Here is a 54822-nt window from a genome sequence, read left to right as displayed (position 1 = left end):
ATGCCGACCACGCCGATGCCCCACGGAGAGCGTCCTGCGCCCGCCAGGCGGCCCAGCAGTGCGTCCACGTGCCGCCCGAACAGGTCCGCGGACTCGTCCATGGCGTGCGCCGCGTTGGCCGGCGACGTGTCGTCCGCCCAGAACTCCCGCGTCATCGCCCTCCGTCCCCCGATGGGGAGCCCACCCTACGGGCCGCCGGCGACGGATGATCAACAACCCGGTGAACGCCCGTCCACCGGCGCATGCCCGAGGATTCCCGTCAGGTCGGCGCCGGGTCAGCGCCGGGGGCCGTGGGTCCTGGACGGCTGGTGGCCCGGCGGAGTGCCGTGCGGGTGGGACGGCGGGGTGCTCGCCGCCGGGTCCGTGCTCCGGGACGGCGTCGGCTCGGGGCCGGGCCGGGAGCCGTGCGAGGGCGCCGGGGTCGGGGTGGCGTCGGGGCGAGGGGTGGCCGAGTGCGGGCGGCGCGTCCCCCGCCCGCCCTCCGGATGGACGGCCGCCGGCGTCGAACCGGTGGCGCCGGAACGGCCCGCGGTGGGCGCGGCGCCGGCCACGGTGGGCCCCGTGGCGGTCTTGGCGGGCCTGGTGGCGACAGGGCCGGAGGCGACGGCGGCGCGTTCCGACCGCACCGCGGCGGGACCGGAGGAGTCGGCGGCGACGGGCCCCGGCTTCCCGGAGGTCCGGCCCGCGTCGTGCGGCCAGTGCACCGGGTCGAGGCCCGGCGAGTTGAACGCGTCACCCATGAGCGCCCCCGCGGTGGCCAGCATGAGTGTGCCCAGCAGCACTCCGGCGGCCATCAGCGCCCGCCCGCGCCGCGCGCTCCCCTCGGGCGAGGACGAGGCGGCCCGCGCCGCTGATCGATGGGTTCCGCTCACGTACCCCGATGGTAGTGACGTGCGGGCATGGGTCGTCCCATGGCGAACGTCCGGCGGGAAAATTCAGTGTCAATCGTGATCAACAGGCGCACAGCAGCCCGCGCAGCGCCGTCTCCAGGCACGACCCGGACCGGGCGGGGACCGGCCACGGGAAGCGCACCAGCGACTCGTCCACGCGCACGGTGGCGCCGTACCGGTCGAGCTCCCACAACCACACCTCGCCGGGCTCCTCGCCGAGCTGCCTGGCCACGCCCGCGGTGAGCTGCGGCCGGTGGGAGTCGTTGACGTGCGCGATCACCCGTTCGGCCGTCTCGGTCAGCGGGTCGGGGGCCGCGCCGAGGTAGTCGTCGGCGTCCAGCAGGCCGGACTCCTGGCCGGTCAGGTAGACGACCTGGGCCACGTCCAGGCGCAGCAGGCGCGGGGCGTCGGGGCGGCCGTACCGCTCCAGGGCCTCGAACAGGCCCTCGTCGGCGCTGTGCGCGGCCACCGCCACCGCCGCGGAGCGGGCCTGCGACTCCGGCACGGCCTCCGCCCATCCGTGCACCTCGATCATCCCCCGCGGATGTGTCACCGCGCCGAGCTGCCGCATGGCCGTCAGGTTCACCGCGACCACGGCGTCCTCGCGCAACCCGTGCAGGGGTTCGCCGGGCCGGACCAGCAGCACCGGACGGCCGCTCTCGTCCACGCCGCCCCGGGCGGGGGAGTGGGCGCCGTCCACCGTGAGCTTGGCCAGCGTCGAGGTCGAGGCGAGAGTACGGATCCGCTCGGCGAGGGGCAACATTGAGATCACATCCACTGATAGGTTAGCCTTACCTAAGTAAGGATTACCTAACCGCATTGAGGTGAACGTGCGCTACACCGGCCCGAAGGTGCGACTGTCGCGTCGCGCGGGCGTCCCGCTGACCAGGAAAGCCGTCCGCTACTTCGAGCAGCGCCCCTACCCGCCGGGCGAGCACGGCCGCAAGACCAGCCGCCGCACCACCGGCGACTACGGGCTGCGGCTGATGGAGAAGCAGAAGCTGCGCTGGTACTACGACGTGTCCGAGCGGCAGCTGCGCCGCTACTGGGACCTGGCGGTGCGCAAGCCGGGCGCCTCGGGCGCCGAGCTGGTCACCATCCTGGAGACCCGCCTGGCCTCCCTGGTGCTGCGGGCCGGCCTGGCCCCGTCGATCTACGCCGCCCGCCAGTACGTCAACCACGGCCACATCGCCGTGGACGGCCGCAAGGTGGACATCGCCAGCTACCTGGTCAAACCCGGCCAGGTCATCACCGTGCGGGAGCGCTCACGCCGGATGCAGCCCTTCGTGGCCGCCGCCGAGGGCGTGTACGCCGACGAGCGCACCGCGGCCTACCTGTCGGTCGACCACGCCGATCTGCGCGTCACCCTGCTGCAGCGGCCCGAGCGCGAGCAGATCGCGGTCCCCGTCGAGGAGCAGCTCGTGGTGGAGTTCTATTCTCGTTAGCCGTGACTGAAGCGGGAGAGCACCGCGCGAGCTGGCTGGAGCTGTTCTTCGACCTGGTCGTCGTCGGGCCGGCCGCCCGGCCCGGCTCCGACCGGTCCGACCAGGAGGGCTCCGGCCTGGTGGGCTCAGCCGGCGACGTCCTGCCGGCGTAGCTCGGCGACCTCGCGGCGCAGGGCGCTCAGCTCCTCCAGGATGCGCTGGGTGTGCAGGTTGTTGTCCTGCTCCAGCGCGGCGCGCTCCTCGGCCGACTCCTCGTCCATGGCGCTGACCACGACCGCCATGAACAGGTTCAGCACGACGAAGGTGCAGACCAGGATGAAGATGGTGAAGAAGATCCAGGCCGTGGGGTGGGCGCCCATCACCTCGCGGGCGATGTTGCCCCAGTCGTCCCCGGTCATCGTCTGGTAGAGGGTGAACAGCGAGGTCGGCAGGCTGCCGAAGCGCTCGGGGGAGTCGCCGCCGTACAGCTTGGTGGCCATGACGGCGGCGACGTACAGGACCAGGGAGAGCAGCAGCACGATCGAGCTCATCCCGGGCAGGGCCCGCAGCAGCGCCGAGACCACCCGGCGCAGGCTCGGCACCACCGACAGCAGCCGCAGGGCCCGCAGGATGCGCAGCGAGCGCAGCACCGACAGCCCGCCGGTCGCGGGGACCAGGGCGATGCCCACGATCAGGGTGTCGAACAGGTTCCACGGGTCGCGCACGAACGCCGAACGCTCGACGTAGACCTTGGCCAGCAGCTCGGCCACGAAGATGTAGAGGGCGACGTGGTCGATCGCGACCAGCAGATGGCCGAACTCCCCGACGACGGCGGGAACGGTCTCCAGGCCGAGGGTGGCCGCGTTGACCAGGATGACGCCGACGATGAAGCGCTGGAAACGCCGGTCGGCGAGGAGGGCACGGACGCGTTCACGCACGGGGGCAAGCTCCTAAAGATCGGTCATGTGCCGTTCCATGATGCAGCAACATGATCAAGGAGGTGCCTGTGGTATAAATCGCACCTGACAGTCACAGGGGCAAGGGGGCGCAAGGGGCATGTCGTATCCGAACTACGGTCCGTCCTATTACGGGCCGCCGCCCCAGAGCCACCCCAACGGCACCACGATCCTCGTGCTCGGCATCCTCAGCCTGGTGGTCTGCGGCATCCTCGGCCCCTTCGCCTGGTCGATGGGCAACAAGGCGCTCAAGGAGATCGACGGCAGCGGCTACGCCTACGACAACCGCGGCGCGGTGCAGGCCGGCCGCATCTGCGGCATGATCGCCAGCATCCTGCTAATCCTCGGGGCCGTGTTCATGGTCCTCGGGCTCGGGGCCGGCATCCTGTCGGCCGTCTTCTCCGGCTGAGGGCCGCACACAGTAGTCTCCGATGCCCGACTCCAGCAGGTCGAAGGCCGCCGTGGCCTGGGCCCGCAGGTCGGGTGCGATCGTCTCCCAGCTCTCTCCGGCCAGCATCCGGGTCACCGCGTGCGTGCTGAGGATCCTGGTCGTGCCGAGGATCTGGGTCGCCACCATCTGCGGGGTCAGGTCGTCGGGGTCGGCGTCGAGCTCGTCGGCCAGCGCCCGGGCCAGCGCCCGCTCCCGCGCGACGTGCAGCTCGCGCAGCTTGGCCACCAGCGACGGGCTGCCGTTGACGATGCGGGCGAACACGTCGCCGCCCTCGTTGAGGCCGTAGCGCCAGTGGCGTGAGTCGAGGGCCTCCAGGAAGTCGCGCCGGAAGGCCCCCGCCACGCTCTCCCCGGGCCGCCGCCCGCGCACCACCTGCTGCGGCAGGTCGGTCACCAGCTCCTGCCGGTCGGCGAACAGGTCTTCCTTGGTCGGGAAGTAGTTGAACACCGTGTTGACGGACACGTCCGCGGTACGGGCGATCTCGGCCACCGTCACGGGGTCGAACCCGCGCGTCATGAACAGGCCCATCGCCACGTCCGCGATGCGCTGCCTGGTCTCCCGCTTCTTGCGCTCCCGCAACCCCTCTTCCATGCCGCCATGATACCCAACTTGCAGTGACTCCAAAATTGTGACTACCCTAATTTTGGAGGCGATCACATGTTGAGAACCACAGGTCTGACCAAGACCTTCGACGGCGGCGTGGAGGCCGTCAAAGGCGTCGACATCTCGGTGGAGGCCGGCCAGATCGTCGGCTTCCTCGGGCCCAACGGCGCCGGCAAGACCACGACCATGCGCATGCTGACGACCCTGCTCCGCCCCACCTCGGGCACCGCCACCGTGGCGGGCCGCGACCTGCTGGGCGACCCGCGCGAGGTGCGCCGCCGCATCGGCTACGTCTCGCAGGGCGGCGGCGTCAACGTCATGGCCCCGCTCGCCGAGCAACTGGAGCTCCAGGGCATGCTGTACGGCCTGACCAGGGCCGAGTCCAGGTCCAGGTACCGCGAGGTGCTGGCCCGGCTCGGCCTGGCCGGCCTGGAGGAGCGCGTGGGCGGCGCGTTGTCGGGCGGCCAGCGGCGCCGCTTCGACATCGCCTTCGCCCTGCTGCACGACCCCCGTCTGCTCTTTCTGGACGAGCCGACCACCGGCCTGGACCCCCAGAGCCGCGCCAACCTGTGGGAGCACGTCCGCTCCCTGCGCGAGGAGCACGGCGTGACGATCTTCCTGACCACCCACTACCTGGACGAGGCCGACGCGCTCTGCGACCGGCTGCTGATCATCGACGACGGCCGGATCGCCGCCGCGGGCACCCCGGCCGAGCTCAAGGCGGGCCGCACGCTCGACGAGGCGTTCCTCGACATCACCGGCCGGTCGCTGCGCGAGGAGGCGGGGGTCTGATGCTGCGCGACACCTGGGTGCTGTTCCGCCACTCCCTGCGCGCCACCCTGCGGCAGAAGGTCGGCATCGTCTTCGGCGCCGTCCAGCCGCTGCTGTTCCTGGTGCTGTTCGGGCCGATCTTCGCCACGTTCGGCACCTGGGAGGTGCTGGTGCCGGGGCTGATCGTCCAGCTCGGCCTGATGAGCATGGGGCTGGCCGGGTTCGGGGTGGTCTTCGACAAGCGCTTCGGCGTGCTGGAACGGCTGCGCGTCACCCCGGCCAGCCGCCTGGCCCTGCTGCTCGGGCGGGTGCTCGACAACGTCGTGACGATGGCCGTCCAGACGACGATGTTGCTGGCCGTCGGGTTCGCCTTCGGGATGCGGGTGCCGATCGCCGGGCTCGCGGCCGGGTTCGGGCTGGTCGTGGTGCTGGGGGCGAGCCTGGCCGCCCTGTCGTACGCCGTCGCGCTGACCATCGGCGAGCAGCTCTTCGCGCCGGTGATGTCGACGGCGGTCATCCCGCTGGTGCTGCTGTCGGGCGCCTTCCTGCCGATGTCGATGGCGCCCGGCTGGCTGGACGTGCTGTCGCACCTCAGCCCCTTCAGGTACGTCCTGGAGGCGCTGCGCGACCTGTTCGCCGGCCACTACGCCACCGGCACGGTCGGGCTCGGCGTGGCCGTCACGGTCGTGCTGGCCGCGGTCGGCCTGACCGTGGGGGCCCGCGTGTTCAACCGGGAGACCGCGTGAGCGGGCCGCTCCGGGACGGCCCGCCCGCCCGTGCTCAGGGCCGCGCTCAGGCCGCGGCTCTGGTCCGCCGGTGCAGCGCGGCCAGGATGCCCGCCGGATCGACCGTCCCGTAGCCGTAGTCGTAGTCGAAGCCCACCTCGCTGCGGTCCTCGGCGGTGCGCCGCAGCAGCGCCCGCAGCTGTGCCGGCGACAGCTTGGCGGCCGGCCACCGGGTGCGCACCGCGGCCACCAGCCCGGCGGCCACCGGCGTCGCCGCCGAGGTGCCCGTGTCCGGCTCGCCGTCGCCGAACGCCCGCGACCCCGAGAAGTGCGTGTACGCGCACACGTCGGGCTTGCGCGCGGTCAGCCGCCCCGGCCCCTGCGAGGAGTAGCCCACCCGCTCGCCGTTGACGTCGACCCCGCCGATGGACAGCGCCTTGGGATGGGAGTTGGCGCCCCCGATGGGCCGGTTGGGGAAGGCGCACCGGCCGTCGGGGCACTGCCTGCCGCAGTTGCCCGCGGCGAACAGCACGTCCGCGCCCGCCCGGTCGAGACTGGCCACGACCAGGTTGAACGGGTGGGCGGCGTTGTCGGAGTAGTTGCCAGGATGCCCGACGGGGAAGTCCCACTCGGGGGAGAACGACCCCCACGAGTTGCTCACCACCAGCGACCTGGACGCCGCGGGCTGGGCCTCCAGCACCGTGCGCAGGTGCGTGAAGGCGGCCACCGCGTCCGACAGCAGGCCGTCGAGCGCCGAGCCGCCCGGCCGGGCCGACCGCAGCAGCGGGACGTCGATCAGGGACGCCTGCGGCGCGGCGATGAGCGCGTCGAAGGCGCACATCGTGCCGTGGTCGACCTCGAACTGGCCGGCCCGGCCGGTGACGCCGGAGGGGCTCCAGCTCCGTTCGGCGTCCAGCGTGACGCCGCGGCCGAGCTGGCGGGCGACGTGCGCGGCGTTGATGCCGGTGTCCAGGACGGCCAGCGCCACCCCGGCGCCGTCGAGCCCTTCGGCGTGCAGCCCGGCCACGTTCAGCAGGCGCTCGACGTCGTGCCAGTCGCCCACCGGCGGATCGCCGCCGCAGGTCAGGCTGGACTCGATCACCGGATCGGCGAACACCCCGACGACGTCGGGGCGCAGCGTGGGCAGCAGCGTGACCCGCGAGGTCAGCTCGTCGTCGGAGATCGTGCCGCGGACGAGCACGGAGGCGTCCTCGGCGGCCAGCGAGAAGTCGAGGGGCTGGTGGAGGGAGAGGGGATCGCCGCCGGCCGCGGGGACCGGCCTCGGCACGGCGACCGGTGTGAAGGCCGTGTCGAGTTCGACGCCGGGCAGGCCGTCGGCGACGTCGGCCGTGGTGGCGGTCTGGCCGGGGTCGGCGACCGCCGCGACCAGATCGGGGGAGGGACGGAGCTGGATCAGGACCCGCATGAGTCACCACCGAACGTAATGGGGGCAAAGGAACGACCCAACATTCCTGCATCCGTCAAGGCGCGTCCAGCCCCTTACGGTGGTTGTGACCTGCGAAAACGCCGCATAACTGGCGAAGCGGACCATAATTGTTTCCGGGGCGTCAGGCTTCCTTGTTTTCGGTCTGTTCACTACGGTGATGCATCATGACGCTCCAGGCGCAGACGCCGGTTTCCGACGGGGAAAGACAACACTGGCTGCCGGTCCGGCCGAGGCTCATCCTCGCCAGTGCCTTCATGCTCTTCCTCGAACTGGCGCTCATCCGGTGGACCGGCTCGAACATCGTTCATCTGAGCTATTTCACCAATTTTGTCCTGCTCGGTTCTTTTCTTGGAATCGGGCTCGGATTCCTGCGCGTGGGGCGCTCGCGCCGCCAGCCCTATTACTCGCCGGTCGTCCTGCTCGTCCTGGTGGCCCTCGTGCTGGCCTTCCCGGTGACGGTCGACCGCAACACCGAGGGCGTCCTGTACTGGACGAGCCTGGGCACCGTCGGGCCGCCCGCGTGGCTGATCCTGCCGGTGATCTTCGTCGCCGCGGCGGCGGTGCTCATGGGGCCCGCCGAACTGGTCGGGCGCTGCTTCCCCGAGCTGCCGCGCCTGGAGGCCTACCGCTGCGACCTGATCGGCAGCCTCAGCGGCATCGCCGCGTTCACGGCGCTGTCGTTCCTGTCGGCGCCGCCGGTGTTCTGGGGGGTGGTCGCGGCCCTGTGCTACGGCCTGCTCCTGGTGCCCCGGCCCCGCTCGCTCTACCTGGGCCTGGTGGTCCTGCCCTCGCTCCTGGTCGCCGGCCTGCTGCTGTCGGAGACGCTGACGGCCGGGGCGCTGTGGTCGCCGTACTACAAGGTCACCTACAAGGCGATGCAGATGCTCGGCGTGCCGGTCACCGACATCTCCGTCAACGGCATCCCGCACCAGCAGGCCGTGCCCGCCTACGCCCGCCTGCAGTGGGAACGCCAGTACGGGCTGCCCTACGAGCGCACCACCAGGCCGCCCAAGGACGTGCTGATCGTCGGCGCGGGAAGCGGCACCGACGTGGCCATCGCGCTGTCCAAGGGCGCCCAGCACGTCGACGCCGTCGAGATCGACCCCAAGCTGCGCGAGCTGGGCGGCAGCGTGCACCCCGACAAGCCCTACGACGACCCGCGCGTCACCACCCACATCACCGACGGCCGCGCCTTCCTGGAGCGCAGCGGCGACCGCTACGACCTGATCCTGTTCGCCCTGCCCGACTCGCTCACCCTCGTGTCCGGGGCCAGCTCGCTGCGCCTGGAGAGCTACCTGTTCACCGAGGAGGCCATGCAGGCCGCCCGCGCCCACCTGCGGCCGGGCGGCACGTTCTCGATGTACAACTACTACCGCGAGAGCTGGCTGGTCGACCGCCTGGCCTCGACCATGCAGACCGCCTTCGGCCACAGGCCGTGCGTCGACGTGGTCAGCACCGCCGGCCAGCAGGCCGTCATCACCGCCGGCCTGACCGCCGCCGACCAGCGCTGCGCGAGCCAGTGGCCCGGCGCCGCCGCCGGCACCCCGGCCCCCGCCGACGACGACCGCCCCTTCCTCTACCTGAAGGACCGGACGATCCCGCCGATCTACATCATCACCCTCGGCCTGATCCTCATCGTCAGCCTGCTGGCCGTCCGCGTCGTGGCGGGCCCCTACGGGCGCATGAAGCCCTACTCCGACCTGTTCCTGCTCGGGGTGGCGTTCCTGCTGCTGGAGACCAAGAGCGTGACGGGCTTCGCGCTGCTGTTCGGCACCACCTGGGTGGTCAACGCGATCGTCTTCGCCGGGGTGCTGGTCGCCGTGCTCGCCGCCGTCGAGGTGACCCGCCGCTTCCGCACCCCGCCGCTGCCCGTCATGTACGCCGTGCTGCTGGCCGGCCTGCTGCTGGCCTGGCTGGTGCCGAACGCGTGGTTGTTGTCGCTGCCGGTGCCGCTGCGCGCCGTGGCGGCCGTGACGGTGGCGTTCCTGCCGATCTTCGCCGCGAACGTGGTCTTCGCCAAACGGTTCTCCGACACCGCCGACGCGACCACGTCCTTCGGCGCGAACCTGCTCGGCGCGATGGTCGGCGGCTGCCTGGAGTACCTGGCGCTGGTGATCGGCTACAAGGGCCTGCTCATCGTGGCCGCCCTGCTCTATCTGGGCGCCCTGGCGCTGATGCCGCGAAAGACCGCGCTCGTGTGACAAATGGAAATGGCCCGCGCGGTCTTCTGTAATGCCTTGACCGGCGGTCAGGATGAATTGTCGGCGGCGCGGGTTGATTTGTCGCCGTGGGCGAGGTGAGCTGGAGACGTCATCGAATCCGGAAAAAGATCGAACGATATTCAGAAAGGCGGGCACGCGAATCGGGGGTCACATCCGGTAACCCACGAGAAAAGGTGACAGTCATGGCGACACCAGGGGCGGCCAGGATCGACGTCGAGCGCGTTCCGGCACAGGAGTGCGAGCCCGCGCCCGCCGGACGCGCGGAACAGGTCGCCGGAGCGCTCCCCACGGGGGTGTTCTTCGCGCAAAACCCCGGCGGCTCCGGGGAACACCGCGAGCCCGACGCGCGGTGGGAGCTCACCTCCGCCTGGCCCTACCAGGGCCGGCTCGCCACGGGGACGGCCGCCGTCCATCTCGCCGCGGGCCACGACGCGCTCGTCCGCCCCATGATCTTCGCCGACGGGTTCGGCCACGGGCCCAGCGACCTGGCCGGGCTGTGGGGGCGGCTCGACGCGCCGTACCCGCCGCACGGCGACCGGCTGCTCAGCCGGCTCCTCGCCCAGGGCATCGACGTCGTGCTGCTCGGCTTCGCCGCCCGCCACACCCACATCCAGGCCAACGCCGGGGTCGCGGCGACGTGCGTGGGCCGCGCGATCTGCGAGCGGCTCGGCACCACGCCGCTGATCGTCGGCGGCCTCGGCGCGGGCGGCCTGGTCACCCGCTACGCGCTGGCGGAGATGGAACGCCGCCGCGAGGACCACCAGACGATGACCTACCTGTCCTACGACTCGCCGCACAACGGCGCCTGGATCCCGCTGATCCTGCAACAGCTCGCCCACTTCGCCGAGGCCCTGGCGCCGGCCGCTCCCGGCACGCCCGGCCCGGCCGACCTGATCAGGAGCCCGGCCGCGCAGCAGCTCCTGTGGGGCTGGGTCCAGGACGGGCGCTACTCCGGGCCGGTCGCCACGGCCAGCCCGCTGCGCCTGGCGTTCATCGAGGACCTGCGCGCCGCCGGCTGGTTCCCGCTCAGGCCGCGCAAGCTCGGCGTCTCCAACGGCGCCGCCGACGGCACCGGCCGGAACGTCCCGCCCGACGCCCCGGCCTTCGAGTGGACCGCGCTGGACGGGTTGGCCGGTGCCACCGTGCGCACCCAGCCGGACCGGGGCGCCCGTCAGCGGGTGGGCGGCATGCGCGCCGTCCCCCTGTGGGCCAGCACCAGCTACACCAGCGACGTCGCGCCCTTCGACGGGGCGCCCGGCGGCACGCTGGCCTCCTACGGCATGGTCGCCGACGCCTTCGGCGCGCCGATCGCCGGCCGCTTCCGGTCGGCCTGCTTCGTCCCCACCGTGAGCGCCGTCGCGCTCCAGTACGACCCCGTGGACTGGACCGTGGACCTCTACACCGACATCACCGCCCTGTCGCCGGAGCAGAGCGAGCTGGACGACTACCAGTGCGACTCCGACAACTCCGAGCACGGCACGGTCACCGGCACGCTAGCCGACTGGATCCTCGGGCACCTGTCGAAGTGACCTGGAACGAGCGGGCCCGGCCTTTCGCCGTCAGAGCCCCCGCCGGAGCCGGGCTCCGGCGGGGGTGACGATCACAGGCCGCACAGCTCCGTCAGGGACTTCGCGCCGCCCCTCTGGCTGTTGCGGGTCGGGGTCTCGGTCGGCGTGCCCGCCTGCGTGCCCGTCTGGGCCTGCGTACGGGTCCGCGACGGGGTGGCCGTCGGGGAGCCCGGGGAGGCGGTCACGTTGGCGGTCTGGGCCTGGCGGGCGGAGCGGTCGGAGTCGGCGATCGCCTTCTTCGCGGCCGCCCGGATCTTGATCCAGTCGGGCCTGCCCGAGTAGAAGTCCGGCGGCACGAACTGCAGGCTGGTGATCTTGGCGTCCTTGACCTTGAGCGCCAGGTCCGCCAGCGGCGCGACGAGCGGACGCGGGATGTTCGTCTGGGCCAGCCGCTTGGCCGCCCCGGCGATCTTGGTGAAGTTCGTCAGGATCACGCCGGGCGTGGCCTGCTGGGCGAAGGCGCCGATGACGCAGCGCTGGCGTCCCATGCGGGAGAAGTCGTCGCTGTTGACGCGGGAGCGGCCGTACCACAGGGCCTGCTCGCCCGACAGCTTGCGGTAGCCCGCCTTGATCGTGCCCGCGGTGCCGAAGTGGCCGCCCCACTTGACGTCCTCCTCGACCCGGATCTTCAGGCCGCCGATGGCGTCCACCAGGGCGGCGAAGCCGTACATGTTGATCAGGGCGTAGTAGTCGATCCTGAGGTTGAGGGTGTAGCCGATGGCGTCCATGAGGGCCCGCGGGCCGCGGTTCTTGCCGCCCATGAGCTGCGGGTTGTCGTTGGCGTACTGCCAGACCTCGTTGAGCAGGCCGCCGTTGGGCAGGTCGGCCATGTAGCCGTTGGGGAAGTGCTTCTGCAGCGGCGAGGACGGCGGGAAGCGCACGTGCTGCAGGTTGCGCGGCAGGCTGAACAGCACGGTGTTGCCGGTCCTGGTGTCCACGCTGGCCACCGTCATGCTGTCGGTGCGCACGCCCACGCGGTTGCCCGCGGCGTCACCGCCGACCAGCAGGAAGTTCACCCGGGTCTTGCCGTCCCAGGGGTCCTCGGGGTTCTTGATCTGGACGGGGTTCTCCGGGTCCGGGTGCGACGGGAAGATCGCGTTGACGGCGTTCCGTCCGGCCAGCACGTAGTTGGCCGTCAGCGCGAACGGCGACATGACGGCCACGCACAGCACGCCCACGACGATCCCGGTCACCACCTGGCCCTGCTGGTTCAGCCTGTTGGGGCCCAGCGCCACGTACGAGACGGCGATCACGGCGAACCAGGCCAGCGCGCACGCGGCCGCGATGACGATCACCGTGACCATGGCGCCGTCCTCGGCCAGGCCGGTCAGGTTGCTCAGGTCCCGGGTCAGGCCGAAGGCCAGGGCCGCGAGCAGCACCACCGCGTACGCGCCGATCATGATCAGCCCGGTACGACGGCGCCCGGCCCGCAGATGCGCGGCGCCGGGCACGAGGGCGGACAGAGCCGTCCAGCCGATGACGGAGGCGGTCGTCAGGGGTTTGGCGAAGCGTGGCGCGGGGGAGGAGCCCTTGCGCGGGCGTGGAGTTCGCCGTTTGGCGCCTCCGGGCACGGTGTCCACCCCATCGCGCTTGCTCACACCGGCTCCTTCACACGCCTACCAGGCAAAAAAATGATGTTCGCCCCATGTCGGGCACAAGATTGCCAGGATTCTAGCCCCCATACCTGGACATCAGAGACAACTCTTCAACATGAGATGAACGCCACGTGTCGCTCAGGAGGTCGTCGAGGACGGCGCCAGCCACGTGTTGCACTGGTACGTCTTGTCCCTCTCCCACCCCTGCCGGAACCAGCGGTTGTTGTTGGCGGGCGTGCCGTGGTCGCGCGGATAGCCGGGGTAGTCGCCCACCTGCGCGTAGAACCAGAACAGCCGCGAGCGCAGCGAGGACGGCACCGGGTAGGACGAGGCGACCGAGCGCATCCACATGCCGCCGAGACAGGTGGCCTGCAGCTCCAGCTTCCTGCTCAGCGCCAGCTTGCCGCTCTGGCTGGAGGAGTTGATGGTGCCCTGCCACCAGGAGTCCATCACGCCGGTGATGTTCTGGACGTGGTGGCCGTACTCGTGGGCCATCATGCTGATGATGCCGCCGTGCCAGGAGATGATCTGGCCGTAGCCGCGGGCGTTGCCGTTGCCCCTGGACATCGCCGAGGTGGAGGCGTAGATCGTGTTGTTGCGCGGGCAGTAGTACGGCACCATGCTCCCGGCCGACGGATAGTCGCCGCACGCGCCCCGTCCGCGCCCGGACGCCACCGCGTAGTTCGGCGGGCTGAACGCGATGCCCTGCCGCTGCAGGATCGGCCCCCACGCCTTGTCCATGCACCGGCCGGTCTTCAGGATCAGCGCCTTGAGCTGGCTGTGGCTGAAGATGTTCGTGTTCCCGGCCCGGCAGTTCACCCGGGGCAGGCCGCCCGCCCGGTAGAGGGTGTTGTTCTTCAGGCTGGTGTTGAGCGTGACCTGCTTGGGCGGCGTGACCGTCTCCTGCGTCGGCCGCTCGGTGGGCTCCTGCGACGGCTGCTGTGTCGGTTCCTGTGTCGGTTCCTGGGTCGGTTCCTGGGTCGGCTGCTGGGTCTGTTCCTGGGTCGGCTCCTGCGACGAGGTGTCGTGCGTCGGCTCGTGGCTGGGGAAGGGCTCGTCGGTCCGCGACGGCTCGTACGACGGGAGCGCGACCGGCGTGGTCGTCTCCGTGTGCGAGGACGACTTCAGCATCGCCGCCCCGATGACGATCAGCACGAACAGCGCGGCCAGCGACCCGAACACGGCCCCGAGGACGCCGGCGACCCCCATGCCGGACTTCTTCCTCGGCTGCTGCGGCCACTGCCTCGTGGGCATGGGTGGCATGGGCGGTGGCGGCGGTGGCGGTGGCTGGTACTGCTGCCCGTACTGCGGCGGCGGATACTGCGGGCCGCGCGGCGGATGGCCCTGCGGCGGATAGCCCTGCGGGGGCTGCGGCGGGCCCTGTGGGGGGCCCTGGGGCGGGCCCTGCGGAGGCGGCGGCTGCGGCGGATAGCCCCGCGGCGGGGGCGGCTGCGGCGGATAGGGCTGAGAGCCGGGCGGCGGGCCCTGAGGGGGGCCCTGCGGCGGGTTCGGGGGAGGGGGCGGGGGCGCCTGCGGGTAGGGGTGACCGCCCTGCGGTTGCGGCTGCCCGTAGCCCGGCGGCGGCCACGGCCGCGAAGGGGGCCGCAGGGGCTGCCCGGGCCCTTGTGGCGGAGGTGGATATTGCCCGTTTGCTGTCACCGTGTCTCCCCGTTAACCCGCTTGTCTGCAATGCACGGCTTTGCGGCAGACCTCAAAGGATCTTTGCCAAATTTGGGGCAAAAGCATACTGATTTATCACCCGTCACGGATGTAGCGGTACTCGGTCACGCTCCGAAATCAATCGAGGTGATCTCTGCTATCTACCGGTCCCGGAGCAGGGCGGTGTCCTAGCTTCGTTGGCATGAATCTCCAGCAGCTCCGCTATGTGGTCGCGACTGCGGAGCACCGCACCATGACCGACGCGGCCAGGTCGCTCTACATCGCGCAGCCTGCGCTGTCCCGCGCGATCCGCGATCTTGAGCGAGAGCTCGGCATGACGCTCTTCGCCCGCTCCGGCCGCGGCGTGGTGGTCACCGCCCAGGGCCGCCGCGTGGTCAAGCTGGCGAGGGAGGCGCTCGACGCCGTGCACGAGATCGAGGGCCTGGCCAACCACGCCGGCGTGACGGAGGCCGAACTGCGCATCGCCTCCACCCCGAGTCTCGAACCCGGACTCGCGGGGCGGCTGCTCCCTGCCTACGCGGCCGAGCACCCAGGGGTACGCGTGCACATCGTGCGCTGCGACGGCCGCGACGGCGTCGTCAGCGCCATCCGGGATCAGCGGGCCGACCTCGGGCTCACCGATCTGCCCGTGCCCACCGACCTCATCACCCACCCGCTCGAACGCCAGGAGATCGTGCTGATCTCCCCGCCCGGGCTCGACCTGCCCAACCCGGTCCCCATGGGCAAGCTCCACGGGATGCGCCTGGCGCTGCCCGCCCGCGGCAGCTCGCGGCGCAGGGAGCTCGACGCCATGTTCGGCAAGTACGCCGTCACCCCCGTGGTCGTCCTGGAGACCGACGAGCGCAACGGCTGGCTGAACGCGGTCCGCGCCGGCCAGGCCTCGCTGCTGTGGTACCGCGGCATGGCCGACCAGGCCGCCAGGGCGGGCCTGGTGGTGCGCTCACTCGAACCGGCCGTGCGGCGCGTCATCGCCGTGGTGCACGCACGCCGCCGCCTGCCCCTCATCGCCCAGAACTTCCTGTCCACCGCGGAGAAGGGCACAGCCGCCTGACCAGGAACGTTCCATGATCCCCCGCGAACCCCGCCACCGTCCCCCGCACCGCCCCCGCCACTGACCGCAGCCCGCCGGCGCCCCGAACGCGTCGCGCGGGCCGAGCATCCCCGCCGAGCTCCCGCCGATCGCTCCGGCCGCTGCCCGCCTAGCGGGACACCGGAAGGCGGACCACGGCACGCAGGCCCGGCGCCGCGTCCTGCAGGACCACCGTCCCCCCGTGGGCACGCACGGTCTCCCGGACGATCGCCAGCCCCAGCCCCGCACCGCCCTCGTCCCTGCTGCGCCCGGAGTCCAGCCGGGTGAACCGGTTGAACACCCGCTCCCGGTCCTGCTCGGGGATGCCGGGCCCGTCGTCGGTCACCGTCAGCACGCCGTCGGCGGTCAGCGCCACCTCGACCTTCGAGGAGGTGTGCCGGACAGCGTTGTCCATCAGGTTCGTCAGCACCCGGCTCAGGTCGAGGGCGTCCCCGCGCACCACCACGGGGTCGCACGCGGTCAGCCGGGCCTCGCCGTACCGCTCGGCGACCTGGCGCACCACCTCGTCGAGGTTGACCGGCTCGTCGCGGGCCGGCACGCCGCCGCGCTCGTCCAGGTGGGCCAGCGCGAGCAGGTCCTCGGCCAGCCTGGACAGCCGCAGGGCGTCCTCCAGCACGCCCTCGGCGGTCTCCCGCCAGTCCTGGCCCTCCGGATGGCCGAGCGCCACCTCCAGCTGGAGCCGGATGCTGGCCAGCGGGCTGCGCAGCTCGTGGGCGGCGTCGGAGACCAGCCCGCGCTGGCGCTGCTCGGCCTCCTCCAGCCGGGCCAGCATGCCGTTGAGCGTGGTGGCCAGGGCGTACACCTCGTCACGCGACTGCGGCACCGGCAGCCGCCTGGACCGGGCCGTGTGCGTGATCTCGGCCGCGACCCGGCGCAGCGACGAGATCGGGCGCAGCGTCCTGCCGATCATCAGCCAGCTCGCCACCGCCAGCAGCACGACCAGCGCGGGCGTGCCGACCAGCAGGATCCGTCCGGCCACGCCCAGGCTCGTCTGGATCTCGCCGATCGGCCTGGCCGCCAGCACCGTCTGTCCGTGGTCGGCGCTGAGCACCACCACCCGCAGCGGCCCCGGGATCGCGTACGGCCGCCCGTCCAGGAACGTCGCCCGCCCCTCGCGCAGCACCCTGGCCCTGGCCGCCGCGTCCAGCAGCGGCACCAGCCGGTCGGTGCCGTACGTGACGTGCGTGATCCGCCCGCTGCGGTCGAGCACCTGGACGATCGTGCCGTCGTGGGTGGTGATCGGGCTGGTCAGCGTCCCGGCGTCGGCCGCCACGCGCACGGTCTGGGCCTGCTGCCGGGTCGAGGTGTCGACCGTGTCGATCAGCGCCCGGTCGAGCACCGACAGCAGCACCGAGGCCGACAGGGCCAGCGCCAGCGCCAGCACGGCGGCCGCCGCGACCGTCAGCCTGAACCGCAGCCCCTGACGCCGCCACCAGGCCATCGGGGTGTCAGCCACCGTCGCCCGCCAGCCGGTAGCCCGCGCCGCGCACGGTCTGCAGGGCGTTCCTGCCGAACGGGGCGTCGACCTTGCGCCGCAGGTAGCCGACGTAGACCTCGACCACGTTGGGGTCGGTGTCGAAGGTGTCCCACACGTGTTCCAGGATCTCCGACTTCGACACCACCTCGTCCCGGCGGCGCATCAGGAACTCCAGCAGCGCGAACTCCCTCGGCGTCAGCTCCACCTGCGTCTCGCCCCGCTGCACCTTCCGGCGGGCCGGATCGAGGGTCAGGTCGCCGGCCGCCAGCACCGACGGCCGCCGCCCCGAGTCGCGCCGCAGCAGGGCCCGGAGCCTGGCCACCAGCACCACGTACGAGAAGGGCTTGGTCAGGTAGTCGTCGGCGCCGAGGTCGAGGCCGTCGGCCATGTCGTACTCGCCGTCCTTGGCCGACAGCATGAGGATCGGCACCCAGTTCTCCTCCGCGCGCAACTGCTTGCACACGTTGTAGCCCGACAGCCTCGGCAGCATGATGTCCAGCACCACGACGTCGTAGTCGCCCTGCCGGGCCGCGTGCAGGCCCTCCTCGCCGTCGTGGGCGAGGTCCACGGCGAACCCCTCGGCCTGCAGCCCGCGCTGGAGGGCCGCGGCCATCCGCCGCTCGTCCTCGACGACCAGTACTCTCATGTGCTGATTCTCCCGTTTCTGAGCTGAGACGCCGCTGAGAAGCCTGAGAGGCGTCTCAGACAGTCTCAGGCCCGCCACAGGATGCATGCCGCAGGCTCTGGTCATCGACATACCGTTAAGGAGTGAGATGCGCAGAGGCACGTTCGTGAGGTGGGGAGTCCCGATCGCCGCGGCGGCGCTGATCGGTGGCGCGATCGGAGCCGGACCGGTCATCGCGGCGGTCAGTGGCGAGCCCGTCCTGCCCGAGCGTTCGGCCCAGCAGCTGCTGGCCGACGCCGTGGCGGCGACGAGCAAGGGGGGCGGCCTGCCGCCCATGTCCGGCACGGTGCAGCAGACGGCCTCGCTCGGCCTGCCGTCGCTGCCCCAGACCGGTGGCGAGTCGCCGCTGAGCCTGCTGTCCGGCTCGCACGAGATCAAGGTCTGGTACGGCGGCGCGGACCGGTTCCGGGTGGCCATGCCGACCCAGTTGAACGAGACCAACCTGATCGTCAACGGCGACCAGGGCTGGTACTGGCAGAGCGCCACCAACACCGCGACCAGGTTGACCATCAAGCCCGGCACGGGCCAGGAGCACAAGCTGCCCAGCACGCCGCCGACCCAGCTGACGCCGCCGCAGGTGGCCGAGAAGCTGCTGGCCAAGGCCGGCGAGCACACCGCGGTCCGCGTGATCAACACCGCGGAGGTGGCCGGCCGTCCGGTCTACCAGCTCGTCCTCGCCCCCAAGGACGAGGGCTCGCTGGTGCAGGAGGTGCGGCTCGCGCTCGACGGCGAGACCTACGTCCCGCTCCAGGTCCAGGTCTACGCCAAGGGCTCGGCCGAACCGGCCTTCCAGGTCGGCTTCACCCAGGTGACGTTCACGCCCCCGGCCCCGGAGAACTTCACCTTCACCCCGCCCGCGGGCGCCAAGGTGGAGGAGAAGGACCTCAGCGAGCTGGGCGACGCCAAGCGCGCCGAGCAGCACGCCGAGCAGGCCGAGAGGGTCGCGGGCGAGCTCAAGGTCGTCGGCGACGGGTGGACGACCGTGGCCGTCCTGCCGTTCAAGCCGGAGGACCTCAAGGCGGCCGACCGGCCGGCGGCGGGCGACGGCTCGACGCCCGGCGACGGCTCGAAGGCCGACGTGGGGGCGCTGGCCGACACCGTCCTGAAGTCGGCCACGCCGGTGAGCGGCACGTGGGGCTCGGGCCGGCTGATCAGGACCAAGCTCGTCACCGTCCTGCTGACCGACGACGGCCGCCTGCTGGTCGGCGCGGTCACCCCGGAGGAGATCACCCAGGCGGCGGGCGTCAGGTGACCACCGCCGTCACGCAGGAAGCGGGGGCGCCCTTCGGGGCGGCCCCGCCCTCCGGGGAGCACGCCATCGTCACGCGTGGCCTGACCAAGCGCTTCCGCGGCGGCCAGGTGGCCGTGGACGCGCTCGACCTGGCGGTGCCGCGCGGCTCGGTCTTCGGCTTCCTCGGGCCCAACGGCTCGGGCAAGACCACGACCATCCGCATGCTGCTGGGCCTCATCGCGCCCACCGAGGGGGAGCACTCCCTGCTCGGGCTGCCGCTGCCGCGGGCGCTGCCCCGGGTGGGGGCGGTGGTGGAGGGGCCGGCGTTCTACCCGTACCTGTCGGGCGAGGCCAACCTGATGCGCTTCGACGCCGCCGACCCCACCGCGGTGCGCCGTACCGCGCGGGCGCGCGTCGCCGCCGCGCTCGACCGGGTGGGCCTGTCGGCCGCGGCCGGCAAGCGCTACCGCAACTATTCGCTCGGCATGCGCCAGCGGCTGGCCATCGCCGCCGCGCTGCTCGGCCCGCGCGAGCTGCTCGTCCTGGACGAGCCGACCAACGGCCTCGACCCGCAGGGCACCCGCGAGGTGCGCGCGCTGGTCAAGGACATCGCCGCCGGCGGCACCACCGTCTTCGTCTCCTCGCATCTGCTGGCCGAGGTCGAGCAGATGTGCACGCACGCCGCGATCATGCGGACCGGCAGGCTGGCCGCCCAGGGCACGATCGCCTCGCTGAACGGCGGCCTGGCCACGCGCGTCCGGGTCGAGACGCCCGACGTGGCCGACGCCGCGCGGGTGCTCGGCGGGCTCGGGCTGGCCGACGTGCGGCGCGGCGACGCCGACGTGACGGCCGAGCTGGGCGGCAACGCGCCGGAACGGATCAACGCCGCGCTGGTCGGCGAAGGAGTCGCCGTACGGGGGCTGGCCGTGCTGCGGCCGAGCCTGGAGGACGTTTTCGTCGGACTGACGGGGGAGGGCTTCGATGTCGACGGCTGAGACCTCGGCGCCGGACGCTGAGACACACGCAACCGGGACACCCGCAACCGGGACGCGGGACGCCGGGACGCGGGACGCCGGGGCGCCGCAGGCGCGGGACGGCCGGTCCGGTGGCCGCATGCCCGGCCTGGTGCCCGTGACCGAGACGCTGCGCACCGTGGAGCGGCGCACACCGGATCCGGACCCGGCCCGGGACACCGGGGCCGCGGCGGGCTCGGCGCAGGGCGCCGGGACGGACGCCGCCGACGGCCCGCGGCGGGCGCGGTGGGCGTTCTGGCGGCTGCTCGGCTCGGAGCTGGGCCTGACCTTCCGCCGGCCGCGCAACCTGGTGATGCTGGCCGTGCTCGCCGCCGTGCCGGCCGTCCTCGGCCTCGCCCTGCGCGCGTTCGGCGGCGACGATCGCGATGGGATGGGCGGGTTCATCCAGAGTGTGGCGGGCAACAGCCTCATGCTCACGTTCGTCGCGTTCTCGTTCCTCGTGCTGCTGCTGATGCCGGTCGCCGTCAGCGTGGTCGCGGGCGACTCGGTGGCCGGGGAGGCGGGTGCCGGCACCCTGCGCTACCTGCTGGCCGCGCCCGCGGGACGCACCCGCCTGCTGGCCGTCAAATACCTCAACGCGGTCGTCTTCGGCTACGCCGTCACGGCGGTGGTGGCGCTGTCGGCGCTGGTCACCGGGCTGATCCTGTTCCCGGTCGGGCAGGTGACGCTGCTGTCGGGCACGACGATCTCCATGGGCGAGGGGCTGCTGCGCATCCTCGTCGCCGTCGGCTACGTCGGGGCCGGCATGGCGGCGCTGGCGGCCGTCGCGCTGGCGCTGTCGACGTTCACCGAGGTGTCCATCGGGGCGGTGGCCGCCACGCTCGTGCTGGTGGTCGTCTGCCAGGTGCTGCGGGCCTTCCCCGAGCTGAGCGCGGTGACGCCGTACCTGCTGCCGACCAGGTTCACCAACTTCGACGCGGTGCTGCGCAGCCCGATGGACCTGTCGGCGCTGCGGGACGGGCTGCTGGCCTTCGGCGCCTACATCGTGCTGTTCTGCTCGATCGCGTGGGCGCGCTTCTCCGGCAAGGACATCACGTCCTGACCGGGAGGCGCGTCCCCGGCCGGGCGAGGTGCCCGGCCGGGGACGCCGCGTCGCGGGGTCAGGCCGCCCGGCGGCGCAGGCCCAGGGCGCCGACGACGACGCCGATGACGCCGACGACCAGCCCGGCGCCGCCCAGCAGGCGGGCCGTGCCGTCGGAGGAGGAGGCCGAGGAGGCCGCCACCGGCGCCACCGACGGGCCCGTGGCGGCGGCCGGGGCGGCCGAGGCCGGCGGGCTCGCGGCGGAGTGCTCGTCGTCGCCGGAGGCCGGGACGAGCTTCAGCGTGGGAACGGGGTGCTCGGCCTCGGTGCCGTCCGACTTGGGCGCGTCGGCCCAGTCGACCACCTCGCCGCCGGAGTACGTCTGCTTCGTCGGGAACGTCAGCGAGTCGACGTCCTTGGGCAACTGGCCCATGGACACCTCGAACTCCTGGAACTCACCCGGGTTGATCTTGCCGCCGGACCACACGACCGTGGTGACGGCCTCCTCCACGTCGCCGTACTCGGTCTTGACCGGCTTGGGCAGCTTGCCCTCGGTGACCTTGACGTCCCAGCCCGGCACGGGCTTGACCGACACGAACGCCAGCGGATGGTCGGTGGGGAAGCTGACCTGGACCTTGGTCGTCGAGGCGTTGTCACGCTCGTTGGGCACCCGGAAGGCGACCTTGGTGAACCCGCCCTGCTCGGCGGTGCCCGGGGTGATGGAGACGTGGGCCAGCGCGGGCAGCGCCAGACCGGCGGTGAGGGCGGTGGCGGCGGCGAGCACGGTCGCCGCACGACGGACGAAGGACATGGCGGAACTCCACTTCGGAAAATGACAGGGGGTCTACGGGTGTCAGCAGCTCAGGCGGGAAGTGGAGGACCACGCCTGGCCACCCGGTGCCGGAACCCCGGCTGCGGGGGGACCACCCTGGTGTGCACGACCGGAACGCCCGGCCGCACCGCGGGCACGACCGCGAGCAGCGGCGGCACGAGCCGCAACCCCAGCCGGCGCAGCAGCGACCACAGCACGATCTCGCCGCGCGACAGCCACCAGCCGGTCATCAGGGTCGCCGTGAGGTGCGCGAGCAGCATGCCCGCGTTGACGGCCAGGCCCTGGCCGTGGCCGTGCTCGAAGACGTAGGAGGACGGGCTGCCGCCCGCGAACAGCTCGTGCAGGCCGAACTGCGTCACACCCAGCACGATGTTGATCACCGGCGCCGAGCGCTCCCTGCCGGACAGCGCCAGCCCCAGGCCGGAGACCGCCGCCAGGCCGAGCGCCGCCGCCCACGGCCCCGGACGCCCGCCGCCGCCCGCCACGTGGGCGAGGGCAGCGAGGGTCACGCAGACGGCGGCGAAGGCGGCCGTCCGCGCGAGCCGGAGGGGAAGTCGCGCACGCATGTGTGCCACATGGTCTCACGAGGCTCCCTCGCATGAGACCCCTAACTTCCGAGCGGGCTGACGCCTGGTCCGGAAATGGCATTTGTCGCTAGGGTCGTGCCGAGCGCGTTGACATTCGCGTTGACATTTGAGGTGAGAACGTTGCGGCACTTAGCAGGTTTGCTCATCGGCGTCGTGGTCACGGCGGCCGTCCTCGGGGGTGGCGGATGGGCCGTGCAGCAGGCCCTCGCCAGTGCGGCGATCACCCCGCCGCCGCCCGACAACCAGAAGATGTGGATCGCCCTCGGCGCCATGGCCGCGGTCGGGCTCGTCGTCGGCCTCGTCGTGGCCGGCCGGATCTCGCCGCTGGCCACGTTCGTGCCCTCGATGGTGCTGCTGGCCTGGACGGTCGTCTACGCCCTCGACACCGGCAGGGCGCTGTCCCTCATCCCCGACCAGCCGTCGGTCCACCGGATCGTCCTGGACGCCGGCGCGGGCGACAAGGTCCTGCTCACCACGGGCGTGCTGGCCCTGCTCGGCGTGGTCCTGTTCATCCCCGTGCTGATGCCCTCCCGCTGGTCGCGCCCGCACGACGACCTCGACGAGGACGACTACGAGAGCACGCAGGAGGGCGGCTACTACTGAGTGCCGGTGTAGAGCCGGGTCACCACGTCCTCGATGGTGGCCTGCTCCGGCGCCGTGGCCATGAGCTCGGCGAGCGTCCCGTCGAAGGCCAGCCGGCCGTGGTCGATCAGCATGATCCGGCGGCACAGGCGCTCGATGTCGCCGAGGTCGTGCGTGGTCAGCAGCACGGTCGTGCCGCGCTCGGCGTTCTGCCGCTTTAGGAAGCCGCGGATGCTCGCCTTGCTGACCACGTCGAGGCCGATGGTCGGCTCGTCCAGCACCAGCACGTCGGGGGCGTGCAGCAGCGCCGCGGCCAGGTCGCCGCGCATGCGCTGCCCCAGGCTGAGCTGACGCACCGGGGTGCGCAGGAAGGAGCCGAGGTCGAGGGTCTCGGTCAGCTCGGCCAGCCGGACCTGGAAGGTCGCACGATCTACTTTGTAAAGGTGCCGGACCAGTTCGAAACTGTCCTTGAGCGGCAAATCCCACCACAGGGTTGTCCGCTGGCCGAACACCACGCCGATCCGCCGGGCGAGCGTGGTGCGTCGGCGCGAGGGGTCGAGCCCGGCCACCCGCACCGAGCCGGTGGTGGGGGTGAAGATACCGCACAACATCTTGATCGTGGTGGACTTGCCCGCGCCGTTGGGCCCGAGGTAGCCGACGAACTCGCCGGCCGGCACGCTGAACGACAGGTCGCGTACGGCGTGCACGACAGCGCGCCTGACCTTGAACGAGCGCCCGGCCCGTCGCAGCTCGATCATCGCTAACTCCCCGTCGATCGGTAGTGCCTGACGCCCTGCCGCCAGGCCGACGCGGCGGCCAGGGCGAGGACCAGCGCGGCGGCCGGTCCGAGGAACCGCATGAACCCGGGCGTGCCGAACGGGTCGTCCCGGCCCAGGACGTAGAGGCCGGGCTGCCAGTTGACGAAGGCCAGGGGCAGCACGTATGTGACGCCGCGGACCAGGTCGCGGGCGTAGACGCTGAGGGGGTACTGGCTGAGCTGGTGGGTGCCGTAGGTGAAGGTGTTGACCACCTCCGGGGCGTCGGTCAGCGCGAACTGCAGCGCGCCGGCGAGCGTCCAGAGCGCGGTGAAGATGACGATGCCGGTGACGATCATGACGGGGATCATCCAGGCCCGCCGCCAGTCGAGGCCGAGGGCGGCGACGGCGTAGGCGAGCACGGCCGCGGCCTGGACGATCCGGCCGATCCTGGTGGGCGCGAAGCGGTCGGCGGCGATCTGGATCCAGGCGGCGGCCGGGCGGATGAGGATCGTGTCGAGCGTGCCGGCCTTGATGTGCTGGCTGATGCGGTCGAGGTTGCTGACGAAGGTGTCGCAGACGGTGAAGGAGACGGCGGAGGCGCCGTACAGGAACAGCACCTCCTCGCGGGTGAAGCCGGCCAGGGTGGTGGTGTTGGCGAAGACGACGAGGATGGCCGCGACGTCGATCGCCCCTGTGACCAGGCCGAACACGATCATCAGGGCGAAGGAGAGGCGGTAGGCGGCCGCGGCGCGGGTCCAGGTCCAGGCCAGCAGGAAGTACGTCCTAACCACCCTGGATCACCACCTTGTGGCGGACGGCGCGGGTGGCCAGCAGGCCGAGCGCGAACAGCGTCGCCGCCCAGAACGCCTGGAGGGCGAGCGTCCGCCCCACGGGGGCCTTGCCGAGGTAGAGGTCGGCGGGCGCCTGGACCATGGAGGCCCACGGCAGGGCCCTGACCACCTCGCCCAGCGGTCCGGGGAACAGGTGGAGGGGGAGCATCATGCCGCTGAAGAACGTCGTCAGGACCAGGGACACGACGGCCACGCCGCGGTCGTCGGCGAGCCAGCAGACCGACAGCGCGACGAGGTAGCGCCAGCCGAAGCTGATGAGCACGCCGGCGAGGCAGCCGGTCAGGGCCGCCGCCCAGCGGGCCGGGGAGGCGGGGGTGGTGATGCCGAACAGGGCCGCGCCGAGCAGCAGCGGCGGGAGGCTGCGCACCAGGAGCAGGTACGCGGCCCGGCCCAGGTCCTCGGCGAGCGACCAGAGCTGGAGCGAGGCGGGGCGGACGAGGTCGAGCGCGATGTCGCCGCTGCGGATGCGCTCGGGGATGGCCAGGCCGCCGCCGAACAGCATCATCGGGCCGATGAGGGCCTGGGTGACGAAGCAGAAGGTGACGGCGTCGGTGACGTCGTAGCCGGCCAGGCCGGGGCGGGCCTGCCACAGGGCGATGAGGACGTAGGCGCGCAGGACGCCGAACACGCTGTTGGTGAACGCGCCGGCGAGCGCGGCCCAGACGTAGACGGCGTGTTTGCGGAAGCCGTACCGGACGAGGCGGGCGTAGAGGGGAATGGTGGCTCACCTCCCGGGAGTGAGGACACGGTCACGGACCGTGTCGGGGATCGCGCACGGGTCCGCCTTGGCGGAAGCCTGGAATTATCCGCCGGTGGGTCAGCGGTCCGCAACGCGATATCCGACGCGCAGGCTCGCCCTGGTGGCGTGGAGTCCCCGAATATCCCGGCATATCCCCAGAGTCGTCCAAAGCCGGAATATTCGCGTCAGGGACGAGATCCTTACTGGCCGGTAGAGCCATGGCGTTCCGGGAAGAAAAGGGGTGGAGGACCGTGATGCGCATCAACAAGGACGTGGCACCCGACTACCCCTTGAGCTGGCAGGCCAGGGCCCTGACCTCCGTCATGTGGGGCACCCTGAAGCCGGCCTCCACGGTGCTGATGCGTCATCCGCTGGCCCTGATCGGCGCGGCCCGCCTGGGCGAGCTGGCCCGGCTGATGCCGCTGCGCCTTCCCGAGCACGCCGTCGTCGCGCCCGCCGAGGGGCCGGACTGCGGCGGCGAGTGGGTCCGCGCCGGCCAGGGGGTGGACGAGCGCAAGGCGCTGCTCTACTTCCACGGCGGCGGCTACTTCTCCTGCTCGCCGCGTACCCACCGGCCCATCACCTGGCGGTTGTCGGCCGTGGCCCGCCGGCCGGTCCTCGCGCTGGACTACCGGCAGGGGCCGGTGCACCCGCTGGCCGACTCCCTGGCCGACGCGCTGGACGCCTACGAGTGCCTGATGCGCAACGGGCACGCCCCCGAGGACATCGTCATCGCCGGGGACTCGGCGGGCGGCCATCTGACGCTGGCGACCCTGCTGGCGCTGCGTGATCGCGGCCTGCCGACGCCCGCCGCCGCGATCTGCCTGTCGCCGTGGACGGATCTGACCGACATCCCGCGCCGCGCCAACCGCTGGCACGACCCCATGTTGCCGGCGGGCCGGGTGCGATGGCTGGCCCGCCACTGGACCTGCGGGCTCGACCCGTGGGACCCGCTCGTCTCGCCGGTGCACGGCGACTTCACCGGCCTGCCGCCGCTGATGATCGTCACCGGCTCCACGGAGGTGCTGCGGGACGAGGCCCGCCGGGTGGCCGAGCGGGCCCGGGAGGCGGGGGTGCCGGTGCGGTACGAGGAGTGGCGGCGCATGCCGCACGCGTTCCCGATCCTGGCCGACGTCCTGCCGGAGGCGCGGCTGGTCTTCCGGCACATGTCGGCGTTCCTGGAGGCCGTCGCGGCCCGTGCGGCGCGGCGAGGGGATTCGGCGGCGGCCTGACTGGGCCTGCTGTGTCGGGGTAGCTTGTGCTGACATGTCGCAGTTTGGGGTTGCGCGCCGAGGAAGGCGTCCAGGCGTTGTGGTGGCCATGGCCGTCAATCCCGCTGTAAGGTTAGGTATACCTAACTAACACATGGGGGCTGAAGTGATGGCTGACAAGCCCACGGACCACCATCGGGGCGTCGTCCTGCGGACCGAGCGCCTCTCCCCGCACATGATCCGCATCGTGGTCGGCGGCGACGGCCTGCGTGACTTCGCCTGCCGCGGCCTCACCGACCATTACGTGAAACTCGTGTTCCCGCACGAGGGCGTGGACTACCCCGAGCCCTTCAGCGTCAAGCACGTGCGCGAGACCATGCCGCGTGAGCTCTGGCCGCGCCTGCGCACCTACACCGTGCGCGCCTGGGACCCCGACGCCCTTGAGCTGACCCTCGACTTCGTCCACCACGGCCACAAGGGCCTGGCCGGGCCGTGGGCCGCCGCGGCCGAGCCCGGCGACGTCGTGCTGATGCTGGGCCCCGGCGGCGGCTACGCGCCCGACCCCGAGGCCGCCTGGCACCTGCTGGTGGGCGACGAGAGCGCGTTGCCGGCCATCGCCGCCTCCCTGGAGGCGCTGCCCGACGGCGCCCTCGCCCACGTCCTGCTGGAGGTGGACGGCCCCGGGGACGAGCTGAAGCTCGGCACGGCCGCCGACGCGCGGATCACCTGGCTGTACCGGGGCGCGCGGCCCGTCGGCCAGGCGCTGGTGGAGGCGGTGCGCGCGCTGGAGTTCCCCGAGGGGGACGTGCACGCGTTCGTCCACGGCGAGGCCGGTTTCGTCAAGGAGCTCCGCCGCCACCTGCGGCTGGAGCGGGGCGTGCCGATGGAGCGGCTGTCCATCTCCGGCTACTGGCGCATCGGCGTGGACGACGAGGGCTGGCGGGCGGTCAAGAACGACTGGAACCGCGAGGTCGAGGACGACGAGGCCCGCGCCCTGGCCTCCTGACCCCCCATTTCCGGACGAAAGCCCGCCAACCACAAAAAGCCACTTCAGAACGTTCCATCCCAGCACTTACTAACCCTCCGGGCATGAACGCCTTACCTTCGATACCCCTTGCGCAAGACATGCGGAAAGGGCTCCCGGATGCCGCCACAGTGTGCCTTGCCGTGTCCCACACAGGAGAGGCGAGGCCCGGATGGCGCGTGGTGCGAGCGACATGCCTCCTGGCGTGCGACCGCTTACGGTGGGCGACCCGGTCGTCATCGGCCGGTACCTTCTCCTCGGCCGCCTGGGGTCGGGCGGGATGGGAGTGGTGTACCTGGCCGAACACCCGCGAGGGGGCCTGGTCGCGCTCAAGACGCCGCACCCGGTACATCTCCACGATGCCACGTTGCGGGCGCGTTTCGCCGAGGAAGTGGCTTTCTCGCGGAGATTGGTGCCCTTCTGCACCGCCGCCGTCATCGAGGACGGCGCCGAGGACGACCGTCCGTACCTGGTCACCGAGTACATCCCGGGGCCCGCGCTGTCCCAGGTGGTCAAGGCCGGGGGAGCGCTCACGCCCGACCTCGCCTACGGCGTGGCCCTCGGGGTGGCCGCCGCGCTCGTCGCCGTGCACGAGGCCGGTCTGGTGCACCGCGACCTCAAGCCAGGCAACGTGCTGCTCTCGCCCGGGGGGCCGCGGGTCATCGACTTCGGCATCGCCCGGGACGTGGACACCCTCGCCGCCCACACCCAGGCCGGCCAGGTCATGGGCAGCCCCGGCTGGGTGGCGCCCGAGCGGCTGACCGGCGGCCCCGCCCTGCCCGCCTCGGACGTGTTCGCCTGGGGCTGCCTGGTCGCCTACGCCGCGAGCGGCCACCACCCGTTCGGCGGCGGCGAGGCGGACGTGCTGACCCGGCGCATCCTGTTCGACCCGCCGCGCCTCGACGGCGTACCCGCCCTGCTGCGCCCGGCCGTGGAGGCGGCGCTGGCCAAGGACCCGGATTCCCGTCCTGGATCGGCGGACCTGCTGCGGGACCTGCTGGCGTCCGGGGGCGTGGGCGATCCGTGGGACCTGCGCCGGGCGGTCCGCGACGTGCTGGACGGAAGCTGGGCCGCGGTGCCCTGCCCGGCGGGCGGCAGGGCGGCCCGCCCGGTCACCCCGGCGGCGGAACCGGGCGGCTCCGAGCGCAGGAGCAGGCGCAGGAGCAGGGCGAAGGCAGGGGCGCACCTGTCGCACGCCGGCTTCGCCGCGCTGGCCACGGTCTCGATCGCGGCGCTCACCGTGATCGCGGCCTCGGGCGGCGACGCCCTGAGCCTCGGCGGCGGCTCGCTGCTGCCCGAGCCCGCGGTCGTGCAGCCGCAGGACAGCGCCCGCACGACCGAGCGGCCCACGGCGACCCCCGCCGGCATCCGGACGCCCGTCCACGTGGCGCCCCCGCAGAGCACGGCCACGCCGGTGCTCTCCGTCACGCGTTCCCGCACGCCGGGCGGGCACTTCGCGATCCTCACCCCCGAACCCGACCGGCGGCGCGACGACTTCCGACAGTCCCGCCCGTCCCGCCCCGCGCGCCCGTCCGGCACGTCAGGACCGGGCGATCCGGGGGATCCGGGCGGGGAGGAGCCCGGTCCGTGCGCCGGTCCGGCAGGCCGCCACCGCGGAGGCGCGGCCCGCCGCGACTGCCCGCGGCCGTCGGGGTCGATCAGCACGATCCCCCAGGACGGCCCCGGCGAGTCGCCCGGCCCCACCGTCCCGGGCCCGGCCACCCCGACGGCCACCGGAGCGTCCTGACCGCGCATGCCTCATGATCGAGGTGAGCGGGTGAAGCGTGGTCACCCTCCCGCACCCGAGAGCGAGGCCGTACATGAGCTACTACGACATAGAGGGCAACCCCATCAGCCCGGCGCGGGCGCAGGAGCTGCTGGCCGACCGCGCCCGGCGCACGATCGGCGACGACCGCGTCGGCACCGCCGCGGGAACGTTCCGCATCCGCACCCTGCACCTGGTGCTCGACCAGGCCGACGGCGGGACGGTGCCGCTGCTGTTTGAGTCGACGGTGCGCCTGTCGCCGCCCGGCGCCGATCCAGGGACGGGCGGCCAGGAGGTGCTCAGCCTGCACTGGTCCACCAGGCAGCAGGCCGAGGACGCGCACGCCCAGCTCGTCCGCGACATCACCGAGCGGCAGGACCTGCCGTCGTGGGCCCGGGAGGGCGGCTGAGCGCACGGCAGGCATCGAAGGGGCATGAAAAAGGGGCCGCGCCGGGCTGGGGGAGCCGGCGCGGCCCTTCGCCGGGGGAACCATCCCATGCCCTGGAGGTGGCCGGCGAGATCAGGAGATCAGTGGTGGAACTGCTCCTCCTCGGTGGAGCCCTTGAGCGCGGTCGTCGAGGAGTCGGGCGCGACGGCCGTGCTGACCAGGTCGAAGTAGCCGGTGCCGACCTCGCGCTGGTGCCTGGTCGCGGTGTACCCGCGCGCCTCGGCGGCGAACTCGGCCTCCTGGAGCTCGACGTAGGCCGTCATGCCGTCGGCGGCGTACCCGTGGGCGAGGTCGAACATCGAGTAGTTCAGCGAGTGGAACCCGGCCAGCGTGATGAACTGGAACTTGTACCCCATGTGCCCCAGCTCGCGCTGGAACTTGGCGATCGTGGAGTCGTCCAGGTGCTGCTTCCAGTTGAACGACGGCGAGCAGTTGTAGGCCAGCATCTGGTCCGGGTAGCGGGCCTTGATCGCCTCGGCGAACTCGCGGGCCACGTCCAGGTCCGGCGTGCCGGTCTCCATCCACAGCAGGTCGGAGTAGGGGGCGTAGGCCAGGCCGCGGGCGATGCAGGAGTCCACGCCGTTGCGCACCCGGTAGAAGCCCTCGGCGGTGCGCTCGCCGGTGGTGAAGGCCTGGTCGCGCGGGTCCACGTCACTGGTCAGGAGTGTCGCGGCCTGTGCGTCGGTCCGCGCGACGATCAGTGAGGGGACGCCGCACACGTCGGCGGCCAGCCGCGCGGCGTTGAGCGTCTTGATGTGCTGGCCGGTCGGGATCAGCACCTTGCCGCCCAGGTGGCCGCACTTCTTCTCGGAGGCGAGCTGGTCCTCCCAGTGCACGCCCGCGGCGCCGGCCGCGATCATGCCCTTCATCAGCTCGAACGCGTTCAGCACGCCGCCGAACCCGGCCTCGGCGTCGGCCACGATCGGCGCCAGCCAGTGCGGCGCGTCCGGCACGCCCTCCGACCAGGTGATCTGGTCGGCGCGCAGCAGCGCGTTGTTGATGCGGCGCACGACGGCGGGCACGGAGTTGGCCGGGTAGAGGCTCTGGTCCGGGTACGTCTGGCCGCCGAGGTTGGCGTCCGCGGCCACCTGCCAGCCGGACAGGTAGATCGCCTTCAGCCCGGCCTTCACCTGCTGGACGGCCTGGTTGCCGGTCAGCGCGCCGAGGGCGTTGACGTAGTCCTCGGTGTGCAGCAGGTCCCAGAGACGCTCGGCGCCGAGCCGGGCCAGCGTGTGCTCCTCCTGGACGCTGCCCCGCAACCGGATCACGTCCTGCGCGCTGTACGTGCGCTCGACGCCCGCCCAGCGAGGGTCGTTCTGCCACTTGTCCTGCAGCTGCTCCGCAGCTCCCTTGAGGCGATCGTTCATCGTTCGCTCCTTTGTCGTCCCCTGGGGCTCACGTCGATGATCTGCCCGGAGGCCGCAGGTCAATAGGCTTCAGAGCTGAGAAGAATCGTCAAAATTTCCAGCTTGTGCATTACTCGTGGGTATTCAGATGAGAAGAAATCGCAAGTTTTCCTGTTGGCCTAGACCAATCCTCGTCCCGAACCGCGCGCGGCCCTCGCGTCCCGCCGCGACGACCCCTGAGTGTCCAAAGGCTAGAAAATGGGCCGAATTTCTGTCTAAGATGCCTGTATGGCGTCCCTGCTAGGCGAAGAACCGCTGTCTTTGACGCAGGAGCTCGATCTGATCGCGTTCGGCCAGCGTCTGCGCCACCTGCGCAAACAGCGCGGCCTCACCCTGTCGGACCTGGGCTCGCGCGTCAGCAGGGCGCCCAGCCAGCTGTCGCTGCTCGAGAACGGCAAGCGCGAGCCCAAGCTCTCGCTGCTCAAGTCCCTGGCGACCGCGCTGGGCGTCCCCGTCGAGGAGCTGCTGCGCCGCCAGCCGCCCAACCGGCGCGCCCAGCTGGAGATCGCGCTGGAGGAGGCGCAGCGCGACCCCATCTACGCCGGTCTCGGCCTGCCCCGGCTCAAGGTCTCCGCGCGCGTGCCCAACGACGTCCTGGAACACCTGCTCGGCCTGTACGGCGAGCTGCGCGCCCGGCAGGCCCGCGGCACCGCCACCCCCGAGGAGGCCAGGGCCGCCAACGCCGAGCTGCGGCGCAGGCAGCGTGAGGTGGGCAACTACTTCCCCGACATCGAGAAGGCCGCGGCCGAGGCCCTCGACGCCGTCGGCTACCGCACCGGCGCCCTGTCCCAGAGCACGATCCAGGGCCTGGTCACGCACTTCGGCTACACCGTCCACACCGCCCAGGACCTGCCGCGTTCGGTGCGTTCCATCACCGACCTGCGCAATCGGCGCATCTACGTCAAACACGAGCAGCTCGGCATGCACACCCCGCGCACGATCCTGCTCCAGACACTCGGGCACCTCGCGCTCGGCCACGGCAAACCGCGCGACTTCGCCGACTTCCTGCGCCAGCGCACCGAGGCCAACTACTTCGCCGCCGCCGTGCTCGTGCCGGAACGGGCCGCCGCCCCCTACCTCCAGGAGGCCAAGGCGGCGCGGGCGCTGTCGGTGGAGGACCTGCGGGACGTGTTCGCCGTCTCCTACGAGATGGCCGCCCACCGCTTCACCAACCTGGCCACCCACCACCTGGGCCTCGTCTGCCACTTCGTGCGCAACGACGCCGGTGGCACCATCTACAAGGCGTACGAGAACGACGGCATCGTCTTCCCCGCCGACGAACAGGGGGCCATCGAGGGGCAGCGGATGTGCCTGCAGTGGTCGGGGCGGCAGGTGTTCGCCTCGCCCGACCGGTTCTCGGTCTTCTACCAGTATTCCGACTCGCCCACCGGCACCTATTTCTGCGTCGCGCACGTCGATCCCTCGCGGGAACGGGACTTCGCGATCACGCTGGGGGTGCCGTACCGGGAGTCGCGGTGGTTCCGGGGCCGGGAGACCACCAACCGCACCAAGTCCAGCTGCCCCAACGGTGACTGCTGCCGCCGTCCGCCCGCTGAGCTGGCCGAACGCTGGGAGGGCTACGCCTGGCCGTCCGCGCGGGCCAACTCGCACATCCTGGCCGCCCTGCCGCCCGGGTCGTTCCCGGGTGTGGACGAGGCGGACGTCTATACCTTCCTGGAGCGTCACGCGACCCTCGCATAAGCTGACAAGCGGGGGAACGGGGGAGGTGTCGCACATGCTGCCTGATGTGCGGAAATGGTGGCATCGCCGAACTTCGTGCGCCGCGGACTGGCCGTTGCGCGACCTCGTGGCGGCCAAGGGGGGCACCACGGTGAGCGTGGTCCTGCCGGCCCGCGACGAACGGGAGACCGTGGGCGAGATCGTCCAGGTGATCCGGCGCGAGCTGGACGGCCTGGTGGACGAGATCGTCGTCATCGACTCGTGCTCGGCCGACGACACCGCGCGCGTGGCGGCGCGGGCCGGGGCCGCCGTGCACGCCCAGCGCGACATCCTGCCCGAGCTCGCACCGCTGGAGGGTAAGGGCGAGGCACTGTGGAAGTCGCTGGCGGTCACCTCCGGCGACGTGGTGGCCTTCGCCGACGCCGACATCAGGCACTTCCGCGCCTCGCTGGTCGCCGGGGTGCTCGGCCCGCTGCTCACCGATCCCACCGTCGCCTACACCAAGGGCTGCTACGACCGTCCGCTGAACGGCGCACCCAACGGCGGCGGCCGCGTCACCGAGCTGGTCGCCCGCCCGCTGATCAACCTGCACTGGCCCGAACTGGCCGGGTTCGTGCAACCCCTCGCCGGGGAGTACGCCGGCCGCCGCTCGGCCCTGGAACGCGTGCCGTTCCTGACCGGGTACGGGGTGGAGCTCGGCCTGCTCATCGACCTGCTGGACCTGGCCGGGCTCGACGGCCTGGCCCAGGTGGACCTGGGGTCGCGCGAGCACGCCCCGCAGTCGACGGAGGCACTCGGGGGGATGGCGGCCCAGATCATGCTGGCCGCGTGGTCGCGGCTGCGGCGCCAGGGGAAGATCGAGGCCCGTCATGTGCCGGGGGTGGAGCTGGCCCAGTTCCGGCGGTGCGAGGGCGGCCACGACGTGCTGACCCGCCAGGTCGCCATCGGCGAACGCCCCCCGATGCTCACCCTGACCCACCCCGCCGACATGACCGGCCCAACCACCTTCGACCCGCCTCCGTAACGGTCCCGCCGCGCTCGGCTCGTCCTGGTGGCGGGCCCGCGATGACTGGTTTGCCGCACCTGCCTCTCCTGGGCGGCCCGCGGAGTCAGTGGGCGGGTGTCCGTGAGGTCCTACTTGAGGGCTGCTGTCACGAAGGCGCCGATCTGGTCGCGGATGGCGTCGTGGTCCTCGGCGGCCTCGCCCAGGATGATCCGCCCGAGCTGCGGCATCATCGACGGGAACAGGGCGAGCCCGGTCAGCATGAACAGCGTGCGCGACGTCGCCTTCGACGGCTCCTCGCCACGCCCCTCGGCCAGCGAGGCCGCCTTGCGCGCGCACCGCTCGACCCTGGCCTCCTGGCCGGGCAGCAGCTCCTGGCCGCGGTAGTTGAGCGCCTCCCACATGAGCAGCCGGACCAGGTCGGGATGGCGCCGGTAGTAATCGGTCAGCCGGGCCACGTAGTCGACGGGATCGGCGCCGGGCAGGGCGATCTGCGATGTCAGGTCGTCGAGCGCCTCGTTGATGACGGTGTCGAACAACTTCTCCTTGTTGCCGAAATGCCCGTAGATGCGCTCTTTGTTGACGCCGGCGCGCTCCGCGATGCGATCCACACGCGCCCCCGCCACGCCGTACGCGGCGAACTCCTCGCGGGCGGCCTCCAGCAGTGCGGCACGGGTGGCGGCGGTCGAGACCTTGGGTGACATGCCACCATTCTGCCACCAACAACTAGTTGGTTGAAAACCAACTAACTAGTTGACGTCCAACTGGTTGGTTGGCTAACGTCCTCTGCCATGGCACTCACGCTTCCCCGTACGGAGGCCGCTCCGGCCGTCCGTACCGATTTCGCCCGCTTCGGCCGCACCCTGTTGGCGTTCACCCTCACCGCGGTCCTGTGCAGCGGCCAGTTGTACATCGTGATCCCCTTGCTGCACGACATGGCGACCGGCTGGCACGCCTCGCCCGGCGGCCTGACCTGGCTGGTCACCGCGTTCGGCGCCGGCTACGGCGTCGGTTTCCTGGTGTTCGGCCCCCTTTCTGACCGGTACGGCCGCCGCCGCCTGCTGATGGCAGGCCTGCCGCTTGCCGCGTTGACCAGCGCGTTGGTGGCGTTGAGCCCGAACGTCGAGGTGGCCCTCGTATTGCGAGCCCTGCAGGGGGTGGCCGTGGCGATGTTCCCGCCCGCCGGCATGGCCTACCTGGCCGAACGGCTTGAGCCGCGCCGCCGCGTGATCGCCATCGCCGCGGTGACCGGCGCTTTCCTGGCCTCGGCCGTGTTGTTGCAGGTCGGCGCGCAGGTGCTGGTCGAGGCGATCGGCTGGCGAGGGCTGTTCCTGCTGTCGGCCGCCGGCTTCGCCCTCGCCGGGCTCGGCCTGCGCGCCGTCATGTTGCCCGATCTGCCGCGCGAGGCGGCCGGGTCGCTGCTGTCGGCCTACCGCGCGGTGCCCGGCCTGCTGTTCGACCGGGTGCTCGCGCTGCGCTACCTGGCCACGGTCATGCTGATGGCGGGGTTCGTCGCCGTCTACACCGGGTTGCAGATCTACGGCGGCACGTCCTCCGCCGACCTGCTCACGCTGCGCGCGTCCGGGCTGCCCTCGATCGTGCTGATGCCGGTGCTCATGCCGTGGCTGGCCCGGATCCCCACCACGGCCAGGGCCGCCGCGTTCCTGGCCGTGGGCGCGCTCGCCCTGGCGGCCGTCGCGTTCAGCGGGGCCGGCGCCCTCGGCCTGGCGCTCCTGCTGGCCGTCTATGTCGCCGCCATCACCGGCGGCCTGCCCAGCATGAACGAGGCCATCTCCGCCCAGGCCGGACCGGCCCGCGGCACGGCACTCGCCCTGTTCTCCTTCGCCCTCGCCGTCGGCGGCAGCGTCGGCCCGCAGCTCGCGGCCGCCTTCGGCGGGTTCACCCCGCTGGTGTACGGTCTGGCGATCGGCATGGGCCTGGCCGCCCTGGCCGTCCTCACCTCCGCCCACCGCCGGACCCCCACCACCCGCTGACCCCCCACCGCCGGGCCCTCGCCGGGCCTCTGACCCGCCTACCGGCCCTCACTGGAGGCTGGACCGGCGCGGCCCCTCGACCCGCCACTCGACCTCGACCCGCCAGGCCCCCATCTGACGCTGAACCGGCATCGCCGTTCGGCGTCCGGTGGGGGCCGGTCTGCGGGGAGGCGGTCAGCGGGTTGTGACGAGCCCGCCGAGCGACAGGTCGGGGCGGTCGACATGCACGTCGGGCAGCAGCCACGACGTGTCGATGGCCACCGTGTCGTTGAGCGCCCGTGCAAGGGGGTTGAGCGCGCCGAGCAGCGACTCGCAGCCGCCGTCCATGGAGTGGGCCAGCGAGCACAACCACATCGCGACGTCGTCGGTCTGGCCGTTGAGGTTGAACCGGGCCCGGAACGTCGCGCTCACGGGGTCGTAGGCGTTGTTCGCGTTGTTGAGGGCGAGCGGCGCGGTGTCGAGGAACGTACCGATGGACGTGCGCTGACGTACCAGCAGGGTGGTGAGGTGGGCGAGATCGCGGGTGTTGGCGGCGATCTCGCCCCTGTTGTCCTCGACGAAGTCGGCGACCTGCGTGAGCGTGGAGGACAGCTGGCCCAGCACCGCCCGCAGCTCCTCGCGCTCGCCGTCGAGCTGCGCCGACACGCCCGCCAGGTCCTTCATGAACGCCCGGATCCACGCGTCGTCGCGGGCCATCGCCCCGGTGATCGTGGCCAGGTCGCGGACGGTCTGCGCCAGGTCGTCGCCGTCGCCGGCCAGCACGGAGGCCGCGTCGGACAGACCTCGCACGGTGGCCCCCACCGTCTCGCCCTGCCCGCCGAACGTCCCCGCCGAGACGCGCAACAACCGCGCCAGCGCCCCCCGCTCGTCCGCCGCCACCCCACCCGACCCCGGCCGAGGCGGACCGGGCCGCGAGAAGCCGGGCCGAGAACCGGCCTGAGAGGAACCGGGCCGTGGGGAACCGGCCTGAGGTGAACCGGACTCGGGCGAAACCGGTGGGGCGAGGGCCGCGGCGAGCTGGTCGTAGCCGCGTAACGCCTCGTCGATCTCCACCGGCGAGCGGGTCCGGCTCAGCGTGCCGCCGTCCTGGAGCACGGGGCCGCCCCGGTACGGCGGCGTGAGCTGCACGAACCGGTCGGCGATCAACGACCGCGCCACGATGACCGCCTGCGCGCCCGCCGGGACCTTGCGTCCGGCGTCGAGCGCCAGCTCCACCCGGACCTGGGCGCCCGCCGGGCTGACCGCGGTGACCCGCCCGACCCGCACCCCGAGCACGCGCACGTCGGAGCCCGGATACAGCCCCACGGCGGCGTCGAAGTAGGCGACGGCGCGGACGCCCGCGACCGGCCTGAGCAGCAGATACGCCGCCGCCAACGCGAGGACGGCGAGAAGTGCGGCGAGCCGGCGGTCCATCGGCCTTCCTCGATCGACATGGGCGAACGGTGACCAGAACATTACCGTGAGTCGCCATACCGTCGCACCTTCCGGCCAAGCCCTACTCGCCGGTAGGGTGTTACCGACGGTAACAATGGAACGGCCAGGGAGTGGACGCGATGACCGGGTTCTGTCCGGAGCTCAGTGACGACGTGATCGAGGTGCGTGACTGGGTCCACGCGTTCGCCCGCGACGTGATCCGCCCCGCGGGCGCCGAATGGGACGAACGCGAGGAAACCCCCTGGCCCGTGATCCAGGAGGCCGCCAAGATCGGCCTGTACTCGCTGGACTTCTTCGCCACCCAATGGTTCGAGCAGAGCGGCCTGGCCCTGCCGGTGGCGTTCGAGGAGATCTTCTGGGGGGACGCCGGCATCGGCCTGTCCATCGTCGGCACCGGCCTGGCCGCCGCCGCGCTGTCCGCGAACGGCACCCCGGAGCAGCTGGGGGAGTGGCTGCCCCAGATGTTCGGCACGGAGAACGACGTCAAGCTGGGCGCCTTCTGCGCCTCCGAGCCCGACGCCGGCTCCGACATCGGCGCCATCCGCACCCGTGCCGTCCACGACAACGGCGACTGGGTGCTGAACGGCGTCAAGACCTGGGCCACGAACGGCGGCATCGCCGACGTGCACGTGGTCGTCGCCTCGGTGGACCCGTCCCTGGGCACCCGCGGGCAGGCCAGCTTCGTCGTCCCGCCCGGCACGCCCGGCCTGTCGATGGGGCAGAAGTTCCGCAAGCACGGCATCCGCGCCTCGCACACCGCCGAGGTGATCCTGGAGGACGTGCGCTTGCCGGGCTCGTGCCTGCTGGGCGGCAAGGAGAAGCTGGACGCCCGCCTGGCCAGGGTCCGCAACGGCGAACGCGCCGGCGAGCAGGCCGCGATGCGCACGTTCGAGACCACCCGCCCGTCGGTCGCGGCGATGGCCGTCGGCATCGCCCGCGCGGGCTTCGAGTACGCCAGGGACTACGCCCGCGAACGCGAGCAGTTCGGCCGCAGGATCGGCGACAACCAGGCGATCGCGTTCCTGCTCGCCGACATGGCGACCCGCGTCGACGTGGCCCGCCTGCTGACCTGGCGGGCGGCCTGGATGGCGCGCAACGGCAGGCCGTTCGAGCAGGCCGAGGGGTCGATGTCGAAGCTGGTGGCGGGCGAGACGGCGGTGTGGGTGACCGAACAGGCGATCCAGATCCTCGGCGGCGCCGGCTACACCCGGGAACACCCGGTGGAACGTTTCCACCGCGACGCCAAGATCTACACCATTTTCGAGGGCACGAGCGAGATCCAGCGGCTCATCATCGGCCGAGCGGTAACCGGCCTGCCGGTCCGCTGAGGAGAACAGCGCGCAGGGCCCGAGGTGTCGCCGTCTGCGCACCACCAACCCGATCGAGGGCGCCATCCGGCGCCGCACCAAGGTGAGCACGGGGCAGAGGCGCGCCGCCGGCCTGGCGATGGCCTGCAAACTGGTCGAGTCCGCCCAGGGCGCGTCGGCGCGCCTGATCGGACGTGCGGAGCGAGCGGCCTGATGACGGCCCACGAGCCGCCGACGCGCGCTGGGATGAGAACGCTCAGATCATCGCGAACGCCCGCCGCGACATCCCTCGGCTGATCTCCGAGATCTAACGACTCCGTCAGCTACTGGCCGAGAAGGGCGGCCGAGAGCGTGAGGCGTAAAAAGGCTCACTACGATCCACGGGAATTGGCAGTTACTTCCGGCAAGGTGAAGGATCCGCCCAAGTGAGCCTCGCTTCCAGAGGACGAGCGAGATTCAGCGGCTCATCACCGTGAGGAACGGCCGCATGTCGTGGGGGTGGCGTGACTCCGGGACGGTCATCGCCACCCATCTTCAGCTCGGATTCGCCATTCGCCTCGCGAACGCGGCGTTTACTTCAGGAACTGGAAGATGAACGGCGCGACCAGCCCGATCAGGGCCAGGGCCTCGGTGAGGACGAAACCGAGCAGGATGTTCTGGCGGATCAGCGGATACGCCTCGGGCTGGCGGGCGATGGCCTGCACGCCCTGGCCGAAGATGATGCCGACGCCCACGCCGGGGCCGATCGCGGCCAGACCGTAACCGATGGCGGTGATGTTGCCGGAGACTTGAGCGAGTACGTGCATTGCGCCGCCTTTCTGGCGTCCGGTGAAGCAGTGAATCGCTGGTCTGCTTGCATTTCAACCCGTGGACGCGAGAAAGAAAATATGGCGTTTCTCTAATTTATCCGCAAAATGCTCGTTGATCGACGTACTGGACAAATCGATCTACATGTAGAACGCGTGAGCGGTTCCTTCCGTGCGCCCGTCGCGGGCGCACGGAAGGGCCGGGGTCAGCGGGTCTCCCTGCCTTCGACGGTCGCCTTGACGGTGCTCGTGGCGGTCCTGGCCTTGGCGGCCGGCCGGGCGGTGTCGGGGCCGGGCAGGTCGCGGCTGTAGGCGTAGACGACGGCCGCCGTGGCGACCGCGCCGGTGTTCAGCGCGAGTGCCTTGTCGTTGATGTTGGCGGTGGTGTCGCAGGCCTGGTGGTAGCAGGGGTCGTAGGGCTGTCCGGCGGTGCCGCCGAAGATCGCGGCCTCCTCGGGCGTCTTGATGCCCTCGGCGCCGGTGAACACGCCGCCGGAGGGGATGCCGGCCTCGATGAACGGGCCGTAGTCGGAGCGGCCGTCGAAGTCGGTGCCGTTGTGCCCCTGGTGCAGCAGGTCGAAGTACTTCTCGTAGAGCTTCTCGATCTCGTCGGAACCGGGCGGGCCCGCGGGGGCGCCGACGCCGTCGGAGTCGTCGCCGTCGTAGATCTTGAAGGCGTAGTTGGTGGAGCCGAGCATGTCGTAGTCGAGGAAGAGCTTGACCTTGGACAGCTCGGCCGCGGGCAGCGTCTCCACGTAGTGGATCGAGCCGAGCAGGCCCAGCTCCTCGGCGCTCCACCAGGCGAAGCGCAGCCGGTTGCGGGTCGGGATCTTGCCCAGGGCCTCGGCGACGGCGAGCGTGGCGGCGGTGCCGGAGCCGTCGTCGTTGATGCCCGGCCCGGCCGGGACGGAGTCGAGGTGGGCGCCGGACATGACCACCTTGTTCGGGTCGCCCCACTTGGAGTCGGCGATGACGTTGTAGGTGGTGCGCATCTCGCTGACGGTGTCGGTCTTGATGTGGATCACGCCGCCGGTCGTGGCCAGTTCCTGGCCGACGTCGAAGCTGGTGCCCAGCACGGGGATGGTGACGGGCGTGCCGAGGTTCCCGCGCAGGGTAGCGGTGCGGCCCGGCTGGCCCTCGTTGAAGACGATCACCGCCACGGCCCCGGCGGCCTTGGCGTTGTTCGCCTTGACCACGAAGTCGCAGGTGCCGCGCTGCAGCAGCGCGATCTTGCCCGGCGTGAACCCGGCGAAGTCGGCGGCCTCGCACCCGGAGTTGGACGTGCTCGGCGTCGGGCCGGGCGGCAGGACGAGATCGACGTTCTGCAGCGACGCGGTGACCTCGCCGGACCCGGAGTAGGTCATGGTGGCGAACTCGCCGACGGAGGAGTCGTCCGGCGGGGTCGGGGTGAAGACGCGCGGGCTGGGGGAGACGCGCTCCATCAGCGCCGTGGACTTCTCCTCGAAGTAGGCGATGTCGAACGGCTGGAGGGTGACGTGGTAACCGGCCTTCTTGAGCTTGGCGGCGACGTAGTCACGCGAGGCCAGGTGGCCGCTGGTGCCGGCGGCGCGGTTGCCGTTGTTGGCGTCGGCGATGTTCTGCAGTGCCTGCAGGTGCTTCTTCACCGCGGGGGCGGTGACCGAGTCGATCAGCTTCTTCTCGGCCGGGGCAGGCGTGGGGTCCGCCTGCGCCGCGGTCGGAAGGAGAGCCAGAGGCAGGGACAGTGCCGCGGCCGTCGCAAGGACGCGGAAGGTGCCTCTGCGCAGGGTGATGCGCATACGAGCTCCTCGAACTGAGATGAAGCAGGTGTCTTTCCCGATTCAGCGGCCCAGGAGAATACATAAGCCGACAAATCCACCCGTGGGAAGAATTTGAGTCGTCCAATGTTGGACAAGTGCATTGTGGGGACGACACGGGCGGCTCGGCGCGCCGCCCGCTACCAGCCCAGTTCGTCGCAGCCCCGGTGGTCGACCGGCTCCACCTGCAACGTGGCGTGCGCGATGTGGTGGCGCTGCCGCAGCACGTCGCGGGCCCGGTCCAGGACGGCGTGGTTGTCGCCCGGCTCGGCGGTGACCAGGTGCGCGGTGGCCACGTTCATGCCGGAGGTGAGCGTCCACAGGTGCAGGTCGTGCACGTTGTGCACGCCGTCGATGGCCGCCAGGTCGGCCGCCACGGCGGCGGCGTCGATGCCCTCGGGCACGTGCTGCCCCAGGACGGCGAAGACCTGCCGCCCCAGCGACACGGCGCGGACGGCCACGAACACGCCGATGGCCAGCGCGACGACGGTGTCCCAGAACGCCTGCCCGGTGGTGGCCACCAGCCAGCCGGCCACGATGACGCCGACCGAGCCGGCGGTGTCGGCCACCACCTCCAGGTAGGCGCCCTTGACGTTGAGGCTCTCGCTCGCGCCCGAGCGCAGCAGGAGCAGGGCCACGAGGTTCACCACGAGGCCGATGGCGCCGACGACGAGCATCGGGCCGGAGGAGACCACGGCGCTGCCGCCGATGCGGCCGACGGCCTCGATCACGACGTACAGGGCGACGCCGAGCATCAGCACGACGGCCAGCAGGGAGGCGAACACCTCGGCCCGGTAGGAGCCGTAGCTGCGCCGGCCGGTGGTGTCGGGACGGCCGGCGATCCTGGTCGCGACCAGCGCCGCGCCGAGGGTGACGACGTCGGCGGCCATGTGACCGGCGTCCGACAGCAGCGCCAGCGACCCGGAGAAGAGGCCGTAGCCCAGCTCGACCAGGAAGAACGCGCCGATCAGGACGAACGAGACCGCCAGTCGCCAGCGGTGCCGGGCCCCGGCGTGCCCCTGGGCCTGCCCGTGCCCGTGTCCGTGTCCGGCGCCCATCACGACATCCCTTCGCGTTCGGGGTGGATGGCCTCGGTGTGCTCGGTGTGGGCCAGCGCCAGGTCCAGCAGCATCCGTACGTGCGGATCCTCCAGCCGGTAGTAGGCCATCCGGCCCGGGCGGCGGGCGGCCACGATGCGGTGGGCGCGCAGCAGGCGCAGCGCGTGGGAGACCGCGGACTCGCTCTGCCCGGTCACCGCCGCCAGGTCGCACACGCACAGCTCGCCGTCCAGCAGGGCGACCAGCAGCTTCAGCCGGTTGGGGTCGGACAGCAGGCCGAAGACGTCGGCGGTGTCGGCCAGGTCCTCGGCGGCGGGCATGCGCTCGTGCACGGCCGCGACGCGGTCGGCGTCGACCACCTTGACCGCGCAGCCGTCCACGGCCAACACGTGCTCATCTGAAGAACTGTTCACATGTCTAACTTAGCGGGACATGTCGGTGATCTGTCAACCCGCCTCAGGCCCGCAGCCGCGGGGTCAGCCGCTGCAGCGCCGCCGCCAGCCGGTCCACCTGCGCGGCCGAGGTGAACAGCGCCGGGGTGACCCGGACGGCGTCGCCCCCGGCCATGCCCGTGCGGGCGACCGTGTAGAGGCCGTAGGTGTCCAGCAGGGTGGCGGCTACGGCCTCGTTGTCGGCCGTGGAGGTGCGGCCGGCGATGCGGAAGGCGGTGATCGCGCCGTACATGTCGGGTTCGTCCGGGGTGAGGATCTGCAGGCCCGGCAGGTCGCGCACCTGGCTCACCCAGCGGTCGCGCAGGTGCCGCAGCCGGGCCTGCTTGACGGCCGCGCCGAGCCGCAGGTGGAAGTCGAGCGCGTCGGGGACCGTGAGGGGCGCCGCGACGTCCATGGTGCCCGAGTGGACCCGCGAGCGGATGTCGCCGGCCGGGAAGCTCTCGTCGCCGAAGACGGGCTCGATGTCGGCCAGCCGGTCCCGGCGGATGTAGAGGAACCCGGTGCCAAGGGGCGCGCCGATCCACTTGTGCAGCGAGAACGCGGCGAAGTCGGCGCCGAGGGCGGGCAGGGTGAAGTCGAGCTGCCCCCAGGAGTGGGCGGCGTCCACGACGACGTCCACGCCGCGCTCGCGGGCCATCGCGACGATCTCCGGGACCGGCAGGACCAGGCCGGTGCGGTTGTTCATGTGCGACAGCAGGAGCAGCCGGGCCCTGGGGGTGGTCCGCAGCGCCCGCTCGTAGGCGTCCAGCGCCGCCTGCCGGGTGGCGGGCTCGGGCAGGACGAACCGGGCGACCGTGGCCTCGCGCCGCCCGGCCAGCCAGTTCATGGTGTGCTGGGCGGAGGGGTAGTCCAGGTCGGCGTAGAGCACGGCGTCGCCCGGCCGCAGCCGCCGGTAGCCGGAGATGAGGTTCTGCAGCGCCTCGGTGCCGCCCCGGGTGAGCGCGATCTCCTCACGGGTGACGCCGAGCAGCGCGGCGATCCGGTCGCGAACCTCGTCCGCCCTGGCCTTGTACGCCGTGCGCAGCAGGTGGGAGTTGCGGGCGTTGAGGACGTCGACGTTGCGGTGGTAGGCGCGCCGGACGGGCTCGGGCATGATCCCGTAGTAGCCGTTCTCCAGGTTGACGAAGTCGTCGCTGACCCGGAACTGCCCGGCCACACCCGCCCAGAAGCGCTCGTCCCGGGCCGTGCCCGAGGCGTCGGCGGCGGCCTGCGGGAGCGCCTGCGGGAGTGCGGCCAGCGCGCCGACCCCGGCGATGACCGCACGTCTGGACAGGGCCATGAGACACCCCCAAGGTCGGGCGGCGCGGCATCGGGGCCGCGCCGGCGAATGCCAGTGTCGCGGAGATGTCGCCGCGCGGCGGGAACGGCTCGCCGTCGTTCCCGTCATCCGGCGGGAAATCGACGACGAACGAAATCGAGGGTGTTCGAAGTGATTCTCGGCGGCGATTCCCGCGCGCCGGGAATTTCTTTACCTCGACCTTGGCCTTCTCCCGGCGCGCCGCGCCGCGTGGCGGGCATGATCTGCGGTGATGCTCACGACCAGGTCAGCCCGCGCACTCCGCCCGCCCGCCCCGGGGGCCGGCCGCTGGTGGCCGCACGCGATGCTGACCCTCGCCCTGCTGATCACGGTCGTGTTCGCGCACGGCGGCGCGTGCGCGGCCGTCGAGCTGTCCGAACGGGCCCAGGGCGGTCCCGCCCCGTCTGTCCAGGGCGCCCACCCCGACGTGCACCGGCACGTCAGATGGTTGTCCGGGCGGATGCCGGTGCGCGACGCCGGGTGCCTGCACGGCGAGCTGCCGCCGGGCCACCTGCACGGCACCGAGCAGGAGTGCGCGGCCACCGCGGCCACCGCCGCCGCCGCGCCGGCCGTGGCCGCCGTCCCCGTGCTCGCCGCCGGGCCCGCGGCCGTCGTGGCCGGGCCCGTCCGGCCGGCGCCGCGGGCCGCCTCGCGGCCGGCCGCGTCAGGTCAGGAGAATTCCCGCGTGATGCGCATATAGGACGCGCGTCTTTCGTCGCCGTCCTTTTCCGCCGCGCCCGCGACGTCTTCCGCGTGCGCCGTTCATCTCGGGGATTACCACCAATGTCGTACGATACTTTGCCGCGCCCTGACATTCTGCCCGCCATCGGAAATTCGGGTATTTGCGTCACCGTCGGAAACACCCCGCTGGCGTTCGTCGCCGCGCCGTTCGTCGCGGACGGTGGCGGCTTCTGGGCCAAGCTGGAGGGCTTCAACCCGGGCGGCATCAAGGACCGGCCCGCCCTGCACATGGTCCGGCAGGCCCGCGCCCGGGGCGAGCTGGCCCCCGGCGCGACGATCGTCGAGTCCACCAGCGGCACCCTCGGCCTCGGGCTGGCCCTGGCCGGGATCACCTTCGGCCATCCGGTCGTCCTGGTCGCCGACCCCGGCATGGAACCGCTCATGCAGCGGCTGCTGGTCTCCTACGGCGTACGGCTGGAGATCGTGCCGGCGCCGCATCCCACCGGCGGCTGGCAGCGGGCCCGCCGCGACCGGGTCGAGGAGCTGCTGGCCGAGCTGCCCGGCTCCTACTGCCCCGACCAGTACGGCAACCCCGACAACGTGGCCGCCTACGCCGGGCTGGCCCGCGAGCTGCTGTCCCAGCTCCCGCACATCGACACCCTGGTCTGCTCGGTCGGCACCGGCGGGCACAGCGCGGGCATCACCCGCGAGCTGCGCCGCCACCTGCCCCGGCTGCGGCTGGTCGGCGTCGACACCGTCGGCTCGACCATCTTCGGGCAGCCCGACCGCCACCGCCTGATGCGCGGCCTGGGCTCCAGCATTCATCCCGCCAACGTCGCCTACGACGCCTTCGACGAGGTCCACTGGGTGAGCGCCGCCGAGGCGGTGTGGGCCTGCCGCACCCTGGCGGCCCAGCACTACGTCTCCGGCGGCTGGAGCACCGGAGCCGTCAGCCTGGTGGCCCGCTGGCTGGCCGGGCGGGCCGGGCCGGGCGGCTGCGTCGTCGCCGTCTTCCCCGACGGGCCCTGGCGCTACTGGAACACCGTCTTCGACGACGGCTACTGCCGCGCCCACGGCCTGCTCGGCATCACCCCGGCCGACGAGCCCGACGAGCTGGACGACCCCGCCGAGCGCGAGGTGCGCCGCTGGACCCGTTGCGCCGCCGTCCGCGACCCGCTGGCGGGCAGGCGATGAAGGCCACGCTGGCGCAGTTCCGCTCCTTCGACCGGCCGATCCGGCTGCTGCAGATCAACCAGGCGGGCATCAACATCGGCTTCTACATGCTGATGCCCTACCTCGCCCAGCACCTGTCGGCCGGCGCGGGGCTCGCGGCCTGGACGATCGGACTCATCCTCGGCCTGCGCAACGCCAGCCAGCAGGGCATGTTCCTGATCGGCGGCACGCTGGCCGACCGGTTCGGGCACAAACCCATGATCATGGCGGGGTGCGCCCTGCGGACCGTGGGGTTCGCGCTGTTCGGGCTCACCACGTCGCTGCCGCTGCTGGTGGCGGCCGCGGTGATCACAGGGCTGGCGGGGGCGCTGTTCAACCCGGCCGCCCGCGCGTACCTGGCCGCCGCGGCCGGGCCGCGCAAGGTGGCGGCCTTCGCCGTGTTCAACGTGTTCTACCAGGGCGGCATCCTGCTCGGGCCGCTGCTCGGGGTGCTGCTGCTGGCGGGCGGGTTCACCGTGGTGTGTCTGGGGGCGGCGGGGATCTTCGCCGTCCTGACCGTGCTGCAGGGGTTCTACCTGCCCTCGCGGCCACGGGAGCCGGGGGCGGCGCGGCAGCCGGTGCTGCGGGCGTGGCGGCGGGCGTTCGGCGACCGGGCGTTCGTCTCGTTCGCGGCGTCGATGATCGCCTCGTACGCGCTGTCGTACCAGATGTACCTCGCCCTGCCGCTGGAGGTGCAGCGGGCCGGCGGCGGCCAGTGGGCGGTGACCGCCCTGTACGCGGTGTCGGCGCTGCTCGGCATCGCCGGGCAGGTACGCCTGACCGCCTGGTGCGGCGAACGGTGGAGCCGCGGCCAGGCGATCACCCGCGGGCTGGCCCTCATGGGGGCGGCGTTCCTGCCCATGGTCGCCGTCGCGCAGCTCCACCTGCCGCGGGCGGCGACGCTGACGGCCGCGCTGGTGTGCGCGCTGCTGCTCGGCGCCGGGACGCTGGTGGCCTTCCCGTTCGAGATGGCCACCATCGCCGACATGGCGGGCGAGGAGCTGGTCGGCACCTACTACGGCCTGTACAACCTGGCCTCCGGCGCGGGGATCCTCGCCGGGAACCTGCTGTCGGGCGCGCTGCTGGACGTCGCCGCCGACGCGGGCTGGGCGGGCCTGCCCTGGTTGTCACTGACCTTCGCGGGGCTGGCCTCGGCCCTGGCGGTGGCCCGCCTGGAGCGCCGCCGGGCCCTCCGGCCGCGCCTGCCGGCGGCGATGGCGACCTAGAGCGCCGGCGACCGGGTCACGACCTGGGGCCGGCGTCCCCGGCGGCGCGCCTGCGACGGCCGGCCACGACGGTCGCGGCTCCGCCCGCCACCAGCGCCGCCGCGGCCACCCACAACCAGCCGGGCACCCCGCCCGAGCCCGTGTCCGCCTCGGCCTGGGCGACCGGTGACGAGGAGGCCGCCGGGGCGGCTTCGACCGGGGTCGAGGACGTGGACGCTGACGCGGTCTCGGTCGGGGAATCGGTCGGGGTCTCGGTCGGGGCGGCTTCGGACTCGCTCGCCGTCGGGGTGGCCGGGGCGGTGACGGTGAAGCGCAGCTCGCCGGCGATGGGGTGGCCGTCGGAGGAGACCACCCGCCAGGCCAGCCGGTACCGGCCGGGCTCCAGCGGCTCGGCCGGCTCGGCCTTCACCGTGACGCCCTGGGCGCGCGGCTTGCCCAGCGGCAGGTTCTCGCCCGCCGGGCCGTCGAGCACGAGGGTCGGCAGGGTCATGCGGGAGGTGAACTCCAGCTCGATGCTCTCCACCTGCGCCAGCTTGGCGCCGTCGGCGGGTGAGCTGCTCTTCAGCCGGTCATGGGCCAGCGCGGCGGGCGCGGCGGCCAGCAGCAGCAGGACGGCGCCGCCGACGGCGACACCGGCACGAACGGCCGCCCGGAACGGGCGGCGCGCGGAACGAAGGGAATGGGTCACTGCGAACTCCGAGGTTCCTGGATCCGGCTCGATCGCCGGATGGACATGCGGTCCGGCGCGCGGCGGGACGCGAGGGGCGTACCGCGGCGGCGCCGGCTGGGTCGTCTGCCTGCCGGGAGGCACGCCGGACCCGCCGCATGACGGGGAACGTCAGCGGCCGGACGGCCGGGCGTGCGCAGCCGGGCGGGGCGGCCCGCGCCGGGAGAGCACCGGAGCCAGCAGCAGCGCCCGGTGACCCGCCACGGGAGGCCACAGCGGGCACGCGCGGGCGGGCCCGGCGGGCGGCGGCGCCAGGACGGACGACCAGGCGCACAGGACGGCCCACAGCCGGGCCAGCCGGACCGTGCTCAACCGCAGCAACGCCGCCAGCGCCGCGTCCCCGCGGGCCAGCCACCAGCTCGACGAGACGGCCACCGCCAGGTGGATCACCACCATCCCGGAGGAGCCGTGCCCATGGGCGACCGGCCCGGCGGGCGGCCCGGCGAAGGACGGCGAGGAGGTGTCGAGCAGGTGGCTCAGGCCGTACCGGGTGGACTCGGAGGCGTCGAAGAGCTCGTGCAGGCCGTACTGGGCGGCCACGCACATGGCCAGCAGGGGCGCCCATCCGCGGGGACGGGAACCGGCGGCGTAGGCGGCCGCGAAGGTCGCCGCGACGGCCAGGGCCAGCGGGCCGGGCGCGATCGCCGTGCCGCCGACCAGCGTGTGCAGGGCCGCCGAGGCCAGGACGCACACGGCCGTGAACACCGCGGCGCGAAGCGCGCGGACCACGGGACGGGCGACCTGCATCCGGCCATCGTGCCAGAGCCCGGCCGGGTCGTCATCCGCGTCCTTGCGCACCGGGCGGGCGCACCGGGCGGGCGCACCGGGCGGGCGCGACGGGCGGCGCGGCGGGGGAGGCGGCCCGGCTGGGAGGGGTCAATGGTGTCGCGGGGTCTCGAGCTCGCCGCCCAGGCGGCCGCGTAACCGTTCCAGCCGGTCGGCCGTGGCGACGACGACCCAGCGGTCGCCGACCAGGTACGCGCCGCCGTAGGCCTGGGCGATGTCGAGCCAGTCTCGTTTGCCGTTGTCCGTGCTGAACGTCACGATCGTCAGGCGGCCCTGGGGGGTGTCGCAGGCCGCCTGCCGCAGCTCGGCGGCGTCGGTCTGCAGCTTGCCGGCGGGGCAGCCGAGCAGGGTGGTGAGCTGTTTCATGTCGCCGGCCGGCACCTTCGGCGCGACGGCGACGGCGGGGGCGGGGGGAGCGGCGCCGTGGTGGTGCGCCGGCTGCCCCTGGGGGGCGGGGGCGGTCGCGCACCCCGCCAGCAGGGCGATGCCCAGGGCGGCGATGGCCTGCCGCGACGCGCGGGCGGGTGCTTCGAGGGGTTCGGGCATGAGTCAGGGTTCCGCCGGAGTGTCGATGGGGCCGGTCCCCCGTGGAAAGACGTGCTTCCAGGGGCCGGCAGGTCAGGAGGTGGGCGGGGCGGGGGACGGGAGCGGGGGTTCGGGGAGTTGGGTGTGGTTCACCAGGCCGGTCGATTCGAGGTACGTCATGTGGCGCATGACGAAGTTGATGCCTTCCTGAGCGAACTTGCGGATCTCGGCGTTCCTGGTCCCGGCCCGGACGAGCGCCAGGGTGCCGAAGACCTTGCCGTGCGCGGCGCGCAGCAGGTTCGCGTAGTCCTGGTCGAAGGCCGGGCCGCTCTCGGCCGCGAGCTGGGCCAGCCAGCGCTGCTGGTCGGGGTTGGGCTCGTCGGGCAGGGCGACGCCGAGCTTGGCCGCCGTGTCGCGGGTGATCTGGTCCAGCTTCTGGTGCTCGCCCATGATCTGCTTGCCGACCTGCCTGACGCGCTGCGACTGGGCGCGGGTGGCGGCGTACTCGCCCGCGGGCATCTCCCACAGGCCGGCCTGCCGCACCTTGATCAGCAGGTCGACGTCGGCGGCCGAGAGGGGGCCCGAGGGCGTGAGGGTCCGCTGCGCGTCCGCGGGGTCGATCGACGGGGGCAGGATCAGCAGGATCGTCGCCGCCGCCGCCGCGACGAAGCCGCCGAGCATGAACATCTCACCGCGCAGGAGCCTGTGCATGCTCGAAGGTACGCGGGCCCGCCGGATCCGGTTCAACGAAACCGGGACCGTTTCCTCGATACCCCCTATGGGTATAGAGTGCGACGTATGAGACGTCTTGCACCGCTCGTTCCTGAGAAGGCCCCTGAGAAGTCCCGTCAGATCCTGGACGACATCGTCGCCAGGCACGGCGGGGTGGGTGACATGGTGTCCACGATGGCCCACTCGCCCGCCTTGCTCCAGGGATACCTGGACTTCTCCCGGGCGATGAAGCGGGTGAGGATCCCGCGCGCGCTCAGCGAGAAGATCTCCCTGGCCGTGCAGGAGTGGATCGGCTGCGGCACGTGCCTGGCCGCGCACACCGAGGGGGCGCTGGCCGCCGGGCTGAGCGAGGCCGACGTCGCGCTGGCCCGCCAGGGCACCTCGGCCGACGCGCGGGAGGCCGCCCTGATCGCGGTGGCGGTGCGGGTGCTGGTCGAGCCGTCGTCCATCACCGACGAGGAGGTGGCGGAGCTGCGCTCCCTCGGCTGGAGCGACCGGGTGATCGCCGAGGTCGTCGGGCTGGTCTCGGTCAACCTGCTGACCGGCGCGTTCAACCTGCTCGTGGGCAACCAGCCGCAAGCGGAGTAGGTCAGGGGCGCCGCTCGTGATGTACTGGCCCATGGCGATCGGCGTGCGCCGGACCCGGTTCCCGCACGCCCCCGGTGACGGCTGGAGGACGACATGACCGTGCGCGACCCGGCGGCATCCCCGCAGCGGCACCACCGGGCCCACGCCGACGCGATCGACGCCTTCATCGCCGCCGCCAACGCCGACGACCCCGACCACCGTTCCGCGCTGCTCAGCCGTGCCCTCGCCGCCGACGTGGTGTTCTGGGGGCCCCTCGGCCGCGGGTCCGGCCGGGGCGCGGTGGCCGACTTCGTCACCGAGGTGGTGCAGGGCTACCGGGCCGGCGGCTGCCGTATGGTCCGTACGACGTCCGTCGACGCGCCGCACGAGTGGGCCCGGTTCGGCTGGCGCTTCGAGGGGCCCGACGGCGCCACCGTCCTGTCGGGCACCGACATGGTCCACCTCACCGCCGCCGGCGACATCGACGAGATCGTGGTCTTCGCCGGCCCGCTGCACTGACACCCCGCTCCCGCCGCCCAGGACCTTAGCCCTTCGCCCGCGGGACGTTCGCCGCTGCCGCCACCGCCCCCGCGCGAGGGACCGTGGAGGCGGAAAGCGAGGTGGCGATCATGTCGATCGAGGTCAAGGACGTCATGGGACGCGTGGCGATCGCGGTGCTGGAGCACGCGTCGTTCGCCGACATCGTGGCGGCGATGAAGCGGTACGCGGTGGGCGCGGTCACCGTGATCGACGCCGACCGGCGGCCGGTGGGCGTGGTGTCGGAGGACGACCTGCTGCTCAAGGAGACCGGCCAGGCCCGGCACGCCGTCTCCGTCCTCGACTCGCGGGCGCGGCGGCAGGAGCGGCGCAAGGCCGCCGCCGTCACCGCCGCGGAGCTGATGACGTCGCCGGCGGTCACGGTCACCCCGGGCATGCCGGTGCGCGAGGCGGCCAGGATCATGCACGCCCGGCGGATCAGGCAGCTCCCGGTGATCGACCCGGTCACCGGCCGCGTCGTCGGCACCCTGCACCAGCGCGACGTGCTGCGCGTCTTCACCCGCCCGGCCGCCGAGCTGGAGGCGGACGTCAGGGCCGTGCTCCCGCCGGACGGCACGTTCGCGGTCACGGTCGACGCCGGCGTGGTCACGATCACCGGCAGGGTGGCGGGCGGGGCGCGGGCCGCCGCGCTGGCGGAGGCGGTGCGGGCGGTGGAGGGCGTCGTCGACGTCGTGACCGAGCTCGACCGCGACCGGGACGACCTGTTCACCGTCCCGCCGCTGCTGTAGCGGGCGGCCGCGATCCGGCGGGCTGATTCCGGCGGCGAGGCGATCTGCTGGGACACTGAACGGTATGTCGGAAAGTGAGCAGCGTAGCCTGATGCCCCAGATGCGGCTCGACGAGCTGCTGGCCGAGCTGCAGACGAGGCTCAACGCCGTCCTCGCCACCCGTGACCGGGTGCACGCGCTGCTGGAGGCCGTCGTCTCGGTGGGCAGCGACCTCGACCTGGAGACCGTGCTGCGCCGGATCGTCGAGACCGCGACCAAGCTGGTGGACGCGAGTTATGGCGCGCTGGGCGTGGTCGGCGAGGAGCAGACGCTCGTCCAGTTCATCCCGGTCGGGCTGAGCGAGGAGGAGATCGCCAGGATCGAGCACTGGCCGCACGGGCTGGGCCTGCTCGGCCTGCTGATCAAGGACGCCCGTCCGCTCCGGCTGGGCCGCATCTCCGACCATCCCGAGTCCTACGGCTTCCCGCCCGGCCACCCGCCGATGGGCACCTTCCTCGGCGTCCCGGTACGCGTGCGCGACGAAGTGTTCGGCAACCTCTACCTGACCGAGAAACGCGGCGGCGGCGACTTCGACGAGGAGGACGAGGCCATCGTCATCGCGCTGGCCACCGCCGCCGGCGTCGCCGTCGAGAACGCCCGCCTGTACGAGGAGTCGCGCCGCCGCGAGACCTGGCTGCAGGCGTCCTCGGAGATCACCACCAGCCTGCTGTCCGGCGCCGGCTCCCGCGAGGTGCTCACCACCATGGCGGCGCGGGCCCGCCAGATGTGCGACGCCGACCTGGTCCAGGTGCTGCTGCCCGACCCGTCGGGCGGCACGCTGACCGTCGACGTGGCCGAGGGCGACGGCGCCGACGAGCTGCTGGGGATGGCGTTCGACGTCTCGGCCACCCTGGCGGGGGAGGCGTTCACGCACGCCGAGCCCAGGTCGGAGCGGGACCTGCCGGGCGCGCCCTACCCCGACTCGCCGCTGCGGCGGCTGGGCTACGGGCCGGGCCTGATGGTCCCGCTGGGCGCCGCGCCCCGCGTGCGGGGCGTGCTCATGCTGGCCAAGCGCGGCGGGCGGCTGCCGTTCAGCGGGGCCGACCAGCAGATGGTGGAGTCGTTCGCGGGGCAGGCGGCGATCGCGCTGGAACTGGCCGAGGCCCGCCGCGACGCCGAACGGCTCGGCCTGCTGGAGGACCGCGACCGCATCGCCAAGGACCTGCACGACGTCGTCATCCAGCGGCTGTTCGCCACGGCCATGACGCTGATGAGCACCGTCCGGCTGGTCGAGCGCCCGGAGGCGGGCAAACGGCTCCAGCACGCCATCGACGAACTGGACGAGACCATCCGGCAGATCCGCTCGTCCATCTTCGCCCTCCAGGCCCCGCGCGAGGACGCCGCGCCGAGCCTGCGCACGAAGATCGTCGACCTGGTGGAGGGGGCGGGCGCGCACCTGGGGTTCATGCCCGGCCTGCGGATGGAAGGCCAGATCGACACCCTGGTGCCCGACCCGGTGGCCGGGCACCTGCTCGCCGTCCTGCGCGAGGCGCTGTCCAACGTGGTGCGCCACTCCCACGCCACCCGGGCCGAGGTCTCCATCGAGGTCGCCGGCGGCCGGCTCACCCTCGTCGTCGGCGACAACGGCGTCGGCGTGGGCGACGGCGGGCGGCGCAGCGGCCTGCGCAACATCGAGGAACGGGCCGCCTCCCTCGGCGGGGCCGCCGAGCTGGAGACGCCGGAGGAGGGCGGCACCCGGCTGCGCTGGCACGTCCCGCTGTGACGGCCGTCACAGCGCGCGCAGCCCCTCGCGCGTCCTAAGTCCCGGGAGGTCGGGACCTTCGTCCATACCCCGCGTCATGCCCGCTGAGCTGTGATGGAACGGCACAGCCAGGTGATCGCGGCCATCCAGGCCGCCCCACCTCCGCATGAACCACGTGAGGAAGACATGACGAACGCACCGGCCACCACCCCCGGCCGCAGCCCGGCGTTGATGCTCACCCTGGCGACCCTGGGCTTCGCGGTGAACTTCTGGGCCTGGGCCCTGCTCAGTCCGCTCGGGCCGCGTTTCAAGGAACTGCTCGGGCTGTCGGCCGGGCAGCAGGCGCTGCTGGTGGCCGTACCGGTGATCGTGGGGTCGCTGGGCCGCATCCCGGTCGGCGCGCTCACCGACAGGTTCGGCGGGCGGGTGATGTTCCCGCTGGTCTCGGCGGCCACCATCGTCCCCGTCCTGTTCGTCGGCCTGTTCGGGCAGACGTCGATGGTCTCGCTGCTGATCGGCGGCTTCTTCCTCGGCGTCGGCGGCACCGTGTTCGCCGTCGGGGTGCCGTTCGTCAACGCCTGGTTCCCGCCGAACCGGCGCGGCCTGGCCGTCGGCATCTTCGGCGCCGGGATGGGCGGCACCGCGATCAGCGCGCTGACCACCGTCCCCCTGGTCCGCGCCGGCGGTGCCGCCGTGCCGTTCCTCATCACCGCCGTCGTGCTGGCCGCGTACGCGGTCGTGGCGTGGCTGGTGCTGCGCGACGCGCCCGGCCGCACCGTCGCCACCCAGCCGCTCGGGGCGCGCATGGCCGCCGCACTCAGGCTGCCGATCACCTGGCAGGCGTGCGTGCTGTACGCGGTCGCCTTCGGCGGTTACGTCGCCTTCTCGGTCTACCTGCCCGCCTACCTGCAGACCGGCTACGGGCTGGAGCAGGCCGACGCCGCCAACCGGATGGCCGGGTTCGTCGTCCTGGCCGTGCTGGCGCGGCCGATCGGCGGCTGGCTGTCGGACCGCGTCGGCCCGGTGCCCGTGCTGACCGGCGTGTTCGTCGTCACCGCCGTCACGGCGGGCGTGCAGGCGCTCACCCCCGGCCTCATGCCGGTCGGCACGATCGCGTTCCTGACCATGGCCGCCGCGCTCGGCGCCGGCAGCGGCGCCACCTTCGCCCTCGTCGCGCAGGTCGCCCCGGCCGACAAGGTCGGCACGGTCACCGGACTGGTCGGCGCCGCCGGCGGGCTCGGCGGGTTCGTCCCGCCGCTGGTGATGGGCTTCCTGTACGGCCGGCTCGGCTCGTACGGCCTCGGCCTGGCCCTGCTGGCGGCCACCGCCGTGCTCACCCTGGCCCTGACGGTGACCGCGGTCCGCGCGCTGACCGCCCGCCGCGTGGCGGGTCCGGTCGGCTCACGCTGACCGCACCCCACGAAAGTGCGGGGCCCGGC

Annotated in this window: 55 protein-coding genes (1 of these 55 only partly in view); 28 read left to right on the top strand and 27 right to left on the bottom strand. The window is 72.4% G+C overall.

Annotation, left to right across the window (positions count from 1 at the left end; all coding sequences use genetic code 11):
• The 3 genes from ABZ444_RS41715 to ABZ444_RS41705 all read right to left on the bottom strand — a co-directional run.
• A protein-coding gene (locus ABZ444_RS41715) for a hypothetical protein (RefSeq protein WP_358009472.1) crosses the window boundary here: on the bottom strand, positions 1-155 show its 5' portion. The gene continues 142 nt to the left of window position 1, outside the view; 155 of the gene's 297 nt are visible here — the first part of the coding sequence; its start codon is at positions 153-155; its stop codon lies off the left edge, out of view.
• A 120-nt stretch (positions 156-275) separates the two neighbouring features.
• Positions 276-872 carry a hypothetical protein gene (locus tag ABZ444_RS41710; protein ID WP_358009470.1) on the bottom strand — a complete coding sequence of 199 codons (597 nt, stop codon included), beginning with the start codon at positions 870-872 and terminating at the stop codon, positions 276-278.
• Between the two features lie 79 nt (positions 873-951).
• Positions 952-1653 carry a DUF2470 domain-containing protein gene (locus tag ABZ444_RS41705; RefSeq protein ID WP_358009489.1) on the bottom strand — a complete coding sequence of 234 codons (702 nt, stop codon included), beginning with the start codon at positions 1651-1653 and terminating at the stop codon, positions 952-954.
• Positions 1654-1720: 67 nt separating this feature from the next.
• Here ABZ444_RS41705 and rpsD point away from each other — a divergent pair, with 67 nt between their 5' ends.
• Both rpsD and ABZ444_RS41695 read left to right on the top strand, forming a co-directional pair.
• Complete coding sequence (gene rpsD / locus ABZ444_RS41700; protein WP_358009487.1) at positions 1721-2335, top strand: 30S ribosomal protein S4; 615 nt, start codon at positions 1721-1723, stop codon at positions 2333-2335.
• A gap of 2 nt (positions 2336-2337) precedes the next feature.
• Positions 2338-2487, top strand: a complete 150-nt coding sequence (locus ABZ444_RS41695) for a hypothetical protein (RefSeq protein WP_358009468.1) — start codon at positions 2338-2340, stop codon at positions 2485-2487.
• On the opposite strand, the gene ABZ444_RS41690 is transcribed toward ABZ444_RS41695, so the two are convergent.
• Positions 2461-3252, bottom strand: a complete 792-nt coding sequence (locus ABZ444_RS41690; protein WP_358009466.1) for an ion transporter — start codon at positions 3250-3252, stop codon at positions 2461-2463. The genes ABZ444_RS41695 and ABZ444_RS41690 overlap by 27 nt on opposite strands.
• Positions 3253-3370: 118 nt before the next feature.
• Here ABZ444_RS41690 and ABZ444_RS41685 point away from each other — a divergent pair, with 118 nt between their 5' ends.
• A complete protein-coding gene (locus ABZ444_RS41685; RefSeq protein ID WP_358009464.1) occupies positions 3371-3679 on the top strand; it encodes a DUF4190 domain-containing protein in 309 nt (102 codons plus the stop codon).
• Here ABZ444_RS41685 and ABZ444_RS41680 read toward each other — a convergent pair.
• Positions 3608-4312, bottom strand: coding sequence for a TetR family transcriptional regulator (locus ABZ444_RS41680; RefSeq protein WP_358009462.1), 705 nt, complete (start codon positions 4310-4312; stop codon positions 3608-3610). The two genes, ABZ444_RS41685 and ABZ444_RS41680, sit on opposite strands and share 72 nt — an antisense overlap.
• Before the next feature lie 66 nt (positions 4313-4378).
• On the opposite strand from ABZ444_RS41680, the gene ABZ444_RS41675 reads away from it, so the two are divergent.
• The gene (locus ABZ444_RS41675; protein WP_357969316.1) at positions 4379-5116 is read left to right on the top strand and encodes an ATP-binding cassette domain-containing protein; all 738 of its coding nucleotides are present in this window, start codon (positions 4379-4381) and stop codon (positions 5114-5116) included.
• Entirely contained in the window at positions 5116-5841 is a 726-nt protein-coding gene (locus ABZ444_RS41670) for an ABC transporter permease (RefSeq protein ID WP_358009460.1), read from the top strand. Before ABZ444_RS41675 ends, ABZ444_RS41670 begins: the two co-directional genes overlap by 1 nt.
• Positions 5842-5887: 46 nt before the next feature.
• Here the strand turns inward: ABZ444_RS41670 and ABZ444_RS41665 are convergent, their stop codons facing one another.
• Positions 5888-7246: a S8 family serine peptidase gene (locus ABZ444_RS41665; RefSeq protein WP_358009458.1), complete on the bottom strand. Its 1359-nt coding sequence runs from the start codon at positions 7244-7246 to the stop codon at positions 5888-5890.
• Between the two features lie 185 nt (positions 7247-7431).
• On the opposite strand from ABZ444_RS41665, the gene ABZ444_RS41660 reads away from it, so the two are divergent.
• On the top strand, positions 7432-9468 hold the full coding sequence (locus ABZ444_RS41660) for a spermidine synthase (protein ID WP_358009456.1): 2037 nt from the start codon (positions 7432-7434) through the stop codon (positions 9466-9468).
• 203 nt (positions 9469-9671) lie between these two features.
• Positions 9672-11018 (top strand): hypothetical protein, encoded by a 1347-nt coding sequence (locus tag ABZ444_RS41655; RefSeq protein WP_358009454.1) that lies wholly within the window; start codon positions 9672-9674, stop codon positions 11016-11018.
• A 71-nt stretch (positions 11019-11089) separates the two neighbouring features.
• On the opposite strand, the gene ABZ444_RS41650 is transcribed toward ABZ444_RS41655, so the two are convergent.
• Together ABZ444_RS41650 and ABZ444_RS41645 are read right to left on the bottom strand one after the other, a co-directional pair.
• Positions 11090-12655, bottom strand: coding sequence for an LCP family protein (locus ABZ444_RS41650; protein ID WP_358009452.1), 1566 nt, complete (start codon positions 12653-12655; stop codon positions 11090-11092).
• A gap of 135 nt (positions 12656-12790) precedes the next feature.
• Positions 12791-13906 (bottom strand): neutral zinc metallopeptidase, encoded by a 1116-nt coding sequence (locus ABZ444_RS41645; RefSeq protein WP_358009450.1) that lies wholly within the window; start codon positions 13904-13906, stop codon positions 12791-12793.
• 607 nt (positions 13907-14513) lie between these two features.
• Here ABZ444_RS41645 and ABZ444_RS41640 point away from each other — a divergent pair.
• Positions 14514-15383, top strand: a complete 870-nt coding sequence (locus ABZ444_RS41640) for a LysR family transcriptional regulator (protein ID WP_358009448.1) — start codon at positions 14514-14516, stop codon at positions 15381-15383.
• A 148-nt stretch (positions 15384-15531) separates the two neighbouring features.
• Here the strand turns inward: ABZ444_RS41640 and ABZ444_RS41635 are convergent, their stop codons facing one another.
• Entirely contained in the window at positions 15532-16878 is a 1347-nt protein-coding gene (locus ABZ444_RS41635) for a HAMP domain-containing sensor histidine kinase (RefSeq protein WP_358009446.1), read from the bottom strand.
• Positions 16871-17545: a response regulator transcription factor gene (locus ABZ444_RS41630; protein WP_358009444.1), complete on the bottom strand. Its 675-nt coding sequence runs from the start codon at positions 17543-17545 to the stop codon at positions 16871-16873. The genes ABZ444_RS41635 and ABZ444_RS41630 overlap by 8 nt, the downstream gene beginning before the upstream one ends.
• 127 nt (positions 17546-17672) lie before the next feature.
• On the opposite strand from ABZ444_RS41630, the gene ABZ444_RS41625 reads away from it, so the two are divergent.
• The 3 genes from ABZ444_RS41625 to ABZ444_RS41615 all read left to right on the top strand — a co-directional run bounded on the left by ABZ444_RS41625 (position 17673) and on the right by ABZ444_RS41615 (position 20891).
• Positions 17673-18836 carry a DUF2092 domain-containing protein gene (locus tag ABZ444_RS41625; RefSeq protein WP_358009442.1) on the top strand — a complete coding sequence of 388 codons (1164 nt, stop codon included), beginning with the start codon at positions 17673-17675 and terminating at the stop codon, positions 18834-18836.
• Positions 18833-19810: an ABC transporter ATP-binding protein gene (locus tag ABZ444_RS41620; RefSeq protein ID WP_358009440.1), complete on the top strand. Its 978-nt coding sequence runs from the start codon at positions 18833-18835 to the stop codon at positions 19808-19810. The genes ABZ444_RS41625 and ABZ444_RS41620 overlap by 4 nt, the downstream gene beginning before the upstream one ends.
• Positions 19811-19928: 118 nt before the next feature.
• The gene (locus tag ABZ444_RS41615) at positions 19929-20891 is read left to right on the top strand and encodes an ABC transporter permease (protein WP_358009438.1); all 963 of its coding nucleotides are present in this window, start codon (positions 19929-19931) and stop codon (positions 20889-20891) included.
• Positions 20892-20949: 58 nt separating this feature from the next.
• Here the strand turns inward: ABZ444_RS41615 and ABZ444_RS41610 are convergent, their stop codons facing one another.
• Positions 20950-21681, bottom strand: coding sequence for a YcnI family protein (locus tag ABZ444_RS41610; RefSeq protein WP_358009436.1), 732 nt, complete (start codon positions 21679-21681; stop codon positions 20950-20952).
• Between the two features lie 50 nt (positions 21682-21731).
• Positions 21732-22268, bottom strand: coding sequence for an MFS transporter (locus ABZ444_RS41605; protein WP_358009434.1), 537 nt, complete (start codon positions 22266-22268; stop codon positions 21732-21734).
• A 141-nt stretch (positions 22269-22409) separates the two neighbouring features.
• On the opposite strand from ABZ444_RS41605, the gene ABZ444_RS41600 reads away from it, so the two are divergent.
• Positions 22410-22892, top strand: a complete 483-nt coding sequence (locus ABZ444_RS41600) for a hypothetical protein (RefSeq protein ID WP_358009432.1) — start codon at positions 22410-22412, stop codon at positions 22890-22892.
• Here the strand turns inward: ABZ444_RS41600 and ABZ444_RS41595 are convergent.
• The 3 genes from ABZ444_RS41595 to ABZ444_RS41585 are packed head-to-tail and all read right to left on the bottom strand — an operon-like array spanning position 22886 to position 25108.
• The gene (locus ABZ444_RS41595; protein ID WP_358009430.1) at positions 22886-23629 is read right to left on the bottom strand and encodes an ATP-binding cassette domain-containing protein; all 744 of its coding nucleotides are present in this window, start codon (positions 23627-23629) and stop codon (positions 22886-22888) included. The genes ABZ444_RS41600 and ABZ444_RS41595 overlap by 7 nt on opposite strands.
• 2 nt (positions 23630-23631) lie before the next feature.
• Positions 23632-24420, bottom strand: a complete 789-nt coding sequence (locus ABZ444_RS41590) for an ABC-2 family transporter protein (protein WP_358009428.1) — start codon at positions 24418-24420, stop codon at positions 23632-23634.
• The gene (locus ABZ444_RS41585) at positions 24413-25108 is read right to left on the bottom strand and encodes an ABC-2 family transporter protein (protein WP_358009426.1); all 696 of its coding nucleotides are present in this window, start codon (positions 25106-25108) and stop codon (positions 24413-24415) included. The genes ABZ444_RS41590 and ABZ444_RS41585 overlap by 8 nt, the downstream gene beginning before the upstream one ends.
• Positions 25109-25473: 365 nt before the next feature.
• Here ABZ444_RS41585 and ABZ444_RS41580 point away from each other — a divergent pair, with 365 nt between their 5' ends.
• The 4 genes from ABZ444_RS41580 to ABZ444_RS41565 all read left to right on the top strand — a co-directional run bounded on the left by ABZ444_RS41580 (position 25474) and on the right by ABZ444_RS41565 (position 29628).
• Complete coding sequence (locus ABZ444_RS41580; protein ID WP_358009424.1) at positions 25474-26451, top strand: alpha/beta hydrolase; 978 nt, start codon at positions 25474-25476, stop codon at positions 26449-26451.
• 148 nt (positions 26452-26599) lie between these two features.
• The gene (locus tag ABZ444_RS41575) at positions 26600-27436 is read left to right on the top strand and encodes a siderophore-interacting protein (RefSeq protein WP_358009422.1); all 837 of its coding nucleotides are present in this window, start codon (positions 26600-26602) and stop codon (positions 27434-27436) included.
• Positions 27437-27659: 223 nt separating this feature from the next.
• Positions 27660-29201, top strand: coding sequence for a protein kinase (locus tag ABZ444_RS41570; RefSeq protein WP_358009420.1), 1542 nt, complete (start codon positions 27660-27662; stop codon positions 29199-29201).
• A gap of 73 nt (positions 29202-29274) precedes the next feature.
• On the top strand, positions 29275-29628 hold the full coding sequence (locus ABZ444_RS41565; RefSeq protein ID WP_357969371.1) for a hypothetical protein: 354 nt from the start codon (positions 29275-29277) through the stop codon (positions 29626-29628).
• A gap of 119 nt (positions 29629-29747) precedes the next feature.
• Here the strand turns inward: ABZ444_RS41565 and aceA are convergent, their stop codons facing one another.
• The gene (aceA, locus tag ABZ444_RS41560) at positions 29748-31034 is read right to left on the bottom strand and encodes an isocitrate lyase (protein WP_358009418.1); all 1287 of its coding nucleotides are present in this window, start codon (positions 31032-31034) and stop codon (positions 29748-29750) included.
• Positions 31035-31301: 267 nt separating this feature from the next.
• On the opposite strand from aceA, the gene ABZ444_RS41555 reads away from it, so the two are divergent.
• The gene (locus ABZ444_RS41555) at positions 31302-32774 is read left to right on the top strand and encodes a helix-turn-helix domain-containing protein (RefSeq protein ID WP_352351541.1); all 1473 of its coding nucleotides are present in this window, start codon (positions 31302-31304) and stop codon (positions 32772-32774) included.
• A gap of 34 nt (positions 32775-32808) precedes the next feature.
• Entirely contained in the window at positions 32809-33777 is a 969-nt protein-coding gene (locus tag ABZ444_RS41550) for a glucosyl-3-phosphoglycerate synthase (protein ID WP_358009416.1), read from the top strand.
• 110 nt (positions 33778-33887) lie between these two features.
• Here ABZ444_RS41550 and ABZ444_RS41545 read toward each other — a convergent pair whose 3' ends face one another.
• Positions 33888-34460 (bottom strand): TetR family transcriptional regulator, encoded by a 573-nt coding sequence (locus tag ABZ444_RS41545; protein WP_358009414.1) that lies wholly within the window; start codon positions 34458-34460, stop codon positions 33888-33890.
• 87 nt (positions 34461-34547) lie between these two features.
• On the opposite strand from ABZ444_RS41545, the gene ABZ444_RS41540 reads away from it, so the two are divergent.
• Entirely contained in the window at positions 34548-35750 is a 1203-nt protein-coding gene (locus tag ABZ444_RS41540) for an MFS transporter (RefSeq protein WP_358009412.1), read from the top strand.
• Between the two features lie 174 nt (positions 35751-35924).
• Here the strand turns inward: ABZ444_RS41540 and ABZ444_RS41535 are convergent, their stop codons facing one another.
• Positions 35925-37163 (bottom strand): MCE family protein, encoded by a 1239-nt coding sequence (locus ABZ444_RS41535; RefSeq protein ID WP_358009410.1) that lies wholly within the window; start codon positions 37161-37163, stop codon positions 35925-35927.
• 140 nt (positions 37164-37303) lie between these two features.
• Here ABZ444_RS41535 and ABZ444_RS41530 point away from each other — a divergent pair, with 140 nt between their 5' ends.
• A complete protein-coding gene (locus ABZ444_RS41530) occupies positions 37304-38512 on the top strand; it encodes an acyl-CoA dehydrogenase family protein (protein WP_358009408.1) in 1209 nt (402 codons plus the stop codon).
• A 551-nt stretch (positions 38513-39063) separates the two neighbouring features.
• Here the strand turns inward: ABZ444_RS41530 and atpE are convergent.
• The 5 genes from atpE to ABZ444_RS41505 form a co-directional block, all read right to left on the bottom strand.
• The gene (atpE, locus tag ABZ444_RS41525; RefSeq protein ID WP_352329951.1) at positions 39064-39297 is read right to left on the bottom strand and encodes an ATP synthase F0 subunit C; all 234 of its coding nucleotides are present in this window, start codon (positions 39295-39297) and stop codon (positions 39064-39066) included.
• Positions 39298-39503: 206 nt separating this feature from the next.
• Complete coding sequence (locus ABZ444_RS41520; protein WP_358009406.1) at positions 39504-41075, bottom strand: M28 family metallopeptidase; 1572 nt, start codon at positions 41073-41075, stop codon at positions 39504-39506.
• A 158-nt stretch (positions 41076-41233) separates the two neighbouring features.
• The gene (locus ABZ444_RS41515) at positions 41234-42151 is read right to left on the bottom strand and encodes a cation diffusion facilitator family transporter (RefSeq protein ID WP_358009404.1); all 918 of its coding nucleotides are present in this window, start codon (positions 42149-42151) and stop codon (positions 41234-41236) included.
• Entirely contained in the window at positions 42151-42540 is a 390-nt protein-coding gene (locus tag ABZ444_RS41510; protein ID WP_358009402.1) for a metalloregulator ArsR/SmtB family transcription factor, read from the bottom strand. Before ABZ444_RS41510 ends, ABZ444_RS41515 begins: the two co-directional genes overlap by 1 nt.
• Before the next feature lie 67 nt (positions 42541-42607).
• Positions 42608-43882, bottom strand: coding sequence for an aminotransferase class V-fold PLP-dependent enzyme (locus ABZ444_RS41505; RefSeq protein ID WP_358009400.1), 1275 nt, complete (start codon positions 43880-43882; stop codon positions 42608-42610).
• Between the two features lie 250 nt (positions 43883-44132).
• Between ABZ444_RS41505 and ABZ444_RS41500 the strand changes: the two genes are divergently transcribed.
• The 3 genes from ABZ444_RS41500 (at position 44133) to ABZ444_RS41490 (ending at position 47019) form a co-directional block, all read left to right on the top strand.
• Positions 44133-44600 carry a hypothetical protein gene (locus ABZ444_RS41500; RefSeq protein WP_358009398.1) on the top strand — a complete coding sequence of 156 codons (468 nt, stop codon included), beginning with the start codon at positions 44133-44135 and terminating at the stop codon, positions 44598-44600.
• A gap of 83 nt (positions 44601-44683) precedes the next feature.
• Positions 44684-45775 (top strand): PLP-dependent cysteine synthase family protein, encoded by a 1092-nt coding sequence (locus tag ABZ444_RS41495; RefSeq protein WP_358009396.1) that lies wholly within the window; start codon positions 44684-44686, stop codon positions 45773-45775.
• Positions 45772-47019, top strand: a complete 1248-nt coding sequence (locus tag ABZ444_RS41490; protein ID WP_358009394.1) for an MFS transporter — start codon at positions 45772-45774, stop codon at positions 47017-47019. The genes ABZ444_RS41495 and ABZ444_RS41490 overlap by 4 nt, the downstream gene beginning before the upstream one ends.
• 16 nt (positions 47020-47035) lie before the next feature.
• Here the strand turns inward: ABZ444_RS41490 and ABZ444_RS41485 are convergent, their stop codons facing one another.
• The 4 genes from ABZ444_RS41485 to ABZ444_RS41470 form a co-directional block, all read right to left on the bottom strand.
• Positions 47036-47707 (bottom strand): copper resistance protein CopC, encoded by a 672-nt coding sequence (locus ABZ444_RS41485; protein WP_358009392.1) that lies wholly within the window; start codon positions 47705-47707, stop codon positions 47036-47038.
• 150 nt (positions 47708-47857) lie between these two features.
• Positions 47858-48493, bottom strand: a complete 636-nt coding sequence (locus tag ABZ444_RS41480; RefSeq protein WP_358009390.1) for an MFS transporter — start codon at positions 48491-48493, stop codon at positions 47858-47860.
• 129 nt (positions 48494-48622) lie between these two features.
• Positions 48623-49078: a hypothetical protein gene (locus tag ABZ444_RS41475; RefSeq protein ID WP_358009388.1), complete on the bottom strand. Its 456-nt coding sequence runs from the start codon at positions 49076-49078 to the stop codon at positions 48623-48625.
• A 72-nt stretch (positions 49079-49150) separates the two neighbouring features.
• Positions 49151-49768 (bottom strand): DUF4142 domain-containing protein, encoded by a 618-nt coding sequence (locus tag ABZ444_RS41470; RefSeq protein WP_358009386.1) that lies wholly within the window; start codon positions 49766-49768, stop codon positions 49151-49153.
• A gap of 87 nt (positions 49769-49855) precedes the next feature.
• Between ABZ444_RS41470 and ABZ444_RS41465 the strand changes: the two genes are divergently transcribed.
• From ABZ444_RS41465 to ABZ444_RS41445, 5 genes are all read left to right on the top strand, one after another.
• A complete protein-coding gene (locus ABZ444_RS41465) occupies positions 49856-50377 on the top strand; it encodes a carboxymuconolactone decarboxylase family protein (RefSeq protein WP_358009384.1) in 522 nt (173 codons plus the stop codon).
• A 93-nt stretch (positions 50378-50470) separates the two neighbouring features.
• On the top strand, positions 50471-50875 hold the full coding sequence (locus ABZ444_RS41460; protein WP_358009382.1) for a nuclear transport factor 2 family protein: 405 nt from the start codon (positions 50471-50473) through the stop codon (positions 50873-50875).
• 110 nt (positions 50876-50985) lie between these two features.
• The gene (locus ABZ444_RS41455; RefSeq protein WP_358009380.1) at positions 50986-51642 is read left to right on the top strand and encodes a CBS domain-containing protein; all 657 of its coding nucleotides are present in this window, start codon (positions 50986-50988) and stop codon (positions 51640-51642) included.
• 64 nt (positions 51643-51706) lie between these two features.
• On the top strand, positions 51707-53404 hold the full coding sequence (locus ABZ444_RS41450; protein WP_358009378.1) for a GAF domain-containing protein: 1698 nt from the start codon (positions 51707-51709) through the stop codon (positions 53402-53404).
• 165 nt (positions 53405-53569) lie between these two features.
• Positions 53570-54793 carry an MFS transporter gene (locus ABZ444_RS41445; RefSeq protein WP_358009376.1) on the top strand — a complete coding sequence of 408 codons (1224 nt, stop codon included), beginning with the start codon at positions 53570-53572 and terminating at the stop codon, positions 54791-54793.
• Positions 54794-54822: the final 29 nt, after the last annotated feature.

The sequence above is a fragment of the Nonomuraea sp. NPDC005730 genome (genome assembly GCF_040630865.1).
GTDB lineage: Bacteria > Actinomycetota > Actinomycetes > Streptosporangiales > Streptosporangiaceae > Nonomuraea.
Note: the sequence above shows the minus strand (reverse complement) of the source record. Positions and strands in the feature narration are given on the sequence as shown.

What these genes read in the sequence shown, in the direction of transcription:
- ABZ444_RS41705 (WP_358009489.1), bottom strand. Translation starts at nt 1,653, where the DNA reads ATGTTGCCCCTCGCCGAGCGGATCCGTACTCTCGCCTCGACCTCGACG.
- ABZ444_RS41685 (WP_358009464.1), top strand. Translation starts at nt 3,371, where the DNA reads ATGTCGTATCCGAACTACGGTCCGTCCTATTACGGGCCGCCGCCCCAG.
- ABZ444_RS41680 (WP_358009462.1), bottom strand. Translation starts at nt 4,312, where the DNA reads ATGGAAGAGGGGTTGCGGGAGCGCAAGAAGCGGGAGACCAGGCAGCGC.
- ABZ444_RS41675 (WP_357969316.1), top strand. Translation starts at nt 4,379, where the DNA reads ATGTTGAGAACCACAGGTCTGACCAAGACCTTCGACGGCGGCGTGGAG.
- ABZ444_RS41670 (WP_358009460.1), top strand. Translation starts at nt 5,116, where the DNA reads ATGCTGCGCGACACCTGGGTGCTGTTCCGCCACTCCCTGCGCGCCACC.
- ABZ444_RS41665 (WP_358009458.1), bottom strand. Translation starts at nt 7,246, where the DNA reads ATGCGGGTCCTGATCCAGCTCCGTCCCTCCCCCGATCTGGTCGCGGCG.
- ABZ444_RS41660 (WP_358009456.1), top strand. Translation starts at nt 7,432, where the DNA reads ATGACGCTCCAGGCGCAGACGCCGGTTTCCGACGGGGAAAGACAACAC.
- ABZ444_RS41655 (WP_358009454.1), top strand. Translation starts at nt 9,672, where the DNA reads ATGGCGACACCAGGGGCGGCCAGGATCGACGTCGAGCGCGTTCCGGCA.
- ABZ444_RS41645 (WP_358009450.1), bottom strand. Translation starts at nt 13,906, where the DNA reads ATGCCCACGAGGCAGTGGCCGCAGCAGCCGAGGAAGAAGTCCGGCATG.
- ABZ444_RS41640 (WP_358009448.1), top strand. Translation starts at nt 14,514, where the DNA reads ATGAATCTCCAGCAGCTCCGCTATGTGGTCGCGACTGCGGAGCACCGC.
- ABZ444_RS41630 (WP_358009444.1), bottom strand. Translation starts at nt 17,545, where the DNA reads ATGAGAGTACTGGTCGTCGAGGACGAGCGGCGGATGGCCGCGGCCCTC.
- ABZ444_RS41625 (WP_358009442.1), top strand. Translation starts at nt 17,673, where the DNA reads ATGCGCAGAGGCACGTTCGTGAGGTGGGGAGTCCCGATCGCCGCGGCG.
- ABZ444_RS41615 (WP_358009438.1), top strand. Translation starts at nt 19,929, where the DNA reads ATGCCCGGCCTGGTGCCCGTGACCGAGACGCTGCGCACCGTGGAGCGG.
- ABZ444_RS41610 (WP_358009436.1), bottom strand. Translation starts at nt 21,681, where the DNA reads ATGTCCTTCGTCCGTCGTGCGGCGACCGTGCTCGCCGCCGCCACCGCC.
- ABZ444_RS41605 (WP_358009434.1), bottom strand. Translation starts at nt 22,268, where the DNA reads ATGCGTGCGCGACTTCCCCTCCGGCTCGCGCGGACGGCCGCCTTCGCC.
- ABZ444_RS41595 (WP_358009430.1), bottom strand. Translation starts at nt 23,629, where the DNA reads ATGATCGAGCTGCGACGGGCCGGGCGCTCGTTCAAGGTCAGGCGCGCT.
- ABZ444_RS41580 (WP_358009424.1), top strand. Translation starts at nt 25,474, where the DNA reads ATGCGCATCAACAAGGACGTGGCACCCGACTACCCCTTGAGCTGGCAG.
- ABZ444_RS41575 (WP_358009422.1), top strand. Translation starts at nt 26,600, where the DNA reads ATGGCTGACAAGCCCACGGACCACCATCGGGGCGTCGTCCTGCGGACC.
- ABZ444_RS41565 (WP_357969371.1), top strand. Translation starts at nt 29,275, where the DNA reads ATGAGCTACTACGACATAGAGGGCAACCCCATCAGCCCGGCGCGGGCG.
- aceA (WP_358009418.1), bottom strand. Translation starts at nt 31,034, where the DNA reads ATGAACGATCGCCTCAAGGGAGCTGCGGAGCAGCTGCAGGACAAGTGG.
- ABZ444_RS41555 (WP_352351541.1), top strand. Translation starts at nt 31,302, where the DNA reads ATGGCGTCCCTGCTAGGCGAAGAACCGCTGTCTTTGACGCAGGAGCTC.
- ABZ444_RS41550 (WP_358009416.1), top strand. Translation starts at nt 32,809, where the DNA reads ATGCTGCCTGATGTGCGGAAATGGTGGCATCGCCGAACTTCGTGCGCC.
- ABZ444_RS41545 (WP_358009414.1), bottom strand. Translation starts at nt 34,460, where the DNA reads ATGTCACCCAAGGTCTCGACCGCCGCCACCCGTGCCGCACTGCTGGAG.
- ABZ444_RS41540 (WP_358009412.1), top strand. Translation starts at nt 34,548, where the DNA reads ATGGCACTCACGCTTCCCCGTACGGAGGCCGCTCCGGCCGTCCGTACC.
- ABZ444_RS41535 (WP_358009410.1), bottom strand. Translation starts at nt 37,163, where the DNA reads ATGGACCGCCGGCTCGCCGCACTTCTCGCCGTCCTCGCGTTGGCGGCG.
- ABZ444_RS41530 (WP_358009408.1), top strand. Translation starts at nt 37,304, where the DNA reads ATGACCGGGTTCTGTCCGGAGCTCAGTGACGACGTGATCGAGGTGCGT.
- atpE (WP_352329951.1), bottom strand. Translation starts at nt 39,297, where the DNA reads ATGCACGTACTCGCTCAAGTCTCCGGCAACATCACCGCCATCGGTTAC.
- ABZ444_RS41520 (WP_358009406.1), bottom strand. Translation starts at nt 41,075, where the DNA reads ATGCGCATCACCCTGCGCAGAGGCACCTTCCGCGTCCTTGCGACGGCC.
- ABZ444_RS41515 (WP_358009404.1), bottom strand. Translation starts at nt 42,151, where the DNA reads ATGGGCGCCGGACACGGACACGGGCACGGGCAGGCCCAGGGGCACGCC.
- ABZ444_RS41505 (WP_358009400.1), bottom strand. Translation starts at nt 43,882, where the DNA reads ATGGCCCTGTCCAGACGTGCGGTCATCGCCGGGGTCGGCGCGCTGGCC.
- ABZ444_RS41500 (WP_358009398.1), top strand. Translation starts at nt 44,133, where the DNA reads ATGCTCACGACCAGGTCAGCCCGCGCACTCCGCCCGCCCGCCCCGGGG.
- ABZ444_RS41495 (WP_358009396.1), top strand. Translation starts at nt 44,684, where the DNA reads ATGTCGTACGATACTTTGCCGCGCCCTGACATTCTGCCCGCCATCGGA.
- ABZ444_RS41490 (WP_358009394.1), top strand. Translation starts at nt 45,772, where the DNA reads ATGAAGGCCACGCTGGCGCAGTTCCGCTCCTTCGACCGGCCGATCCGG.
- ABZ444_RS41480 (WP_358009390.1), bottom strand. Translation starts at nt 48,493, where the DNA reads ATGCAGGTCGCCCGTCCCGTGGTCCGCGCGCTTCGCGCCGCGGTGTTC.
- ABZ444_RS41475 (WP_358009388.1), bottom strand. Translation starts at nt 49,078, where the DNA reads ATGCCCGAACCCCTCGAAGCACCCGCCCGCGCGTCGCGGCAGGCCATC.
- ABZ444_RS41470 (WP_358009386.1), bottom strand. Translation starts at nt 49,768, where the DNA reads ATGCACAGGCTCCTGCGCGGTGAGATGTTCATGCTCGGCGGCTTCGTC.
- ABZ444_RS41465 (WP_358009384.1), top strand. Translation starts at nt 49,856, where the DNA reads ATGAGACGTCTTGCACCGCTCGTTCCTGAGAAGGCCCCTGAGAAGTCC.
- ABZ444_RS41460 (WP_358009382.1), top strand. Translation starts at nt 50,471, where the DNA reads ATGACCGTGCGCGACCCGGCGGCATCCCCGCAGCGGCACCACCGGGCC.
- ABZ444_RS41455 (WP_358009380.1), top strand. Translation starts at nt 50,986, where the DNA reads ATGTCGATCGAGGTCAAGGACGTCATGGGACGCGTGGCGATCGCGGTG.
- ABZ444_RS41450 (WP_358009378.1), top strand. Translation starts at nt 51,707, where the DNA reads ATGTCGGAAAGTGAGCAGCGTAGCCTGATGCCCCAGATGCGGCTCGAC.
- ABZ444_RS41445 (WP_358009376.1), top strand. Translation starts at nt 53,570, where the DNA reads ATGACGAACGCACCGGCCACCACCCCCGGCCGCAGCCCGGCGTTGATG.